The organism is Ignavibacteriales bacterium, from assembly GCA_026390795.1.
In the GTDB taxonomy this organism is placed as follows: Bacteria; Bacteroidota; Ignavibacteria; order Ignavibacteriales; family Melioribacteraceae; genus Fen-1258.
This window is the reverse complement of record JAPLFG010000003.1, coordinates 1-57,671: the sequence shown is the minus strand read 5'-3', so window position 1 is coordinate 57,671 and position 57,671 is coordinate 1. Positions and strand designations below refer to the sequence as shown.

The window sequence follows — 57,671 nt, the reverse complement described above, 5'->3', positions numbered from 1 at the left end:
AATCCATTCGTTTCATTGAACGAAGATAATTCTGAGCGATATAGCGGCGGTCTCGGGTTGGCAATTTGTAAAGAGTTTATTCAAATACTGGAAGGAAAAATCGAAATTACTAGCGTTGTCGGACAAGGGTCAGAATTTGTAGTCACAATTCCATATCAATACGATTTTTCAAAAATAAATGCAAAAAGTTTTTGATCTGCTATTAACCGGAAACCGGCTACTATCAGAAATCATAATTATTATCTAAGAACCAATAACATTTTGGACTGACAATGTTATCTTCCAAGTCCAACTCGACAGTTAGTTGATATATCAATATTTCCAAAAAAATTCGAAGTAATGAAAAGCTTTTCTATACCTAAATATTTGAACTTATTCTAAAAATCGTTTTTAGAAATACTCGATAAAGATGTAGTTCCTTTTTCATCCTTTCGCTCGATTGTATACCACAACTAGCAAGCATATCTTTTATTCAGAGACATTGGTCAAATACAAGAATGACTTGTGAATTTAATTTTCAGGAGGATTACGGTGAAAAAGCTAAACGCAATGTTATTAATGAGAATTTTTACACTCTTAGTCACTTTAAATTTTGTATCCGCAATATTTCCGGGACAAATCTCAGCACAGCAAAACGATGTTAATTTTCAGGAGTTTTATGATCAATTAAGTCCGTACGGTCAATGGATTGATGACGATAATTATGGATATATCTGGATTCCAACAGCCGGTCCTGACTTTACTCCATATTTATCCAATGGTTATTGGGTATTTACCGATGACGGTTGGATGTGGACATCAGAATATGACTGGGGATGGGCAGCTTTCCATTATGGTAGATGGGATTACAACGGTTCTTATGGTTGGTTTTGGGTTCCGGATAATGTGTGGGGTCCATCATGGGTCACTTGGAGATGGTCGGAGGGTTATTATGGTTGGGCTCCGATGCGACCCGGAGTATCAATTAGCATAAGTTTTAGCGGCTACAATGATGTGCCTAACGATCGTTGGATATTTGTGAGAGACAGAGATATTGAAAGGCACGACATTGATCGAAATTATATTGACCGAAAAAACAATTCTAGAATTATGACCAATTCAAAGGTGCTTAATAAATCTTACTATGATAATAGAAGAAAAACAATATATGTCACCGGACCTATCAGAGAAGATGTTCAAAAAATTATCGGAAGAACAATTAAACCGATTTCTGTTAATGAAAAAGATGGACCAGGCCAAAGATTAACAAATGATCAGATTCAGATATACAGACCAGTAGTGAAGAAGAATAATAACAGTTATAAACCGGTGCCTTCAAAAGTCACAAGATTAAAAGATGTAAAACAAATATCCTTTAGAGAAACAGAAAACCGAACTCAAAATATACAACAACAAAAAGGCAACAAGAGAAACGACCAACAAGATGCAGTAAATCTTCCAAATAAATTCAATGGGAAAGAGAATTCACCTCAACAGCGAAATGCAGCCCCGGCGAAAAACAATGTAACAAGAAATACACGGCCTACTGTGAATAAAGTAAATAAAATTGACGTTAAAAAGAATTCGTATCAACCGCAGAAGCTAGATCCTCCAAGAAAAGAAAATAAAAAAGATCAATTGCCGCAGGTACAAAATACAATTCCGCTTAAAGATAACGGCAGTAAAAATCATCCATACCAACAGCGATCTTTAGATCCGCCAAAAAAAGATAATAAAATAGTTCCACCATTACAGCCGCCGAAAACTGTGGTACCAAAGAATAATAATAGAGAACAACCACCGAAGGTTAGATCAACAAACCCTTACAAGGAAAATGGTAATGATCGAAAAACTAAATCTAATTCGACTGATGACAAAAAAGAATATAAGAAACTGCAATAATTATTTAATAACGGAATTTCTTCTTTATAATATGAATAAAAATATTTACTGTATTTGATGATGAAGATTGAAAAAAAATATTACTAACTAACAAAAAGGTGAAAATCATGTTATATACAATCGCGGTAGTTTTAATAGTTCTATGGTTACTAGGATTTCTCGCATTCCCTGTTGCCGGAGGTCTTATTCACGTTCTTCTTGTAATTGCAATAATAATGATTCTGCTAAGAGTGATAAGCGGCAGACGTGTACTCTGAGCAATTATTACATGCAATTTATTTTTTAATAATGAAAATCGATATTGAAAACAACGTTAACAATAGCGATGAATCATAAGGAAATATAACAATGTTATTTAAACAACTCCGTACTCTTCGGTTGCCGGATATTCTTACCTTGCTCGGTCTGTTAAGTGTTTCCTTGTCCGTTTATTTTTCTTTCAAAGGACTTTTGATTCTTGCTTACGCTCTTATCCTTCTGCAATTCCTCTTAGATTATTTTGATGGAAAGTTGGCTCGGGCAATTGGCGGGGGAGCGTTGGGTGTTTATCTGGATAGTTTTACAGATTTTATGGCGGTGGCTTCTTCTGTTGTATTTGGTTGGTTTATAGGTATAACCGGTCCCGCAATGCTCGTTGCCGGATTTTTAAACGTTGGTGCAGCGGCAATAAGACTTGCATATTTCACAGCATATAAACAAAAGGGATTCACCGGCATTCCGACTGTTCTTGCTGCTTCGGCTGTTTCAACAATTGCACTTCTCGGTTATTTGTTTGCACCGGCATATCTCAAATGGTTGGTCATTTTTTATTTTATCTCGGCTGTGGCAATGATCTCAGATTTAAAACTAAAAAAAATATAATCAGATAAAAATATGACTGAGAGAACTAATCCTTTAAGCGGAATGCATATTCTAATAAGCGCAGCCGCATTAGTAATAATTATTGCCGGGATCAATCTTGCACAATCTGTTGTTGTCCTATTCCTTATTTCTGTTTTCTTTGCGCTGCTAGGAACTCCGGCGGTGCTTTGGTTAAAAGAAAAACATATCCCATCAGGATTTGCCGTATTGATCGTAATGGCAGTCATGATAATTATTATAATTCTGATTGGCGCACAAATTGGTTCATCCGTCAGTAACTTTTCCGATGAACTGCCTTTATTGCAAACACGCATTAGAGAACAAGTCAAAGCACTCACAGTACTATTGACAAGCAAGGGCATTGTAGTTTCCCCAAAATTTTTTCTAGAATACGTTAATCCCGAAGCGATAATGAAACTCACTGCCGGCTTACTATCGGGATTAAGTTCTCTACTATCCGATCTTGTTTTAATCCTTCTAACAGTAACTTTTATCTTGCTTGAAGTATCAAGCTTTCCGGTAAAACTTCGAACCATCATCGGTGATCCCAAGCAGGCATTTCCGCAATTCACAAAATTTATAGTTGATATGAAACGATACATGGTAATCAAGACAATAATCAACTTAGTTGCCGGAATTTTAATTGCTGTATGGATGCAGATACTCGGCGTACAATTCCCCGTATTATGGGGGTTCCTCGCATTTATTCTTCATTATATACCAAATATCGGTTCTGTTATAGCAGCTGTTCCTGCTGCTCTTCTTGCTCTTGTCCAACTGGGGTTGGGTAGCGCTCTACTTGTTGTTGCCGGTAATGTTTTTATCGGATTCATAATTGGTAATGTGATTGAACCCCGACTTATGGGAAGGAAATTCGGACTTTCTACTTTGGTCGTTTTTCTATCGCTGATCTTCTGGGGCAGTTTACTTGGTTTGGTAGGTGCGATTCTTTGTATTCCGCTAACAATGACATTTAAGTTTGCTTTCGAAAGTAGTGAAAGTACAAGATGGATAGCTGTATTGCTGGGATCAGAAAAATTAGATGAAATTTCTAAACCAATGGCGAAGAAGAAAAAACAATGATACAAATACCACAGTTTAAAAAAGAATTATTCAAGCGGGGAGAACTATCGACTCGGAAAATTTTAAAGTATACAGGAATTGTTATTGGGAGTATTATACTAATCTTTGCATTGGTATTACTTTTCTTTCCGGATCCTTTTATTAATGCATTCTTAAAAGACCGCATTAATAAAAATTTTGCAGAAGCCTATCCGGCATACTCAATAAAGCTTGGCGATTTGCATTACAATGTCTGGAAGAATCGTTTAGGATGTGATTCATTAACAGTGAAAGCTAAAGATTCTACATTCACATGCAAAGTTGCTTCATTTTCCGTGGGCGGAATGGGTTGGATGAAAATACTTCTGCAAAAAGATTCTACTCTTGATGTTGCAAAGAACGCAGCAATTAATGCGGAAAAAATTGTTCTTACTTTTCATAAGTCTCAGAATGAAATTCGTTTAAAAACATTGCATGTATCGGTGCCTGATTCCGAAATGACTGCAGATTCAATAAAATATTATTCTTTAATTAACGATGAGCAATTTTTTGCAAAAAGTAAATTCAGACAAACAAGATTTCGTTTTGATATTCCTCAAATAAAAATAATTGGTTTGGATTATTTCGCGATGCTAGAGGAAAATATCTATAGAGCCAAAAATATTAATATACATGATGTGTTTGCTGATATCCTGGTGAACATGGACAAGCCATATGACAAAAACTCATCTAATCCACAGATGCCGAACGAGGCTCTCTCTTCAATGAAGGAGAAAGTAAAAATTGATAGTCTGAATATTACTAATGGGCGGTTGAAATATTCTGAGAGGTTTGCAGTAAGAGCAAAACCTGGAGTAATTACATTTAATAAAGTCAAAGTTTCAGTAAGTGGAATTGCGAATCATACCTCTACACTTGATACTGCGATTGTTAATGGCGAGGGTGTTTTTATGAACTCCGGTACAATGAAACTATCTATGGCAATTCCTCTCGCTCCAAAGAATTTTTCTTTACATTATTCCGGTTCGCTCAGCAGGTTGGATGTGACTAAACTAAATGAATTTATAGAACCAGGTGAACATCATCGTATAAAATCCGGAACTCTTCAGTCCGCATCGTTTAATATCAATGTTAATAGGGGACATGCAACCGGTACCTTGCGAGCCATTTATAAAGATGTAACCATTGCAATCCTGAATAAAGATACCGGAAGTGAAAAAGGAATTTTCGATCGGATCTTTTCATTCTTTGGAAAAGTATTTGTCATCCGCGGAACTAATACGCCGGATGAAAAAGGTTTAATGAAGATCGGGGAAATAAATTACACAAGGAATCCGCAAGATTATTTTCTCCAATTTGTTTGGTTTGCTCTTAGAGGCGGTGTTGCCGATTTAGTCGGATTCCCTAAAGAATAATTTAATAAAATAATGTTGAGGTAAAAATATGAATGAAATAGCTTTAGCCGGTATGCTTCTGTTATTAGGAGTAATATCAATATTGTTTTATATAATATTTAATGCGTTATATAAAAATCAAAAATTTTATAAAATAAATGAAAAGGAAATAGAATTGATTCGTGCGGAAAAAGAATTAGATCGTGCTGAAGCTTTGCAAAGAGGGTTGCGCATAATTAGGACAGAAAAAAGACAAGCGGTAAAATAGAGCTAGACTGTAAACCCAAACTTAATATTACAGTTGGTAATCCAATTAACTATTAGTAATTAGTTATTCAACAAAATAATCATGCATGTTTTAAGAATCGAGCTCACTCGAAAGATGTAGTTCCTTTTTCATCCTTATGGACGATTGCTCTGCACTAAATTTCTTCCTATGATTACTTAGCAATGATAAGACCAATAAAGTGATTAGAAAAACAAATTATAATTTAATTTGTGAACTTGATTGGTTGAACATTGCGCTCATACAACCCCTTAACCCAGCTGCAAATTAAAGTGGTATTTACAGCTGGGTTTATTTAAAAAATGTTACAGATGAGTAAAAGAACTAAGTCATAATAAATAACAATTTTAATCCCCCTTTTTCCCCTTCTATCTGGAAGAAGAAAGATTTTATTCTTACAAGACGATGTAATTAGGAAACTCCAACTGACATGAAAAGCAATTCTATATTTATCATTCCACTTTTACTTTTTTTTGTTTCTTTGATTGATGCTTCATCAGTTAAAAGGAAAACCCCAATAAACACAAGCACATACTTCCCGGTTAATAATGGTATTACGCTGGTTTATGAGTCATCGTTTGGTGAAAGTACTACCAAATACTCTCAAAATGGTGAATTTACTATCAGTTCGAGTGAAGCGGATAAATTCAAGTATAGACAAACTTTTATAATAAAAGAAAACGGCATTTACGTAAAAGAAACATATCAATATTTAAAGATTTTTCTATTTATAAAAAAGGAAGCAACGTTCACTTATGGAAAACCGTTGTTACGATTTCCTCTTCCTTTATATCCTGGTGTTGAGTGGAAATGGGAAGGTGATGAATATTCAGATGGTGATACAAATAAAGTAAAGGTTACAGGGAAGGCTTTTGATAAGGAATTCATTACAACAAAAGCGGGAAGATTTGAAGCAATTAAATTGGAATCAATTATTGAAGGTTCTGGGAATGCTAAAAATAGAGTAACCGAATGGTTTGCTGAAGGTATTGGATTAATAAAAGCTAAAATAATAATTGAAGGCGGCGGTGTGATGGGATTTCTAAGGGATCTTCTAGGATATGGAACCATCGAATTTGAATTAAAAGAAATTAGAAAGCAATAAGCGAATAATCATAATTGATGCAAAATCAATAATAAGTAATTGCAAAATTTAGAATTGCCGCAACAGGAAAAAATATCTTCTATAAGTAATATGGGGCTGAATTAACTGCGTATTATTTACCTATAAACTTCGAATGAATTCCGTATAAAACTTGTATGAACTCAAATAAAAGATGTAGTTCCTTTTTCATCCCTTCGCTCGATTGGCTTTTGAGGTTATCATCGATAGATTAATCCGAAATCAAAAAGAGATTTTCTGTTCTTGAGTAACATGAATCGAAAATCGCATTACATAACAATTTCTATGGAGGATCTCATGAAACATATGAACTTGACCAAACTAGCGGGGTGTGTTCTGGCCGTTATATTTATAGCGGGTTGCGGAAGTTCCCCGGTAGTGGTCAATCAGGAAGCATCCAAATCTGCTATTCGTGCTGCTGAAGAGGTCGGTGCTACTGACATTGCCAACGCATCTCTCTATTTACAACTCGCAAAAGAGGAGTTAGCCAATTCGAAGATACTTGCGGCGAATGGCGAGAAGGAACAAGCTGAATCAATGCTCTCACGTTCCCAAGCCGATGGCGAACTGGCTATAGCGCTCTCTCACAGCGATGCCGATAAGAAAGAAGCCGCACTGGCTGTGGAGCGAGTACAAAAGCTTCGACAGGACAATAAATTACCTAAAGAAAGGAAGTGACATATGAAACCAATTACATATCTCATCATCATAGCATATGCCGGACTGCTTGCTGGCTGCGGTGCGACCATTCCTCCAACAGAGCTAATCAATGCGCGTCAGGCTTATCAACATGCAAGTTCTGGGCAGGCCGCACAATTAGTTCCTGCCGAGTTACACAAAGCAAAAGCGGCACTTGATGTTGCTGAAAAATCTTTCCAAGACGAGCCTGAATCATACCAAACGCGAGATCTCGCTTATGTTGCGGATCGCAAAGCCAAGATGGCTGAAGCTCTTGCTACCACTGTTGCTGAAAATGCAAAAACCGCTAAGGCAGAGAAGGATTACCAGGCATCACAGACCGAAATTTTGAAGAACACTAAAGAGGACCTAGCTACATCGGAGCGTAACGCTGCGCTTAAAACAGAGCAGCTTGCTGCAGAGAAAAAGGTATCTGATATGCAAGGAGCACAGCTTGCCGCAGAGCAAAAAGCACGACTCGAAGCAGAAGCTAGAGAAACTAAAGCGCAAGCAGATCTTGCAAAACTTGCGGCTGTTAAAGAAGAGGCGCGTGGTCTCGTAATTACTCTTTCAGGAAGTGTACTTTTTGCTTCGAACAAATCGGAGCTCTTGCCAATGGCACAGAATAGGTTAAACCAAGTTGCCGATGCGCTCTTAGAGACTAAAGAAAGGAAACTAACCGTTGAAGGTCATACCGACTCTCAGGGTTCTGACACTCATAATCAGTTGTTATCGCAGCAGCGTGCTGATGCAGTGCGTTCATACCTTATTTCACGCGGTTACCCAAGCGATTTGATTCAAGCACAGGGAATCGGTGAAAATAGACCGGTGGCTGATAATAATAGCGTCGAAGGTAGAGCGAACAATCGCCGGGTTGAAATTATTGTCGATCATGCTAAATAGAAACTAAGTATAAACCGAGGGTTTTAGAGAAAAGAGAGAATGTCAATAGACCGTTTATGCCATACCGGATTTCCACATCGCTCGACTTAAGCCGTGCATGTAATCCGGTATGTGTAATTTTGCGAAATTTTAATATAACATGCGAAAAATTAATTTTATATGTGTTCTAACTTTCTGCTTTTTATTTACTTGTGGTGCGCAAGCACAGCAGAGATATCCCACACTCATCCGATCATCACTCGAGGATGAAATTGTAATTCTTTCTGTTGATAAACCAGTATACTTTCCCGGTGATACGGTTCATCTAACTCTACAACGAAATGACAGCACGGAGACAGTTGCAGTAACGCCAATCTTAATCATTGAGAAAACAATATTAAAATCCATTGGCCATAACATATACACCGCTACTATCCCTCAAGCTTGTGCACCGGGTCAATATCGAGTTCGCCTCGGAGTACTTGATTCTCAAGGCCGACGTTTTGTTTATGAAACTGATTGCATCGTAGATGTAGAAGAGAATCAGGTTATTGAACAGGTAAGCCGTTATGTACATATTGAGCCCGAAGCAGGTGGGCAGGATGTAAAATCAGCTCTGACCCTTGACCGTAGTCAGATACGAAACCTTAGAGTGATCTTCCGGCGAGATAGTATTCGTTTAGGAATGGGACCGCAGTTTGTAACAATAAGAACTACGGTGCAATTGAGAGATGGAACTACTACACAAACTTTTGAACGTCGTGTCTTAACATTTAGAAGTGACAACGATCCGAACCGTGACCGAGCAATGTTAATTCAATACCGTGCAGCATATGGTGCATTTGCTGCTATCCGTTCTGAGGAATTCACACAAGTGCGGATTCATGTGGACTCACTGCCTGATTGGTCCATTATCAAAATTAACATCGAACCGGATTACACAATAAAAATTGGAGGATATGATCGGGCAAATTCTTATACCCGTTATTTCCGTGTAAGAGGTTCAACGATAGAAGTCGGTTTTTCAATCGGCATACCGAAAATTTTATACGACAACCAACCAAAAGATAGCTTAAACTACGGTAACTCAAGCGCTATGATACGCTTTTATTATGTTAATGGAGTATCAGGGAATCGATTCCCGGTTAATCTTGGAATAGGAACATTCGGTGTTAATTCCCCTGTTGATGTCAATATTGATCGCGGGGGATTTGCTTTATCGGTATTTCTTGATGTGGCAGAGATGACTAGAATACTTGGAATCGACTTCATCAAGAAAATCACTGCAGGTCTGGAATTTGTTCCGTTCTTCCCAGTAGAGAAGAGAGCACGGTTTTTAATTGTTGCACAGGTTGGTCTTGCACTATAAATTTTTTGCTCAAACATTAATAAGCGATTACAAAATTTAGAATGACTGTATTAAATTTTTTGTAATCCTGAATAGTTTCGAATCAAAAATAATAAAGTAAACTAACCTGAAAGATGTAGATCCTTTTTCATCCTTTTGCTCGATTGAATTACACCATACCTTCTTCATATCTTAATCTAGTTTTAAGAGACAAATGTCTTAAGGAGATTCTTATGAATATTCATATAATTAATTCGAAAAATTTATTGAACCAATGTATTCGTTTTACTGGTGCGATTCTAATATTTGTTTTGATAATGCCTGCCGTTGCTTTTTCGCAACTATCAAATTATCCCAACCCATCTGTTGTACCACTTTTAACAGCGGGAACTTATGGAGCTTTAGCTTCAACGGGGATTACCGGTTCTGCAAATGTTTCTGGTGATGTTGGTACTATTACAGGAGGAATTGGTGTGGGAATAACATATACCGGAACGAACTGGAATATCGATGACGTTAATCATAATACACAAGCGCAAGCCGACTTGGCGGACGCGTTAACAAATATCAACGATCACTCAGCGCGACCTTCGAATTTTACAATCCCATCTGATCTTTTGAATGGATTAACTCTATATAAGGGTGTCTATGACGGAGTCGCACTTGCTCTTACCGGAACTCTTATACTAAGCGGGGGCGCAACAGATGTTTTCATTATACGTGCGTCGACTTCACTTACGATGAACTCTAACAGTAATGTATTATTAACAGGTGGAGCGGTGTGGTCAAATGTCTTTTGGTACGTCGGCACTTCGGCAACTGCTCTTAGTGGGACAACTTTTTATGGAATCATACTTGCTAATACCTCAATCACACTGAATGCAGGTGCAACATCGGTGACAGCACAATTGTTGGCGAATACCGGTGCAGTAACAATAAACTCTGATGTATTGCCAGTGGAACTGACATCTTTCACAGCAGTGTTAAACAACAGAGTTGTAGAATTGAATTGGAACACAGCTACAGAAGTAAATAACTATGGGTTCAATGTAGAATTGAGAATTCAGAATGGAGAATGGAATAAGATAGGCTTCATTCAAGGGCATGGTAATAGCAACTCGCCAAAAGATTATTCGTTTGTTGACAAGAATCCACAAGTTGGAAAATTGCAATACAGATTGAAGCAAATTGATTTTGACGGCGCGTTCGAATACTCGGATGTTGCAGAAGTTGAAGTAGAATCACCGAAGCAGTTTACAGTTTATCAGAATTATCCAAATCCATTCAATCCGACAACAAACATCACGTATGAAATTCCGGTGAATTCAAAAGTTATGATAAAAGTTTATGATGTACTTGGAAGCGAAGTTGCAATCCTTTTAAACGAAGAAAAACTTCCGGGCAGATATCAAGTCGAATTTAATGCGTCTCATTTGCCATCGGGAATTTATTTTTACTCGATCAACACGGGTAATAATAATCCGATTATGAAGAAGATGATTCTTTTGAAATAATACTTAACGAGCCGTGTTTCTATCATTATGCTGTTGTAACAAATTGTCGGTTTTATAGATCCAAATTAAAGTAGTGCTTAGGAATTCATTTCTCTAGGAAGTGTATGAAGTATAACACTACGATTTTGTAATTTCGAAAAATATAATTATCAAACAATGAATGGTAAAAAATATTTCGAAACAAAATATAGAATCGACTTTATCTTAAGCATATTTATCTTAATAGTTGCGTTTCCCTTTATGCTGTTGATTTCAATTCTATTGACGCTAATCTTAAAATCATATCCGCTAGTAATTCAAAAGCGGGGTATTACAGAAGAAAACCAAGTCTTCAACATTTACAAATTTAGAACAATCAAGACTACTCACACTAGACAATTAAAAAGAGAAAACATTCTTTTCAAACCGGACTTATCTCAATACGTGCCTGCTTTTTGCAGATGGTTAAGAAAAACTGGATTTGACGAATTACCTCAGATTTTCAACGTGTTGAAAGGTGATATGAGTTTAGTTGGTCCCCGCCCTTTAACTATTAGCGATCTTAAAGTACTGAAGAATTATTATCCGCAGTATTACCATATCCGAAACTCAATAACAATAAAGCCCGGTATTACCGGAATGTGGCAAGTATTTGGGAATAGAAACAAAGGGATAGAAAATTTAATTGATCTTGATCTTCATTATTCTGAAAAGACTTCGCTTTTACTAGACCTACTTATTTTATTAAGTACAGTTATATTAATCGCTAAAGGAAAGCACACTGACGCTATCTTTCCGAGTCTGTCTTATTATAAAGAATGGGGTACTAAAAAAATACAAATCCCACATTAAAACATTTCCGCCAGTTTGATAAACATAAAAGTAGGCCTTTGATAACCAAAGAATCATTGTCTTTCAGTAGAGGCGGATTACAAAAAAAACTTGATTGACAATTTATCCCTCATCTGAAAGATGTAGTTTCTTTTTCATCCATTTGCCCGATTTAACAATCTTTAATTCCTTAATGCCATAAAGAAACTGGAATGAAACAGTAGGTAAGTTCAAACAACAATTCGCAAACCTAACTGATGATGATTTACTTTTACTAAAAGAGTAAGGGGTCAACTACTAAAAAAAATGAGGAATAATTTCAGAAAAACTAAAAAGGATTAAGTAAAATAATTTTGAAATTGTCACTGTTAGATTAGGCGAAATTAATTTTTTTCAACTTTTGGTTGACTTATCATGAATTCTGTATTCTTAATATGTAAGTCTCTTTGGGGGAAAGGTATTTCGATGTTGTTTTCTTTGAATTTTTTGAATATTTCAAAATATAGTTTGCTTTTCAGAATTCCCGGTGTGGTTATGTAAGTGCTTGTCCAAATTTTCAAACCAAAATTTAGTGAACTCTCACCAAACTCTTCAAAAACCACATCGGGTTGCGGATCTTTTAAAACGCCATCTTCCATATCCGCAACTTCCAGTAAAATTTTCTTTACAATTTCAGGATCTTCTTTATAAGCAACACCTACCGGAATACTGAACCTCACATTTCTGTCGTTGTAACTCCAGTTTGTAACAATTGATGAAATAAACTCAGAGTTGGGAACTATCACAGAAATATTATCATTTGTCACAACCATTGTTGATCTCATAGAAATACTTACAACATCACCAAACACTTCTCCCACTTGTATCCGATCTCCCACCTTTATCGGTCTTTCAAAAAGAATAATTATACCGCTTACCAAATTATTTGTGACATTCTGCAGACCGAAACCGATACCTACGCCAAGAGCGCCGGCAAGAATAGTTATTGCACTTAGATCTATACCAACAGTTTGCACTGCTATCACAAGTCCGAGTATAAGAAAACCGTAACGGATAATAGTTCCAACCGCGAGACGAACACCAAGTTCTATCTTGCTTTTGGCAAGAACTTTGTAGACCATCCATTTTTTTAGCTTGGAGGTAATGAAGAAAAGAAGCCATGCAAGAAATAAAAAATAAATAAAAGTCCAAAGTGTTATTGAAGTATGCCCGATATCGAACAAGCGAATATTAAGGAAGTCTTTTACTTCATTTAAATATTTTAGTATTTGATTTGTGAATTCTTTCATTGTATAGAGATAGACATGCTTTATTCTAATTTTAATTTACCGAATTAATCTATTAATAAAAGAATTATAAGTGAAACTATACCCACCATAGGATGTAGTTCCTTTTTCATCCTTTCGCCCGATTGAACAATCATGAATTCATTCCTATCATAACCCCGCAAATAGGAACTAGTACTCGAAACTTAGATCACTAAAAATTTTAAAGGAGCCATGAAATGAACGCACTGATAATTAAAGGAAACTGGAATGAACTCTCAGGTAAACTCAAACAACAATTCGCAAATCTGACTGATGATGATTTGTTGTTCAAGGAAGGTAAAGAAGAGGAACTATTGGGAAGATTGCAGAGTAAACTCGGAAAAACTAAGGAAGAATTACGAAATATAATTTCAAAATTATAAAAGTTAATCTGAACATAATTTTATACAAATCAGTGCCTAAGTCTTTGGCGCTTTAGCATATATATATTTCTAAACAACCAGCAAGGAGAATTATGAAAATCAAATATTTCATCTTAACAGCCATAGTATTATTAACAGGAGTTAACTTCGCCCAGGCAACTAAAGTAGAAACTGCAAAAGAAAAGGTTAAAGTAGCAAAACAGGAATTGAAAGATGCTCAGGCGGAAAGTGATAAGGAATACCGTCTATTTAAGACCGATGCCGATTTAAAAATTGCTGCCAACGAAAAAAGTATTGAAGAATTCAAAGAGAAGATTAAAACAGCAGATGAGAAATTCAAGATTAAGTATGAGAAAAAAGTAACAGTGTTAGAAGAAAAAAATATTAAGCTTAAGAAAAAAATAAGTGAATTTAAGTATGAAGGAAGAGATCAATGGGTAATATTCAAGCGCGGGTTTAATCGTGATTTAAAGGCAGTTGGTAAAGGAATTAAAGATTTATTTTCCAAAAAAGATTAACGGTAATTGATTTTTAAATGGAAATGGAAAAACTGCAGAGTAAGTGCGGGTGTTAAGCTTCCGTGCTAGAATAAGCAAATAATTATTTCTGAAGAATTAGCGAGGGATATTATGAAAAACAAGTATTTCATCTTAATGGTTATAGGGGCGATAGCCGGAACTTTATTAATCGGTTGTAACGTCAATCGAGAAAAGAAAGTTGAAGACGCTAAAGAAAACGTTCAGCAGGCAAAACAAGATCTGAAAGATGCGCAAGCGCAATATGAAAAAGATTGGCAGCAATTCAAGACTGATGCAGAAGCAAAGATTACCGCTAATGAAAAAAGCATTGATGAATTCAAAGCCGAGATAAAAAGAGCAAGTAAAAAATTCAAAGTTAAATATGAAAAGGAAGTGGTAGTGTTAGAGCAGAAAAATATAGAGCTAAAGAAAAAGATAAGTGAATATAAGTATGAAGGAAAAGATAAATGGGATGAATTCAAACGAGGATTTAATAATGATATGGAGGTTGTTGGAAAAGCAATCAAAGATTTATTCGCAAAAAAAGATTAACCGGTAATTGATTATTACATTGTAAGGAAGAATAAAATGAAAATTATTTACGCTTTAGTCCTTTTGGTTTTGTTCTCATCATTACTTCAAGCGCAGTTTAAACCTGTATATGAGAATAAAATATTTCTAGATCAGAACGCGTGGTTGAACCGTCAGATATCAAATAATGAGATTAATCGTTATTCCGCTTTGGTCAGCCATACTAATAATACATCATTCCCGGATACAATTAATACTTCATTAACCGACACAATGAAGTATAATATGTATGGAGATTTACTGAATGACAATCCGTTGTATAATCCGAAATCTTCTTTAGGTATGGTTGTTCTTAGGGTCTCCCTTGCCAATGTTTCTACCTTTGTTATTGATCGGTACATTTTTAACTATGAATTTTCACGAGTTGGGATCAATACATGGAAGTACAACTTTCAGAAAGGATGGGAATGGGATCTAGACAGATTCGGTATGAATTATTTCTTCCATCCATTTTCCGGCGGAATGTATTTCAATGGAGCGCGTGCAAACGGTTATTCTTTCTTCGAATCCGTGCCTTTTGCATTCTTAGGCAGTTTGGAATGGGAATATTTCGGAGAAAATACTCGTCCCTCTTATAACGATTTCATCAATACTCCGATTAACGGTACCTTCCTTGGAGAAATATTTTACAGAATAGGCTCAAATTTTCTAGATGATCGAACAACCGGAGTGGAGAGATTTTTCCGGGAAGCGTTTGTTGCTCTTATCACACCTACACGATTTTTTAGCAGGCTTTTGCATGGAGCAGTTACAAGGTTAACATCGGAAGAAGTTTATCAAAAAGAACCTTTTAATTTAACATTCCAGGCCGGCTATCATAAGGTAAATACAGGAACTAAAATCGAAAATACTGGAACCAGTAGCCTTAATCTTAATCTTATTGTCGATTACGGAAATCCATTTGAAAAAAGATCTCGAAAACCTTTTGATTATTTCAGAGTTCGGGGAGATTTGGATTTTGGGGTAGGAAGAAAAATTATTGATCTTGCGACTGGGTATGGTCTATTAACCGGCAAAAATATTCAAACCGGTAATCTGGAAATGTTAGTCGGATTGTTTCAACACATGGACTTTTTTGACAATAATACTTTCGAGTTAGGTTCCATAGCTTTTGGGCCAAGTGTAATTTCCAAGCTGCTCGTTGGTAAGAACTCAAGTCTTTATGCTAATCTTCATCTTGGTGTAGTACCTTTCGGCGCTCTTAGTAAACGGTTTGGAATTACCGATACTTCACAAGTTAGAGATTATAATTATGCCGGTGGTGCAGAAGGAAAGATTGAAGCTGCTTATAATATAAGTGGTTGGGTTAGTCTTGCAGTTGTGGGCTATTATTGGTGGTTCAGAACATATGTTGGAGTTGCGGGAGATAGTTACATAGGAATTATCAAGCCCAGTATATCAGTTAAAGTCTACAAGGGGTTAAGCGTTGGATTCGAGCATTTGATTTATTACAGCGATAGATACCCGCGTGATTTTGCAAGTGTACATACTGTAAGAACCGAGCAGAAAATTTTCGTTCAATTACATATAGAAGAATTCGAGTTTAAAAAGTGAATCGATTATTCTATTTTTTTATAAAGAAAGAGACATGACCATAAAGAGATTATATTTAACTCTCCTCCTAATAGTTATGTGCGGGTCTACTCTGTTTGCACAAAGTCCAGTTTTAGGAAATTCTCTTCAGAGGAATAAATATAATTTCTCTCAATTTGGAAATGAGACTTGGGATTTCATCAAACAACCGACTAAATGGAATGGGAGTGATTGGCTTAAACTTGGACTGGTAAGCGCCGGAACTTTTTTAATTATGAAAACTGCCGATCAACCTATTCGCGATGCAGTTCTAAGAAACCAACAATACTTCAACAGCGCTCCAATCAAAATCGGAAATATTTGGGGAGACTGGTATCCAACAGTTATTACCAGCGTTGCATTTGCATTACACGGATGGGCGGATAATAATTCTCTTTCGAAAAAAATTGCTTTTGAAGTTGCACAATCTGCAATCTACACTGAGATCATGACGCAGATAGTGAAACATGCTTTCGGCAGGGCAAGACCGTATAAAGAATTAGGACCGACTGAATTAAAACCGTTTTCTTTCCTTGGTTGGGATTTTACTTCGCTACCCGCAGGACATACGACCTGGGCATTTTCACTTTCGACTGTACTTTCAAGAAATGCTAAACCCGGTTGGTTAAAAGTATTAGCATACATACCGGCGGCACTTACTTTTATTGCTCGGGTTTATCAAGATCATCACTGGACTTCAGATAATTTTTTAGGTGCAGCTCTCGGTTATTTTGTAGCAAGTTGGGTTGTAGATAAACATGAGAAAAAAGATTTATTAGTGGATGCATCTTCAGGTTTTCCACTGTCCATTACAATTCCACTAAACTAATTTTTTTAGACGAAACATAAGATGTGTAAAAATGCATAAATATAGGAACTGGATCACAATGCGAAAAAGCTATTTACTATTAGATCTTTTGTTAGCGAAAGCTGAAAATCATAAATTTAATTCAAGTCGAGCAACAAGAAAAGTTGTTAGTTGGATCGGGATGTTATCAATTCTTTTTACAATCCTTTGTGGGTCTACTCTTTCCGCACAAAATTCTGTTTTACAGGATTCACTACAAAGGAATAAATATAATTTTTCTCAGTTCGCGAATGAGACTTGGGGCTTCATAAAACAACCGACTAAATGGGATGGAGGAGATTGGCTTAGAATAGGATTATTAGGCGCCGGAACATTTTTAGTTATGCAGACTGACCAGCCAATCCGTGATTTTATCAATCTTGATAAAAAATACGCCAAGAGTTATCCAATTGAATTCGGGAATATGTGGGGTGAACTATATTTTACAGAAATACTTTTTGGCGGTTTTAGTATTTACGCATTATATGCCGGCGATAGAACATCTCATAAAATTGCTTTTGAAATAGCACAAGCCACATTCTATACTTTCCTAGTGAACGGTTCTTTAAAATATCTAATTGGAAGAGCAAGACCATATATGGAACAAGGGAATCAATCTTATACTCCATTCTCTCGTTATGATAGCCCCGATCATCAATCATTTCCCGGCGGACATACTGGTATTACTATGGCTCTTACAACAGTTCTTTCAAGAAACGCCAAACCGCTTTGGTTAAAAATATTGGCTTATGTTCCCGCCGCACTAAGTGTTGTAGGCAGGGTTTATCTGGATAGACACTGGACCTCTGATGTTTTTTTCGGAGGTGCAATCGGTTACTTTGCCGCAACATGGGTAGTAGATCAGCACGAGAATCGGGTTGAAGACGAAAGTGAAAAATCTCAACTAGGAATACGCGGACTTACAATTCAACCGTTTGTTTCTGTTGATTCATATGGACTTGGATTATCTCTTCATTTATAAATAAAAAAGGTTTACGAAATGAAACGTAAAATTTATTTCTCGTTATTCTTAATTATAATATCTGGATCTTCTCTCTTTGGACAACTTAAATATACTTTTCCTCAGTTCTTTAGAGAAACTGGCGACTTCATCAAACAACCAGCTAAATGGGATGGAGGAGACTGGCTAAAAATAGGTGTAGTAAGCGTGGCATCATTTTTAATGATGGAAACTGTCGATCAACCTATTCGAGATGCGGTTTTAAAAGATCAAAGATATTCCAAGAGTTTTCCAATTGAATTCGGAAGAATGTGGGGAGAAATATATTCACCTATAGTTTTGTTTAGCGGGTTTGCCGCATATTCGCTAATAGCTAATGATATTGGAACAAGAAAAATTGCTTATGAAGTAGGTCAGGCATCACTCTATGCCGCGGGGATTTCATTTGTATTAAAACTTGCAATTGGTAGATCAAGACCATATTTAAATGAAGGAGCACATTCATTCAGTCCCTTTGCATCAATTTTTAATCAGGACAACAAATCAATACCAAGCGGTCACTCTACTGTCGCATTCATACTTTCAACTGTTCTTTCAAGAAATATTAAATCACCCGTTTGGAAAGCGTTGGTTTACTTACCGGCAGTGCTCACTCTAATTTCTCGTGTTTATCAAGATCAGCACTGGGCGTCAGATGCTTTTGCCGGAGCTGCACTTGGTTACTTTGTTGCAACATGGGTTGTTGATCATCATGAGAATAACAGTAATTCAATATTAGGAATGTCTCCAACTTACCCGATATCGATCAGGATTGCATTGAATTGATAAAACAAGAATTATTTATGAGTGACATGAATTATTACAAAGGAGATTGATCTGATGATACGAATAAACAACAAATATTTAATAGCGGGCTTTATAGTCATTGTGATCCTTTCTTTATACTTCGGCAGCGGGGCACTGCTGGGTGGCGGAATGAATGGAAAGATAAATGAAAGCGGTTGGACAGGCGGCAATGGTCTGAGGTGGTTCCCTGCAATAGTCGCTATTTTTTTTGGTGTTTTAATTATTTGGCTCTTCTTTCGAAAAAAAAAGATTTAACCAATCCAAAATTTTCTAAAAATAATTTTTAAGGAGAACAAAGATGAAAGGCAATGAAAAATTACTAACGGTGCTTAACCAGCGTTTAGCTGATGAACTCACCGCAATAAACCAGTACATGGTACATTCTGAAATGTGTGAAAACTGGGGTTTCACTAAACTTCACAATGCTATCAGAAAGCAGGCGATGGATGAAATGCACCATGCCGAGTGGCTTATTGAGCGAATCATTTTTTTAGATGGCACACCTACAGTATCCAAGTTGAACCCGATTAAGATTGGTAAGACAGCTTTGGAGATGGTTAGTAACGATCAAGATGCAGAAATTGAAGGATTAAAAGCTTACAACGAAGCTATTAAACTTGCCCATGAAGTATCCGACGAAGGAAGCGTTGAACTACTAACAAAGATACTTAAGATGGAAGAGGGTCACGTCGATTGGGGAGAAAAACAACGTACTCAGATTGATCAAATGGGAATTGAAAATTATTTGACTAACCAAGCTGAAGGTACAGTAAGTTGATTTTTGGGAAACTTTAGAAAAAAATCATGATGAAAAAACAACATTTTGTAAATATAAAATCAATTCAGCATATCACTCATGATGTTCTGCAAATTGTTGTTGAGAAACCGCAGCATTATAACTTCGCTCCCGGCCAAGCTACCGAAATTGCAATTAATAAAAAAGGTTGGGATAAGGAAAAAAGACCATTCACTTTTACATGCTTGCCTAAAAACGATTACCTGGAATTTACAATCAAGACTTACCCGGCTCATAAAAGCGTGACAAACGAACTTTTGCAACTGAAAAAAAATGACGAGTTGATTCTGCATGATGTTTTTGGTGCAATCGCTTACAAAGGCGAAGGTGTATTCATCGCAGGAGGTGCCGGCGTTACCCCATTTATTTCCATCTTCAGGTATCTTAATTCAAAAAAGGAAATAGGGAATAACAAACTCATCTTTGCAAATAAAACAAAAGCCGATATTATACTCGAACAGGAGTTCAAAAAATTATTAGGCACTAATTTCATCAACATTTTATCCGATGAAACAGTGAATGATTATGCTCACGGACAAATCACGGAAGATTTTCTTAAATCAAAAATCGGAGATGTTAGTCAATACTTTTATATATGCGGACCTCCACCAATGATGAAAGCTATTGAGAAGCAGTTGATGAAATTAAAGGTGGATGAAAAATATATAGTCAAAGAAGAATTTTAGATGGTCATAAAAATGAGCTAAAGGTTATTTAGTGACAAACAGATTTAAAGAACAATAAAAATTTATTTTTTAAAAGGATAGGGATAATGGAAAATGTACTTAATAAAACATTGTCTGGAATTACCAGAGCAGAGTATATAGAGGTAGAACCTAATGTACATCTTCACGTAACTGATGCCGGTGAAGGCAATCCGATAGTGTTAATTCCGGGTTGGCCTTTGAGTGATGAAATGTATGAATACCAATACAACGATTTGATAAATAAAAACTTCCACGTAATTGGTATTACGTTGAGAGGATTTGGTAAATCCAGTAAACCTTACGGAGATTATAATTACGATATACATGCGTCGGACATAAAAAAGGTTTTAGATAAACTGAATATAAAGGATGCTATTTTGGGGGGCTTTTCGATGGGCGGCGCGATCGCCATCCGGTATATATCAACATATGATAGTGCCCATATATCCAAACTCGCATTGTTTGGCGCAGCCGCTCCAAGCTGGACACAACGCAAAGATTTTCCTTACAATCTTCCAAAAAGTGCGGTTGATGATTTAATTGAATTGAACAATCACGATCGACCAAAACTTTTATCCAATTTTGCAAAGATATTTTCCGCTACCGAAACTTCCTTAAACGATGGTATAGGTAGTTGGTTGAATGGGATTTGTTTAAGCGCTTCTTCTTATGCAACAGCTCAATGTTTAATTGCTTTGCGCGATACAGACTTGAGAAGTGATATGCCGAAAATAAAAATCTCCACAGTGATAATGCATGGCCGTAAAGATAAAATCTGTTCTTTTGATCTGGCTGAACAAATGAAAGTTGGAATCTCCAACTCACATATCGTTGCTTTTGAGAATAGCGGCCACAGCATGTTTCTTGAGGAAACTAAAAAATTTAATTCTGAATTGATAAAATTTGCGGAAGAATGAAGTGAATAGCTGACAACATATTTTAAATTATCGCTTCACCCGGTTTAGAAGCAAAATGAAATGAAGGATTAGACAAAACAAAAATGAATGAAGATAAAAGAGATATAACATGAAAAAAAATAATAAAAACTCTAACCTGCCTGATGAAAATAAAAATGATTTTCCGGGTTACCCGGTATATCCTGCCAACGAAGATATATATAGTAAATCCAAGAAAGAGACGAATATAAATCCTGCAGATAAATCTAAAATCAAAGTGCCAAATGAAAAAGCCGGAAGAAGAAACGAAAAAGATTTTGACGAAGATAAATCAGGAAACGACTTAGATGTTCCCGGTTCAGAATTGGATGATGAAGATGAAAAGGTTGGTAATGAAGACGAGGAAAACAACTATTACAGTTTAGGGGGAGATGATCATGATGATCTTGATGAGGATAAAGGTGAATGAATATTTTCAATACTATAATAGAAAGATGAAGTGTGTTACATTATGATAAGTTCAGAGATCACTATTGCCGAATACTTGTTAACCCGGTTGAAAGAAATCGGGGTGGATCATCTCTTTGGTGTACCGGGAGATTTTGTACTTGGATTTTTCAATGAGGTTCTGAAGAGCGACATTAAATATGTCGGTACTTGCAACGAACTCAATGCGGCTTATGCAGCCGATGGTTACGCACGCATTAGAGGTATCGGCGCATTTTCGTCAACCTATGGTGTTGGAGAATTGAGTGCCATCAATGGTGTGGCTGGCGCATTTGCAGAAAGAGTTCCTGTAGTAGTGATAACCGGTTCTCCTGCTACGCTTAATTTTCGTACTCGGCCTCTGTTGCATCACACTTTAGGTGATTATCAAATTCCCATGAAGATGTACGAGAAAATTACAGTCGCTTCAACGCAACTCATTTCCTCTGAAACTGCCCCGGCTGAAATTGACCGAGTGTTGTCGGAGTGCATTTCACATCAACAACCGGTTTACATAAGTTTTCCCGCAGATGTTGTATTAATGAAATGTAACAAACCAAATGCTTTCAATTTTCCGGCTCGCCCACAGTGTAATAAGGATGCTCTGGCTGAGGCGATAAAGGAAGCAATTAAAATGCTTGATAAGGCACAGAAACCAATTGTGATCGGCGATGTGGAATTGATACGCTTCAAACTGCAAAAAGAATTTGCAGAGTTTCTAGACAAAACAGGTCTCCCATATGTAACTATGATGTTGGGTAAGACGTTACTTTCAGAGCATCACCCGCAATTTATTGGACTCTTTGAAGGTGACCGTAGCCGTGACTATGTAAAAAATCGTGTCGAGTCTGCCGACTGTATTATCAAACTCGGGACACTAATGACAGATTTTAATACTGGCGGGTTCACAACGAACCTAGACGATTCAAAGATGATCAGCGGCAATATTGGTTACGTAAAGATCAAACACCATTATTACGAGAACGTGCATCTCCATGATTTTATTATTGGGTTGACGGAAAAACTTTCACGACGTGATACCGCAACTCTTGATATTCAATGTGCTTCAAATAGTTGTGTACATAGGCATACAGAAACATATCTGCCAGATGTAAAGAAACCACTTACTATCAAGCGTTTCTTCGACCGTATGAGTCATTTTATCGAAAATAATTCAATAGTAATTGCGGAAACAGGCGTATCCATTTTCAGTGCTTCGGAGATGCTTATGCCGGAAGGAGCGACCTTCATCGCACAAACTTTTTACGGATCGATCGGTTATACAGTCGGTGCAACGCTAGGCGCTTGCATAGCAGCGCAGGATCGAAAAGTTGTGCTTTTTATAGGTGATGGTTCTTTTCAAGTTACTTGTCAGGATCTATCAACAATGATTAGGAATAACCTGAAGCCGATCATTTTCCTTATCAATAATGATGGATATACTATTGAACGCGTAATTGTTGATCATTCATACAACGATATCCAACCTTGGCATTATCACAAACTTGTGGAAGTATTTGGAGAAGGGCTGGGTCTTGATGTTCGCAATGAAGGTGAACTTGAAGATGCGCTGGGTAAAGCAGTAAAAGCAGACGGACTTGTTTTCATCGAAATTCACACTGGACGGTTGGATTGTCCGGAGTCACTTCGAAGCGCAGGTAGATCGATGGCAAAAACAAATCAGCTTAATTAATGTGAGAATAGACTCAAATATAATATTAGTAATAATTCGGTTGAATCTTTTCGAAATTGATAAATGATTTTATATAAGGAAATGTAAAATGAAAAATGCTAAACTATTTAGTCCATATAAGCTCGGAAACATAGAACTCAAAAATAGAATTGTTATGGCACCTATGACTCGATCCCGCGCGATCGGAAATATTCCAAACAAATTAATGTCAGAATATTATGGTCAACGTGCCGGTGCGGGACTTATCATTACTGAAGGGACTTCTCCTTCGCCTAATGGTCTCGGTTATAGCCGCATTCCGGGAATCTATAGTGAAACACAAGTGGAAGGTTGGAAGAAAACCACAGATGCAGTGCATTCAAAAAGTGGAAAGATATTTCTACAGCTTATGCATACTGGACGAATCAGTCATCAAGCGAACATGTCGGAAGGCGCAGTAATTATTGCCCCTTCGGCGGTTAAGCCATCCGGTCAAATGTGGACTGATGTTAGTGGACTACAGGATTTTCCAATCCCAAAGGAAATGACTTCAGAAGAAATAAAATATACCAAACAAGAATACATTTTCGCCGCAGCTAATGCAATGAAAGCAAGGTTTGATGGTATTGAACTACATGGTGCTAATGGTTACCTGATAGAACAATTTTTATCTCCGGTTAGTAATAAAAGAAACGATAATTACGGCGGTAGTATTGAAAACCGCTGCCGTTTTCTTTTGGAAATTGTAGAAGATGTAATTAAAGCGATTGGAAAAGAGCGTGTTGGTTTGCGTTTATCTCCTTACGGTGTTGCCAGTGATATGCCTTCTTATCCCGAAATTGAAGACACTTATAAATATCTTGCCGAAAAGCTGAACAGTATAGGAATACTTTACATTCATCTAGTTGATCATAGTGCTATGGGTGCGCCGAAAGTACCTATCGAAATTAAAAAATCTATTCGAGAAAGATTTGAACACACACTTATTTTCAGCGGCGGATATACAATGGAACTCGCAGAAAATGAATTAGAAAACGGAATTGCTAATCTCATCGCATTCGGTAGACCATTTATTAATAACCCCGATCTCGTTGAACGATTTGCTGACGGCTGGCAGTTATCAAAAGATCTTGATATGAACACATTTTATTCTCCAGGTGAAAAAGGATATACAGATTATCCTATGCATGCTTAATAATGTGAGCAAACATTTTTATTTATACGGAAGTATGGAGGCATAATGCAACGACAAATCAACAGAAAAATATTATTGGTTGAGAGACCAATCGGAATACCGGATGAGGGTTGTTTTAAACTAGTTACATCTGAATTACCTCAACCGATGAGCGGACATGTTTTACTGAAGACAAAATTCATTTCAGTTGATCCATATATGAGAGGCAGAATAAATGTTCGAAAATCATATGTCGCGCCTTTTCAACTGAACGAAGTTTTGAATGGAGGAATTGTAGCAGAGGTGATTGAGTCAAAATCAAATAACCTTGTTAAGGGAGATTTTGTAGTTGGAAATCTTAACTGGCAGGATTACAATATAGCTGGCGAGAAAGATGTCAGGAAAATAAATCCTGATATTGCCCCGATTAGTACATCGCTGGGAGTGTTGGGAATGACAGGACTTACGGCGTATTTCGGATTGTTGGATATTGGTCAACCAAAGAAAGGTGAAACAGTCGTTGTTTCCGCGGCGGCTGGTGCCGTAGGAACGATTGTAGGACAGATTGCAATGTTACACGGTTGTCGTGTTGTTGGAATAACCGGATCTGACAAAAAAACAAAATACTTGATTGATGAACTTGGATTTGAAAACGCTATCAATTATAAAACTTCTAATCTGGAGAAAGCATTGAACGAAGCTTGTCCGGATGGCGTTGACATTTACTTTGATAATGTAGGCGGTGATATTTCAGACGCAGTCCTTTCTTTAATCAACAATAACGCGCGCATTCCATTATGCGGTCAAATTTCATTATACAACGAGATACAAATTCCGACGGGAAGACGAATACAGCCTCAATTACTTACACATAGTGCTCTCATGAAGGGTTTCATCGTCCACAATTACGCAGATCGTTTCGAGGAGGGGATAAGTCAATTGGCTCACTGGCTGAGGGAAAAAAGATTGAAGTATGAGGAAAATATAATCGTTGGATTGGAAAATACTCCGAAGGCATTCATCGGATTGTTTTCTGGAGAAAATCTTGGCAAACAAATTGTGAGAGTTGTGTGAACAGTTAATTAACAATATTTCGCAAACTGATTTAAGATGAATAATAAATTTTAACTAAAGAATGCTAAAATCAACAATTAAAATATTTACATAAAAATCATGATAAAAATATATAGACATACCGAAAATGGTTTTGAAAAACTTACGTCCTTTGTAATAAATATACTTGGCAACTCTATCACATTTATTTTTGCATTAGGAGCCGTAATATTCTGGCTCACTAACAAGCGATTTTACACTCAGGATATTCATTCCAGCATCGGCGATTTAATTCTCGGGATTACTTTTCTGAACTTATTTATTATACAAAAATCATTCAACCGTTTCTCCGGCTCGCTTCATTTGAAAGTGAATGAACTTGTCGCATCACACGAATCTGCCAGCAATAAAGTTATGAATGCGGAAGTAAAAACTGAAAATGAGATAATTGAACTATCAAAAGAATATGTTGAACTGGCTGAGAAGACAAAAGAAGAAGGAGAAAAAATCCTGGAACGATTTCATAAATCAGAAGTAGACAAAGAGTAAAAAAGTTTTAATAAGGAAATAAAAATGCAAAAGAATGAACAGAACCTGTTGCCTCCAGTTGATTTGGAGGCGGAAATAGAAAGATTGCAAGAAGAACTTATAGATGAGCGTGACCGGAATCTTCGTTCTCTTGCAGACTTTAAGAATTATCGCCGCCGCATTGAACGAGACGGCAATAAAATTGTTGAGGAGGAAAAAAGGAAAATGATACTTCCTTTGTTAGACATAATAGATGATTTGGAAAAAGCATTACAATCTGCACACGACACGAAAAAACCTTTTGTCAAAGGAGTGCAAATCATCCATCAAAAACTTGTCAACTTGTTAGATATATATGGAGTTCTCCCGTTCGAAAGTGTTGGCATGCAGTTCAACCCTAATCTACACGAAGCTGTGGCAATGGCAAAACATAAAGGTAGTGAACCGGGAATTATTATTGATGAACTTCGCCGCGGTTATCACATGAATGATGAATTACTACGCACAGCTCAAGTACGAGTTGCAGGTGAGTAAATATTCTGGGGGATTGTGCTATGAATACAATATGGTCAAGCTATGAACTATAAAGATTACTACAAGGATTTGGGTGTTGGAAAAACTGCAACTCCAGCAGAGATAAAAAAAGCGTATCGAAGACTTGCCAATAAATATCATCCCGACAAAACTAAGGGAGACAAAGTAGCAGAAGAAAAGTTCAAAGAAATTAACGAGGCTAACGAAGTTCTTAGCGATCCGGTAAAACGAAAAAAGTACGATCAATTTGGTGCGGATTGGAAACACTACGAAGAAGCCGGAGCTCAGCCGGGAGGATTTGATTGGTCGAAATATGCAAGTGATCGTGGCGGACAAACGCACCGGACAAGTACAAATGAATTTGATTCGATGTTTTCTGGTGAAGGAGCCGGTGATCTCTTTGAAATGCTTTTTGGACAACGCAGTGGTGGTCAGCGACAAGGGAGAAGGAATGTTGTTAAAAAAGGAGAGGATCTTGCAACAGAAACAATACTTTCTCTCGAAGAAGTATATCATGGAGCCGCTCGGCTCATACAACTAAATAATCAGACTATTAAAGTGACGATTAAACCGGGTGTTGCCGATAAACAGAAACTCAGAATTTCCGGTAAAGGTGGTAGCGGATTAAATGGTGGTCCAAATGGCGATCTCTTTCTCACAGTCAAGATTGCACCGCATCCGGAATTTCATCGGAAGGAAAACGATCTATATTATAATCTGCCGGTTGAACTGTATACTGCTGTTCTTGGTGGTAAAGTTGAAATCAAAACACTGAAAGGTAAAGTTACTGTTGATATTCCAAAGGGAACACCAAATGGTAAAGAACTCAGACTTCGAGGGCTTGGGATGCCAGTATACGCAAAGAAGAATGAATTTGGAAATCTGTTTGTAAAAATTAACATCATGCTGCCGGAGAATCTCAGCGAGGAGGAGCTCGATTTGTTCAAAAAATTAGGAGCACTAAGGAATTAAAATATTGCTCAACTATTGCATAAGAAATTGATACTTGAAGGTACAAGATGTTCTACAATAATTTTACTAAAAAATAATTTTAAAGGATTCTTATGAAAACAAAATATTTACTTCTCTCAACGATAATAGTAATTGTATTTACAGCAACAATGTTTGGGCAAACCAAACAAAAAATTAGTACAAAGCCCATCACATCACCAAAAGATGTTTCGAGCGTAATGGGCAAACCGGTTTTTGAATCTAATGTAGATAGTCTTAATACCAAAGTTTGGATCTTAACCCAAAAGGATTATAAAGTAATGATGATGACAACTATGGGAAAGAAAATGGGAAAGATGGAAAATAACATGGCAATGGACAAAGAAACTAAAGCTGCTGTATTAACCGGTACACATTACTTTATTTTTGATGTAACAAATATTACAACCGGAAAACAATTTGCCGATTCCAGCGCCAAAGTAGAAATTGTTTCCCCGTCAAAGAAAATTGCCTCAGTCAATTTACAACCGATGATGAATCACTTCGGTGGCGGCGTTACACTTGACGAGAAGGGTGAATATTTATTTACAATTAATCTGAATATTGGTATGGGCTACAAAACATCTCAGTTCAAATATCGCGTAAGATGATCAAAGTATTTAAATATTCAAGACAGATTAACTCAAAAAATTTTAGCTGGTATTGCGCAAGTTAATGAAAGAGAGCGCTTTTTTGGAATCAAATATTAAGAATACATCTGAATTTAAAAAGATCTCCTTAGAAGAGATGTATAAACTTCTTGAGACGACTGCAGATGGACTTTCAGATTCCGAAGTGAAGATTCGTCTTGAGAAATTCGGCAATAACGAAATAGTAGAAAAGAAACAGAGTTCCTTTCTCGAATTTATTCTGCGTTATTGGGGGCCTATGCCGTGGCTGCTGGAACTTGCTATGGGACTTGCCTTCGCTTTAAATCATTACGTTGAAGGAATAATAATTTTTACATTGTTAACGTCAAACGCCATAATAGGACAAATACATTCAAGCGGTTCACATAAAGTGATGGAACTGTTAAAGAAAAAACTTGCCATTAAATCAAAAGTACTGCGGAATAAAAAATGGTCGGCGCAAGATGCAAAAGGAATTGTGGTAGGGGATATTGTCTCTGTAAAACTTGGAGACATTGTACCCGCAGATGCCAAAATTATATCGGGCGAACTTTCTGTTGATCAATCAGCACTTACCGGAGAATCTCTTCCAATCGAAATATATCCATCAGATATTATTTATTCTGGCTCAGTGGTAAAACGTGGAGAAGCCATTAATATAGTAGTTAACACCGGCGCAAACACTTTTTTTGGCAAGACAGCTGAACTGATAAAAATAGCGAAGCCGAAATCACATCAAGAAGAAATGATGATGTCTGTGGTAAAGTATATGATTTATCTCGGTATTGCCGCATCCATTGTGGTTTCAGTATCTGCCTTACTTATGCATTTAAGCATTCTTATAATGTTGACCTTCGTAATTGTTGTCCTTTTGGGAGCTATTCCTGCGGCTCTTCCGGCAGTCCTTACAATTGTGCAATCTGTTGGCGCAACTGAGCTTGCAAAAAAAGGAGCATTAGTGACAAAGCTAGATTCAGTAGAAGACGCTGCCTCGATCGATATTATTTGCTTTGACAAAACCGGCACGATCACTCAAAACAAGTTATCGGTTGTTGATAGTATTTCGTTTTCCGGCAACAAGAAAGAAGATGTTCTGAGAATAGCTTCTCTTACCTCACAATCGGAAGGAATGGACTTAATTGATCTTGCCATAATTGAATATGCCAAAAAATCGGATATTAATTTTAATGAGTACAAACAGGTTTCCTACACCCCATTCGATCCATCTACGAAAAGAACAGAGGCAATAATTGAATCAGAAGGAAAACGATTCAGATCTGTTAAAGGTGCTGCACAGATGATATTATCTCTGTGTCCTAATGTAGATAAAGGAACATTAGATGAAGTAAACAAAACTATAGATGGTTTTTCCAAGAAAGGTTATAGAACGATAGCTGTTGCCAGATCAGGTGTAGATGATTTAAATAATCTCAAGATAATAGGATTGCTGCCCCTGGCAGATCCGCCAAGACCGGATTCAAAAAGTATGATAGACCAAGCAAGAAAGTTGGGTATTAAGCCGTTAATGCTTACAGGAGATAGTATTGAAATAGCAAAGGAAATTTCAAATCAGATTGGTATTGGTAATAACATTATTCGCATGTCGGACATTAAAGATTTGAGCGCTGAAAAACAGTTGGAGATCGTTAGTAAATGTGATGGATTTGCAGAAATATATCCCGAAGACAAATATAAGATTGTTAAACTTTTACAATCCGGAGGACATATTGTAGGAATGACCGGGGATGGAGTTAACGATGCGCCCGCTTTGAAACAAGCGGAGATGGGAATAGCTGTAAGCAATTCGACAGATGTAGCAAAAGCAGCAGCAAGTGTAGTCTTAACTGAATCCGGTGTGGGTGTAATAATAGATGCGGTAACAATAAGCAGGCAGACATACCAACGAATGCTAACATGGGTTCTCAATAAAGTTATTAAGGTTATAGAATTTGTTGTTTTTCTTTCGATAGGATTTTTTTGGCTTCATAATATTTTGCTTTCTCTTATTGGAATGACCTTACTAGTATTTGCAAATGATTTTGTGATAATGACTCTTGCAACCGACAATGTAAAGAGTACAACTAACCCGAATAAGTGGAACGTAGGGAATTTAATCTTAGCTTCTCTTGTTCCGGCACTCTTCTATGTCTTGGGAGACATCATTATAATTTTAATTGGTATTAATTATTTGCATTTGCAATGGAAAGAACTAACTACTCTCGTAATGCTGAGTTTTATTTTTAACAGTCAATTTAGAGTTCTGATCGTTAGAGAAAGAAAACATTTCTGGTCATCGCTTCCGGGTAAAGGTTTGCTCATATCAACCACCTCGGCAATTATCGGAATTGCGTTTATAAGTTTATTCGGAATCCTTGTTCCATCGCTAAACTTACTTATAGTTCTTAGCGTTTTGGGATTGTCGGCGCTCTTTACATTCGGCATTGATTTCCCAAAATTTTATCTGTTCAAAAAATTCGGATTATAAGAATTGATTTAAAAACTTATTTTAAATGAAAGCAATGTTGAACACATGACTAATAATATGAATAATCCAATTGAAGGATTTTAATATGGAATTAATAATTCTTCTAAAGGGAATTTTGATTGGTTTTGCGATGGCAGTTCCTGTTGGACCCATTGGAATTATGTGTATACGCAAAACACTTACCGAAGGACGATTACGAGGTTTAATTATTGGTCTTGGTGCCGCAACTGCAGATATGCTTTACGGATGTGTTGCTGCATTTGGACTTACAATCATTTCAAATACGCTTGTCAGTCAAAAAATTTGGATACGGCTGGTTGGAGGTGCTCTTCTACTATTCCTTGGTGTAAGAACATTTGGTGCTCTCCCTGCAGATCCCAAAATCGCTATCAAAAGCAGCAGTGGAATTTTAAGATCATATCTAACTACTGTTTTCCTAACACTCACTAATCCTATGACTATCTTTGCTTTTATAGCAATATTTGCCGCACTAGGATTAGGGGCCGGTCTTAGTTATTTATCTGCCGCGGCTCTTGTAGTAGGAGTTTTTATTGGTTCAGGTTTATGGTTCTTTCTGCTTAGCTCCGGTGTTACACTTTTTAGAAAGAAGCTGGATTTAGTTGGGCTGCAATGGGTAAACAAAATTGCGGGTATTCTTATAATCATCTCCGGTGTTTATGCAATCGCAAGTCTGTTATGAAAATTCACATACCGGTAAAATTGTGCTATCGACACATTGTCTTTTATTGGTGATATTTATTTTTATATTGCGTTTTATAAATCATAATAAAGTATTGTTAAACAACTACTTATTACATTTATAAACTAAAGGAGAGTTTTATGGAAGGCAAGAGTCGGTATTATAATTTAGGCTTGCTAGTACTTGCAATCGTTTTTTATTCTAGACTTGCAGGGAATGAAAATATTAGAACATTGCAATTTATTTACATCTGGTTAATAGGAGCTTTATCAGGTCCAATAATATTTGATATTATCCATAGGATCAAATCAAAACTAAAAAGTCCGAACTGACAAATCTAACATTAACGAAAGTTTTGACAGAAATTATAAAATAAATTTGCCATGAATAAATTTATTATCATCAAATTCTATTACGGTTAATAATTGCGTGAATAAAATTAAAATAGTTTCTGCAAGACTTAAAAAATATTGGCATATACTTGGTCCAGGCTTAATTACAGGCGCAAGCGATGATGACCCTTCCGGGATCGCAACGTATTCACAAGCAGGCGCAGGTTTTGGTTTTGCAACTCTTTGGACTGCAATTATTACTTTTCCTCTTATGGCTGCCGTACAGGAAATGTGCGCACGAATCGGTATGGTTACTCAAGAAGGATTAACAGGAACACTCAAAAAAAAATATCATAAAAGCTTTCTATATATAATGGCGTTGTTTAGTTTTCCGGCAATAACACTGAACATCGGCGCAGATATACAGGGCATGGGAGCTGTTGCCAATTTACTTATACCTCAAATTCCTTCATTTTTTTTCAGCATACTTTTTACGGCTCTACTTATTTTCGTGATAGTCAAATACCCATATACTAAACTTGCGGCTACATTAAAATGGCTTTGTATATCATTATTATTATATGTGATAGTTCCTTTCATGGTGCATGCGAATTGGAGGGAAGTTTTAAATAGTACTTTTATCCCAACTATTCATTTCAACAAAGCTTTTTTTGGAATACTTGTTGCAATTCTTGGAACTACAATTTCTCCGTACCTGTTTTTCTGGCAAGCTACTATGGAAGCTGAAGACATGGCTCACAGCACCAAAAAAATTATAATTAATAAAAGAATTTTAGACAACATGAAGATGGATATCGATTTCGGAATGTTGTTTTCGAATCTTGTTATGTTTTTTATAATACTTACAACCGGAGCTGTTTTATACAAGGCAGGCATAAGACAAATTGATACAGTAGGCCAAGCAGCTAAAGCATTAGAACCTTTAACAGGTAAACTTACTTATTTACTTTTTGCCGTCGGTGTAATAGGAACAGGTTTTTTGGCAATCCCGGTTTTGGCAGGATCACTTTCCTATATTTTAGCTGAGACTTTTAATTGGAAGGAAGGGTTGGACAAAAAATTTCACGAAGCCAAAGGATTTTACGTTACGCTTATTATCTCGCTTCTGGTAGGATTGTCGTTGGAATTTCTAGGTATAAGCCCGATACAGGCACTTATTTATACGGCTGTATTGTATGGCTTAACGGCGCCGGTAATGATTGCCATTATTATGCACATTTGTAACAACAAAAAAGTTATGGGGGAATTTACAAATAAAAAATGGTCAAATATTCTTGGAACAATAACTCTTATACTAATGAGTGTAGCCGCCGCTGCATTAATCTATTTCCAGTTCAAATAGAATTGTTCTACTTAATTTCCTAGGTGCTTTGTGCTCTATACATCATTAGATTCTGCAGCCTGGTTTCGGATAAAGTTTCGATAGCTTTTAGCAAATTTTAATATTAGTTTAATATATAACGAAGTGACTAGCGATATCATAGGACCCGGGTCAAATGTTCGAGCTTCTTCTAGATTGAATGATTCTTATTAATATAGATTTCCAGAAGTACTGCGATTTTATAAGAGAAAGACAATGAAGAAGAAAATTGTTTCAAAAAGGTCTCCCGTCAAAAAAAATAAAATAGCCTCTGAAGTATCATCCTCAAATAATTCATTTTATGTAGTCGGAATAGGTGCATCTGCAGGCGGTTTAGAAGCTCTCGAAAGATTTTTCGGAAATATGACCGAGAGTTCTGGAATGGCTTTTGTTGTAGTGACACATTTAGATCCAAATCATGTAAGTATTATGCCGGAACTAATTCAAAAATCTACCAAGATGAAATTATTTCAAGCTGCAGACGGAATGGTTGTTGAACCAAATCATGTGTATGTCGCACCGGCAAATAGGGATATAGCAATTCTTCACGGGATAATACAATTAATAGAACCCCCCGAGGCACATGGGTTCCGACTTCCAATCGATTTTTTCTTCAAATCTCTTTCTGCGGATTTAGCTGAAAAAGCTATTTGTATAATCCTTTCAGGTATGGCTTCCGACGGTACTACAGGGTTAAAAGCTGTGAAGAATGAATTAGGAATGGTAATGGTGCAGGATCCCAAATCAGCAAAATTTGATGGTATGCCAAGCAGCGCCATAAAAACCGGATTAGCCGACTACATTCTCCCGCCGGAAGAAATGCCCGAACAATTGATTAAATATACTTCTCAAAAAATTAATGGTGTTTATTTCGATAGGGCAATTACTGATGGTAAAATCCCCGATTCATTTCAGAAAATTTTTATATTGCTCAGAACTCATACCGGCCACGACTTTTCACATTACAAACATAATACAATCTACCGGCGTGTAGAAAGAAGAATGAATATAGCTCAATTGGATACTCTCCCGAACTATATCAGGTTGCTTCAGGAAAATCCGGCAGAAATTAAATCCTTGTTTAAAGAACTTTTGATTGGCGTAACAAATTTTTTCAGAGATCCTGAATCGTTTGAGAAATTGAAAAAGGTATTATTAGAGTTAGTAAAAACTAAGCCGGATAATAGTCAAATAAGAATATGGGTACCCGGTTGTTATACCGGTGAAGAGGCATACTCTGTCGCCATTATATTGAAAGAGTGCTTAAATGAAGTGAAGAAAAATTTCAACGTGCAAATATTTGCCACAGATATAGATAATAATGCAATTGAAAAAGCGCGTATAGGTTCATTCTCTGGAATTGAATCCGATATTAGTAAAGAACGTTTGAATCGTTTTTTTACTTCCGAAGGAAATCTTTATCAAATCAGAAAAGAAATTAGAGAAATGTTGGTCTTCGCGCCGCAGAGCATTATTAAAGATCCCCCATTTACGAAACTTGATCTAATTTCCTGCCGCAATCTTTTAATTTATTTAAATACCGAATTACAGAAAAAAATAATTCCTTTATTTCATTATAGTCTTTTACCTAAGGGAATACTTTTTCTGGGTTCTTCGGAAACAATTAGTGGATTTGTTGATCTGTTCTCAATAATAGATAATAAATGGAAAATTTATAAAAGAAGAGAATCAATTTACTCAGCACAACCTTTTATGGAATTCCCGGTGTCGAGACCATTAGGAAAAACTAATGAGATTATTATGGAAAAGAACGAAATAAAAAATATTACTCAATTAGCGGAAAAAGTCATTCTGCAAAGTTACTCTCCTAATTGTGTGATAATAACTGCGAATGGAGATATAGTTTATATTCATGGGAAAACCGGTAAATACCTAGAGCTTACTAACGGCGAAGCGAAGATGAACATTTTTGAAATGGCACGTGAAGGATTACAACAAGAACTTCCGGCATTAATTAGAAAAGTTATAGCAGGCAAGAAATCACTAACAGCTGAAGGAATAAAAGTAAAAACTAACGGCAGCAAGCAGTTTATAAATCTTACGATCAAACCGATCAAAGAACCTAAAGAAATGCTGGGTTATTTATTGATCATTTTTGAAGAAGTAACACCACAAAAAAAGGTACCGACTTCTAAAAAAATACATTATGAAAAGAAATCGGAAAAAATTATCAGAGAACTTGAACACGATTTAAAAGCGACTAAAGAAAATTTACGGTCAACCATTGAAGAATTGGAAACTTCCAACGAGGAATTGAAATCGACCAACGAGGAGATGCAATCAACTAACGAGGAGATGCAAAGTTCTAATGAAGAAATGGAAACTTCCAAAGAAGAATTACAGTCGCTTAATGAGGAATTGATAACGGTAAATACCGAGCTGCAGAATAAGAATGATGAATTATCGGTTCTTAATAATGATATGAAAAACCTGATGGATAGCAATGATATTCCTACCATTTTTCTTGATAATAATTTACTTATTAAAAGATTTACGTATCATGCAACAAAAGTTGTAAACCTGATTGCATCCGATATTGGAAGACCAATAAGCCATATAGCCACGAATCTCAAATATGAAAAGTTTATTGAGGACTCAAAAGAAGTTTTAAGAACCCTTGTTTTTAAAGAAGTTGAATTACAAACCAAGGATGGAACCTGGTATCAAATGCGGATATTACCTTACCGGACATCGAGCAATATGATTGATGGACTTGTGATTACCTTTACACATATTCACAAAATAAAAACTGCCTATGAAGAGATCAGTAAGCTAAACCAGGATATTCAGCTTGCGCGTGAATATTCAGATAATATTGTTGATACGGTTAGAGATTCGCTTCTTATTCTTGATAAGGAATTGAAAGTTCTTTCGGCCAACCGTTCTTTTTATAAATTATTTAACACCGTCAGCGAAAAAACTGTCGGTAAGTTTATTTATGATCTTGACGATAAAAATTGGGATATCCCTAAGCTGCGAGAACTGCTTGAACAAATACTACCTAAACACAATCATTTTGAGGATTACGAAGTTGAATATAATTCTGCATTAGTGGGCAGAAAAAAATTACTATTGAATGCCCGTGAAATTTTTCAAGGAGATAAAGAATCTAAACTCATTCTTCTTGCAATCCAGTTCCAAAGTCTAAAATAAAGAGAGAAAAAAAATGAAACGTGCAAAAAAGGAATCTGACAAGACCGTTATTAAAAAAACTAAGAAAAAGATTGAGCCAAAAACTAAAAAGCCGGCTGTTGAAAAACTTGAAGATGTTAAAAGACTGGTACAGTTGCTACAAATCCATCAAATTGAACTGGAACATCAAAACGAAGAACTTAGAATTGCACAGGAAGAATTGGAAGTATCGAGAAATAAGTATGTAAACCTTTTTGATTTTGCACCAATCCCTTACTTTACTTTGAATAAACACGGCATAATCAAGGAAGTAAATTTAAGCGCAAGTAAAATGTTTGAATTAGATCGGAACAAATTAATTGATAAGAGTTTTAGTACTTTTATTCAACTAGATGAGAAGTCAATTTTTAATTCGTTTATTGCTAATGTTTTTGATTCCCACATAAAACAAACTTGCGAATTAAATGTGACGAACAAAGATAAACATGTATTCCATGTTCTACTGGAAGGTTTAGAATTAGATGACTTGCTGGGAATAGATCAAAAATGCCAGGTTGCGTTAATCGATTTGACGAAATACAAGAAAGCTGAGGATTCTTTAAAAGATTCCACTGAAGAACTTAAATTACTCAACTCTACCAAAGATAAATTCTTCTCGATCATTGCGCACGATTTAAGAAGCCCTTTCCAGTCTTTGCTAAGTGTTTCTGGATTACTTGCTACGGAAACTGAAAGTTTATCGCAAGAAGAGATAATTATGTTTAGCAAAGGATTGAATGACAACTTGAAAAATCTATATGCCCTTTTGAAAAATTTGCTCAATTGGTCGCTGATGCAAAGAAACATGCTTGAGTATACACCGGTAGATCTTAATCTCTTTGATTTAGTGAATAAAAAAATTGAAATTTCAAGTCAGAGTGCGATAAAGAAAAATATCACTGTCACAAACAAAGTAGACACCAGAACTATAGTTTTTGCTGATGATAATATGCTTCGCTCGGTTGTTCATAACCTTATAACAAACGCAATTAAATTCACCAAATCTGATGGACGTGTAATTATTTCATCTATTGAGAAAGATGGTTTTGTTGAAGTGTGTATCCAGGACACAGGAATAGGTATCGAATCAGAAAAAATTTCTACTCTGTTCGACTTTAACATGTTAGCTACAAGTATAGGGACCGATGGAGAAAAGGGAACAGGACTTGGATTACCTCTCTGTAAAGAATTCGTAGAAAAAAACGGCGGTAAAATTTGGGCAGAGAGTGAATTAGGAGAGGGATCAAAATTTAAATTCACTTTAAACAAATCAATCTCATAAATTTATCACCATTTGATAATGCAATGAATTTATTATTGAATTACATCATACCCATTGTGAAGACAAAATAATTTTAGTAGAATTTAGACCTCATCCAAACAGTTTATTTTAGATAAATTGAAAGTGAAATGGAAAAAATACAGATATTGCTAATAGAAGATAACCGGCTTCTGCGTGACGGAATTGTGTCGATTCTAAAAAAGCAACCGGATATGAGTGTCGTGGCTATGGTTGGTAATGGCGAAAACATTTTAATCACAATGAAGAAGCACAAACCAAATGTAGTCCTTTTAGATCTTGGTTTACGTGATCAAAATAGTTTACAGATTGTCAAATTAAGTAAACAGAATTTTCCCGAAACTAAAATAATAGTAATGGATCTTATACCTCTTCAGGCAGATGTATTTGAGTTTATACAAGCTGGGGTATCAGGATTCATACTAAAGGATGCAAGCATTGCTGAATTTTACAAAACTATCAGATCGGTTTATAATGGTCTTCAAGTTTTGCCGCCTAATTTAACCGGCTCACTTTTTTCTCAAATAGTCGAGCATGCAATTAACAGATTCAAACCATCAGTAATTGTTGAAGCAGTTCGTATGACTAAACGTGAACGGCAAGTTATTGAATTGATTGCAGAGGGTTTTACAAATAAAGAGATTGCACAAAATCTCCATCTTTCAACCTACACAGTGAAAAGCCACGTTCATAACATTCTTGAAAAATTAACGCTGCATACACGTGTCCAGATTGCGAAACATGCTCATCTTTCAGACAATTATAAAACCGCAGTAGACACTACTTCATTAATTGGTGAGTAACTACCGATCGTAAACCAGCTAGAGATGTAGTTCCTTTTTCATCCTTTTGCTCGATAGCATTTTACTACTCGTAATTATAGCTTTTCACACAAGCATTAGACAACTATATGAATGACTTGTAAAATTAATTTAATTGGAGAATCACAATGAAAAAGCTAAACGCAATATTCTTAATTTTAATTTTTGCAGTATCACTTTTGGTTTGCAGCTGCAGTGCAAGCGGTCAAGTCTCAACAAATAAACAACAAAACAGTAAAACTATCGAATTAACAAAATAATTAGATCATCAAAATATTACTAAAATAATGATTCGTTAGTTTTAGATAATTCGACTTATGGTGAATTGGATTCATTAGCAATAAAATTCTTATTGGCAAAAAAGGGTTAGTTCCTTTCTCATCTGTTTGAATGAATGATTATTCCATTCACCTGGTAATAAAGGAACATGAATAAAATAATCTCTTATGGACTAATGAATGAATTTTTAAAATGTCATAACCAATGGAGGTTTAAGATGACGAACGAAGCAAAGGGAATTGGAAAAGGGTTACTAATTGGAACTCTTACCGGTGCCGCTGTCGGATCAATTATAGCACTTCTATATGCTCCGAAATCCGGGAAAAATTTACGCGAAGAGATCAAAACGAAATCGCACGACTTTCTTGACGATGTTGATGAGTACATTGTGAAAGCAAAGGATAAGGTTTCGCACTTAATGAATGAAGGCAAAAATAAGTCCGAAAAATTGGTTGCCGAAACTAAGGAAAAAGTTGATATGCTTTTAAATGAAGCGGAGAAACTTCTTACCGAAGCGAAAGATAAAACTGGAAAAGTAGCTAATCAAGGAAAAGAAAAGTATGAAAAAGAAAGTGAGCGTTTGAAAACTGCAATCAAAGCAGGAATGGATGTGTAGAAGCTAAGGAAGGAAGTGAAATGATGATGACTGTTATTGATATTTTGTTAATCATATTAATTTTATCGGCTTCCGCTTTATGTGTTTTTGCGATTATATATTTGAAAAGAATTACTGAACAAGTTGAAGCTCTCCGAAAGGATGTCCACGAATTTTTCGAAAAGACAAACCCGATTTGTGATAATTTAGAAGAAATGTCTCGACGGATTAAACGGGTTGTCTCTGAAGTTGAAAATTATTGGGAGGAGATTGATAGCTCAATTAAAAATCTGCGTGAGCGGTTATCAATCTTTACGTCTCATAAAAATTTTCAAACCGTTGTGTACCCCGCCAAATACCTCCTCAAAAATGTTAAGGCATTGGCAAGCGGCACTTCAGTTTTCTTGGATACATATAAAAAAAAGTAAGTATAGAGAGTAATGCTTCTAATAAATGTCTACCTCAAAATATAATAAGCACATAAAACATTTTACGATTTTAGGAATGCAAACAAAAATTGAAGGGACAGATATCTTTCATAACAGTTTAGGTGAAAATTAAAATACAAAGGTGATTGATAATGAAAATAAATAAAATGAAAAAAGTACTAATTGCACTGGATTATGATCCCACTGCGCAAAAAGTTGCAGAGCTTGGTTTTTCAATGGCTAAGGGGATGAACGCGGAAGTTGTTTTGCTGCATGTAACATCAAATCCTGCGTATTATTCCTCTACTGAATATTCTCCTATAATGGGGTTTACCGGTTACATGAATATGGATCCTTCACAATTAGATATTGTTGAAGAATTGAAAAAAGGATCCCAACAATTTCTTGATAAATCAAAACACCATCTTGGCGATGAAACAATCCAAACTGTCGTAAAAGAGGGGGATTTTGCCGAAGCGATATTAAATACTGCAAAAGAATTGCATGCGGATGTTATTGTTATGGGCTCTCATAGTAAGAAATGGTTGGAAAATATAATCATGGGAAGTGTTACGGAAGAAGTTTTACATCACACTTCTATACCGCTTTTCATCGTACCGACTAAAAAGGAAAAATGAAAATTGTTTTTCTTGTCTCAACTTTGGATTGATAAACAAATTAATTGGTTCCGAATGCAATAAGATTCCGTTAGTAGGTGTTACGATTGTAAGACTAACCGAGTAAGAAGAGAAAGGGGATTAATGACCATTATCGATAGTAAATTAATCAAAATTATTTCATCAGGAGAAAAGTATGCAGATCCAAATTAATACAGATAATAACATCAAGGTTCACAAAGCGTTTGCGGTACAGATCAATGGTGTAGTGGAAAGCGCTCTGAGTCGATTGAGTGATAATATCACGCGTGTGGAAATCCATCTGAGCGATGAGAATGGAGAGAAGAGCGGTCAGGACGACAAACGCTGTGTAATGGAAGCCCGCCTCGAAAAACGCCAGCCCATCGCGGTCACTCATAATGCCGCGACAGTTGATCAAGCGGTTAACGGTGCTGCTGATAAATTGGTTAGATTGATCGAGAGTTTACTCGGAAGGCAGCAAGATCAAAAGAGTCAGTCACATGAATGATACTCGCTAACAAATTCCGAATACATAATAAAATGATTGAACATCAAAAAGGGATCATGTCATAGTGAATAAAATATTCCGGCAACAAAAACTGCGATTGATACAACTTTTCTAATTGGTGGGGAATTCCCATACATCAAATACTTTATAGATGTAGTCCCTTTTTCATCCCTTTGGGTGATTGTGAAATCTTGTTTATTATGAGTAACATCTTTTAGCAATTATTTTGATCATGTAAGAGAGGACTAGAATGGAATCTAAATCCAATAAAGCAGCGAGACAATTTTCACCTTCCACACCATCTATGATGGACAGATGGATTGAACAAAAAGCCAAACTAAAAAAGAAATTTCCAAATCTAACTAATAATGATTTACTATATCATGAAGGTAAAAAAAACGAGATGTTTGAAAATCTTCGGATTAAGCTTAATCTAAGCAAAGAAGAATGGAAAAAAATGATTGACAAGTTATAAAACCATTTTAGAAGAAATTTTTGGAACTAGATTTCTAACTGCAATAGAAGGAGAAAAAAATGAGTAAGGGTCAAGACGCAAAAAAGGGTTCAAAGAAAGAGCCTGCAAAAACTATGAAAGAAAAAAAAGCTGCTAAGAGAGAGAAGAAAAACGAAAAAAATAATCATGGAATTCTTAATCAATAACTCGTTTAATCTGGAAGTTTGAAATTGTATCATCTAAAACAATGCTGCTGCTTAATGCCGACTTTTATGAAGCTGCCTCTTCTTACTATAAACCCTACTTAACCTTAAGTGGAAATTATATAGTCCATTTTTCATCCTTTTGGACTATTGTTTTGTTCTACAGATTCTTCTTTTCTTTACGCGATAATAATTTCAAAATACTAAAATCGCTACTAAGAGGTTGCTCAACTTTTGAACTTTTATTAGCAAGTGGATAATAGTATCAAATTAAACCAATAATGAAAGCCATGTTGCATGTAAAAAAAGTATATGTGGAGATAAAATAAAATGAATAAAAAAGAAGTGAAATTTCAGCGGAAGACCCTTCCAAAAGCCCCAACAAGTATTCAAGGATTTGACGAAATTACAGGCGGCGGATTACCGAAAGGAAGACCAACTCTAATATGCGGAGGTCCGGGTTGCGGAAAGACGCTTTTTGCGATGGAGTTTCTCGTTCGAGGTGCAACTCGCTACAATGAACCCGGTGTATTCATTTCGTTTGAGGAAACTGAAAAAGAACTTACGGCAAATGTTGCTTCCTTGGGATTCGATTTAGATAGTCTTGTTGCCCATAAAAAGATTTTACTTGAACACATTAAAATTGAGCGCGGTGAAATAGAACAAACTGGTGAATATGATCTGAAAGGTTTGTTCGTCCGAATCCATAGTGCAATTGAAAGCATCGGTGCTAAACGTGTTGTGCTTGATACTATTGAATCTCTTTTCTCAGCGCTGCCCAATTCTACTATTGTACGAACAGAACTGCGGCGGTTATTCAGCTGGTTAAAAAAGAAAGGTGTTACAACTATAATTACCGGAGAACGAGGAGATGGTACATATACTCGTTTAACACGTCAAGGTTTGGAAGAGTACGTTTCCGATTGTGTCATTGTTCTGGATCATCGCGTCAGCGATCAATCATCCATACGCAGATTGCGAATTGTTAAATACCGCGGTTCAACTCACGGTACAAACGAATATCCTTTCTTAATTGATGAGGATGGATTTTCTGTTCTACCGGTCACTTCGCTTGGATTAAACCACATTTCAACTAACGAAAGAATATCCTCCGGTATTCCAAGACTGGATACAATGCTTTCGGGTAAAGGTTACTATCGCGGCAGTACTATACTTGTTTCTGGTACCGCAGGTACAGGTAAAACAAGCCTTGCGGCACAATTTGTTGAAGCTGCTTGCAGGCGCGGAGAGCGCGTTCTTTATTTTGCTTTCGAAGAATCCCCTAGTCAGTATATGCGTAATATGGCATCAATCGGAATTCATTTAGCACCGTGGGTTAAAAAAGGAATACTTAGCTTTCATGCAACACGTCCAACACTCTTTGGATTGGAACATCATTTAACTACTACTATTAAATTAATTAATAAAGTTCAACCGCAAATAGTTGTTCTAGACCCTATTGATGCTTTTGTTATTGGAAACAACCAAACTGAAGTAAAAATAATGTTACTACGACTTGTAGATTTTTTAAAGATGAGAAATATTACTGCATTCTTCGTAAATCTTTCTGACGCGGGTGATAGCCAGGAACTTACAGATATGTCAATATCATCGCTGATAGATACATGGCTGCTTTTGCGTGATATTGAAATTGGCGGTGAGCGCAATAGAGGATTGTATATTCTTAAATCTCGCGGGATGGAACATTCTAATCAGATTCGCGAGTTTAAACTGACAGACCATGGGATTGAATTGCTTGATGTTTATGTTGGTCCGGAAGGTGTATTAACCGGTTCCGCTCGTTTATCACAAGAAGCTAAAAACGATGCAGAACAATTATTACGCCGGCAAGAAATTGAGCGTAGACAATTTGGATTAGCACTAAAACGTGCAGCGACCGAAGCTCAGATTGTTGTACTGCGATCTGAATTTAAAGAGGAAGAATCAGAAACACAAAAAATCATCGATATGGAAAAAGCAAAAGCGGAAATGTTTGTACATAATGAGAAAAAAATGGCAAAGAGTAGAAAAGCAGATAAATTCATAAAATTTAGTCGTACCGGAAAAAAGGCTAGTTGATTTTTGTAGATGCTTGAGAGACGAAATTGAAATCCAATTGCTGGTTGATAAAGCTAGTGTTTTCTATAAATGAGCAGTGGTTGATTGAGTTGGACCTTGTTGAAAATAGTTGTTTAAAGAGTAAGTGAAAATCTGCAGCGATAAGTAGGGATCAAAATCAAAAGGGAAAACAACAATCGGGAAAAATCATCAGCAAAGGTCGGGACAGTAAAAAGAATTTAAAGAAAGAACCGGCAAAACCATGAAAGAAAAAAAACGCAAAAAGGGAAAAGAAAAACGAAAAGAATAATCATGGAATTCTGAATCAATAACTCACCTTACAAAGAAGCCTAAAATTATATATAGATTGAAATGAAGTTTCGACAACTTTATTATTAAATAATTCCTTTTTGCCATACCGCCTAAAAGATGTAGTTCCTTTTTCATCCCTTTGACCGATTGAATTTAGATCTTGATTAGTTGCATCTTAATTTCGGTAGTAAATGAAAAATACCATAATGGAATAAAGATGGAGATTCTATTTGAAAAAGATCCGGTTAATAATGACAATAGTTTTTTTGACTATTATCATCAATGAGTCTCCCGCTCAACAGCGTTCATTTGGGCTTGGTGTAATTATTGGCGAACCGACCGGTTTAAGTGCAAAATTGTGGACTTCTCAAACTACTGCATTTTATTTCGGTATCGGCTTGTCTTTATGCGGTGACCGCATCAGTTGTTACGATGGCTACAATGATGGAAGCATCCGTGTTCATTTACATTTTGATTATCTGTTGCATCAATATAATGCAATTGGTTCAACTGAGGAATTCCCAATTTGTTATGAAGTAGGAGGGTGATTCAGCGGCGGTGGCGGGTATTACAATTCTTTAGCCGTTCGCTTTGTGGTGGATCTTGCGTAGGTTCCGCAATAAACACCAATTGATATCTTAATAGAATTTGTTCCTTCTCTCCAGTTGACTTCAAAACCGGGATTAGCGATGGATTCTGCCCCCGGAGGAAGATATTATTTTTGATGAAATAGAAGGACTAGAAGTAAAGCTAAGAGAATTGAAAATGAAAGGTGTTTTCCAAAGGGGTTTGATTTGTTTGCTGTTCGATGCCAGCAGTTTGTTCAAACCCCTAGCTTTTAGTAAAAATTAATTATGAGTCTTTACAAAGTATCATTTGTATTTCAATTTAATTTCGAGAAAATAATATGAAAAAAATAAGATTATTACTTATTGAAGATAACCGTCTTCTTCGCAATGGAATTCTTACGATTCTTAAACCTCACAATGATATAATTATAATCTCCGCAAGCGGAGACGGTAAGACCACTTTAGCAAAAATAAAGCAGTTAAAACCAAATGTTGTTCTTTTGGATTTGGGATTAAGAAGTCAAAACAGTTTACACGTAGTGGAAATAGTTAAAAAAGATTTTCCGCAGGCAAAAATAATTATTATGGATCTTGCCCCAGTTCAAGCCGATATTTTACAATACGTAAGAGCAGGCGCTAATGGATTCATCCTTAAAGATGCATCGCTTAATGATTTATTAATCACTATACGAACTGTAGCAGATGGGTCAACAGTGCTTCCGCCTTTATTAGTTGATTCACTTTTTTCACAGATTGTTGACAACGCGGTAAGGGAAGGAAAAACTAAACTGAAGGGAGCTGTCCAGATGACTAAACGGGAACAAGAGGTTATTGCGCTTCTTGGTGAAGGAATGAGTAACAGAGAGATCGGTCATAAAATTCATGTATCAACATATACCGTTAAAAGTCATATTCATAATATCATGGAAAAGCTGGCACTACATACACGATTGGAAATTGCAAACTATTCTTACACAGATGAAACTCTTGCAACAATTTCCAAGAGTATTTCAATGATTAACAATTTGTAAAACATTCGCTCTTCATTCCAACAGTTGTTGGGCGAAACAGCGGAATAAAAAAAGGAGCAACGTTATGCGTTATGTATATGTACTAATCGTAGTATTATTCTTGTCCACTACTTTCAGCACTTCAAGTAGAGTAGATGCACAAATACGTTTTGGTATCAGCTTTAATCTAAATAGCCAGCCGGCTTGGGGACCTACCGGGTATGATGAAGTTGAATATTATTACATACCGGGAATTGAAGCCTACTACAATGTTTCACTACATCGCTTTTATTTTAATGAAAGAGGGCGTTGGGTTGGAAGAACTTCTTTACCTTACCGTTATAGAAACTTTAACCTGTATAATTCTTATAAAGTAGTTATTAATGAACGAGAACCTTGGAGAAATCATAATAACTACAGAGAAAAATATTCTTCATTTAGAGATCGCCATGATCAGCAGCCGATTCGTGATAGCCGCGAGTCAAAATATTTTGCGAACAAATATCATCCGGAACATAATAATTGGATTAAACAACAAAGGCAGGATAAGAATAAACGCGATGGTTGGAGCAAAAGAAATGATAACAATGATAGAAAAGAGAATAACAATCAAAACAACGATCGCAATAAGAAAAACGGCAGGAATAAAAAGTAACCGGGATTTATAATTACAAAAATTCTAAACCGGTTTTGATTTAATTGCATTATTGCATCTCAAAACCGGTATCGTAAATTGATTGAGAACAAATTACTCATACTCGAAATTAATTGATTTAACCCGTTGTGTGAATTAGAATGTAAACCTTTAAAACGGTTCTAACATTGCATTTTGTTTCTAACCCCGCGATTAATCACGGGGTTAATCTATGAAAGAATGTTTTATTTAACTGTATCAACAGTTTATTGAACTATATTTTTTAATTCGCACATCAAGTTGATTTAGTTTGTTTCTAAGTGTCTCTCTTTTTGATGAGACAATTATTATCTATAACCTAAAATTCAGACAAGGTCTTGTACACAAAAAAATATTAATGAAATTTTCTATTAACTGAATCGGATCTGATCTAAATTGAACATTAGTAACTGCATTATAAGTATCAAATTAATAGAAAACCCTAACCTCACCTCCCGAAGGATGTAGTCCCTTTTTCATCCCTTTGACCGATTGAATACTTCCTCGTAACTGTTGATACTGAAATCGGAATAAAACCAATTAATCTTTTAAGAAAGAAAAATGATACTTGTAAGCATTTTTTCTACCGAAGAAAAATTTGTAATACGCTTAAATCACAAAATTAATTTTGTGACCGAAAGGAAATTTGATAATACAAAATCGTTTGACAAGAGGTCGTTCTATCTTTATCTGTTTGCACAATTATTCTTCTCCATAACAAAATTGATTTTTCGAGAAATATTTGTGAGGTCTAGAAAATGAATATTTTAATGGTCTATCCGATGTATCCCGATACATTTTGGAGTTTTAAGCATGCTCTCAAATTTGTATCGAAGAAAGCAAGCTTTCCTCCTTTAGGATTATTAACCGTTGCCGCAATGCTTCCAAAAGAATGGAACAAAAAATTAATTGATATGAACGCGAGCAATCTCATTGATAAAGATATTCTTTGGGCAGATTACGTTTTCATAAGCGCCATGTCAATTCAAAGTGAATCGGCAAATCAAGTCATCGAAAGATGCAAAAAGCTAAAAGCAAAAATTGTTGCCGGCGGACCTTTATTTACAAGCAGCCCGGAATATTACCAAGAGATAGATCATTTGATTCTTAATGAAGCCGAAATTACACTTCCGCAATTTCTAAATGATCTGAACGAAGGAAAGCCGAAACGAAAATACACTTCGGAAGAGTGGGCAAATATTACAGCCACACCTTTGCCTCTTTGGGAATTAGTATCTCTTAAAAATTATACTTCCATGAATGTTCAGTATTCACGCGGATGCCCTTTCGATTGTGACTTCTGCGATATCACGGTTCTTTATGGAAGGAAGCCTCGTACAAAAACTAAAGCACAGGTTTTGGCGGAATTGGACGCATTATATTTTACCGGCTGGCGTGGACCGGTATTTTTTGTAGATGATAATTTCATTGGTAACAAGGTAAAATTGAAAGAGGAAGTTCTTCCTGCAATCATTGAGTGGATGGAGAAAAGAAAAAATCCATTTTACTTCAACACAGAAGTATCAATCAATCTTGCCGATGATGATAAACTGATGCAACTTATGGTTAAGGCGGGATTTGAAGCAGTGTTTATAGGAATCGAATCACCAAATGAAGAAAGTCTAATCGAATGCAACAAGCCTCAAAATCGTAATCGGGATTTAATTCAAAGTGTCAAAAAAATTCAATCGGAGGGCATGGAGGTTCAAGGCGGTTTTATTGTAGGATTTGATAATGATCCTCCGGTTATCTTTGAAGAACTTACAAACTTCATACAAGAGAGCGGAATTGTCACAGCAATGGTTGGTTTATTAAATGCACCAAGAGGAACGAAACTTCAGAAAAGATTACTTAACGAAGGAAGATTGTTAAGCGATTTTACCGGAAATAATACCGACTTTTCAATGAATTTTATCCCGCAGATGAATCCCGAAATTCTTTTAAACGGTTACAAGAAAATATTAAACACAATCTATTCACCCAAATACTTTTATGAACGTGTAATGCGTTTTATGAAAGACTTTGAGCCAAAGAAGAAGAAAGTTTTTCACCTCAATCCGAATTATATACTCGCGCTGTTTAAATCAATGTTGAAATTAGGAGTGGTCGGTGAGGAAAGAATTTATTATTGGAAATTATTTTTTTGGTCGCTGTTCCGCAAACCGCAACTTTTTTCTCTGGCAATATTATTTACGATTTACGGATTTCATTTCAAAAAAATATCCAACAGTTTTTATTGAGAGAATTTCATGCAATCAAATGAGTCGAAAGCAATTGATGATAAAGTTTAATCGTTCATGTTAACGAACTAATAATAGAAGAGAGTGAGTAATGGAATTTTCCACATTAGCAATGATTGTTTTCGGTTTCTTGGCAATTGTTATTGTCATTTGTACAATAATACTTTACCCGGAATTGAGAGAAGTAGTTAAAGAGTTCAAGAGAGATTAATATGAAAAATTTATTTGGTCAGATAATATCACTTATTAAAATTCAACTATGAAAAATTCTGAAGGAGATCTTTATCTTGAAAAAAAAGGCAGCACTTTCCACACTCAACCGTATCGCCTTCATCGGAAATTATTCACCGCGTCAGTGCGGCATAGCAACATTTACTACAGATTTATGCGAGGCAATCGCTGCACAATATGTTGAAACAACTTGTATTGCACTTCCTGTTAATGATATAGAAGCTGGTTATGCATATCCAACACGGGTACGATTTGAACTCATAGAAAAAGATGTTGATTCCTACCGCCGTGCAGCAGATTTTCTAAATATCAACGACGTTGATCTGGTTTGTGTGCAATTTGAGTATGGAATCTTCGGCGGAAAAGTAGGAAGTCATATTCTTTCACTTTTGCGTGAGCTGAGAATGCCGATAGTTACAACCTTGCATACAATACTAAAAAACCCCGATCATGATCAACGTAGAGTATTGGAAGAGGTTGCAGCGTTATCCGATCGTCTCGTAGTTATGAGTGAACGCGGTTCTGATTTTTTACAAACCATCTATAATGTGTCATCGGAAAAAATTGATTTGATTCCGCACGGTATTCCAGATGTACCGTTTGTTGATCCAAGTTTCAATAAAGATTTATTTGGAGTAGAAGGGAAAACTGTCTTGCTAAGTTTTGGTTTACTCTCAGCAAGTAAAGGAATAGAAACCGTAATTTCGGCTATGCCTAAAATAGTTGCACGCTACCCGGATTGTGTCTATATGGTAGTTGGCGCTACACATCCTCACGTCTTGCAATCCGAGGGTGAAACTTATCGGCTCTCGCTTCAGTGGTTAGCACATCAAAAAGGTGTAGAAAGTAATGTTATCTTTTATAACCGCTTTGTCAGTCTGGAAGAACTTGTTGAATTCATTGGCGCAGCCGATATCTATATTACTCCTTATTTAAATGAAGCACAGATTACATCCGGAACTTTGGCTTATACTGTAGGAGCTGGAAAAGCCGTTATCTCTACACCATATTGGTATGCACAAGAAATGCTTGCTGATGGGCGTGGCATGCTGGTTCCGTTCCGCGATTCTGATGCCTTAGCTGAGCAAGTAATCAATCTATTGGAGAATGAATCCGAAAGGCATGCCATGCGCAAGCGTGCTTATAAATTTGGACGAGGTATGATTTGGTCTGAAGTGGCGAAACGTTATATGGAAAGTTTTGAACTTGCACGGGTAGAGCGTCGACATTATACACCACCTGGATTTATTGCGAAAGCTCTTGATAAAAGATCTGGCGAATTGCCTCCTTTAAAACTCGATCACCTAAACCGTCTAACAGATTATACCGGTATACTTCAACACGCACTTTTTACCGTACCTAATTATTCACATGGTTATACAACCGATGACAATGCGCGGGCTCTTTTAGTTAGTATTCTCTTAGATGAACTAGGCAGCAGCGAGAATTTGGGTTTAACTTACCGCTATCTTGCCTTTCTTGGATTTGCATTCAACGATGAAACAAAACGTTTTCGAAATTTTATGGACTATCAACGCAATTGGTTGGAAGATAATGGTTCAGATGACAGTCATGGTCGTGCACTTTTAGCTTTGGGAACATTATTAAGCCATTCTAATACACCTGCTTTCAATAGTATAGCTGGTTGGTTGTTTGAACAAACTTTACCCGCAATTCTCTCAACTACAAGCCCTCGTGCTTGGGCATTTGCACTTATAGGTATTTATGAATATTTACAAAAATTTGCAGGCGACAGCAGGGCTAACCATGTACGAGATGAATTAGCGGGACGGCTTCTAACATTATATCAAAACAATCGTTCTGAAAAATGGCGATGGTTTGAAAAAGAACTTTCATATTGCAATGCTGTTCTACCACATGCATTGCTCTCATGCGGCAAATCAATACCTAACACAGCTATGACTGATGGCGGTTTGGAGTCGTTAAAATGGCTTGCAGATTTACATCGTGCGGATACAGACCATTTTGTCCCGATCGGATCAAATGGTTTTTATAAAGAAGGTGAAGAACGTGCCCGTTTTGATCAGCAGCCAGTTGAAGCGCAAACGATGGTATCGGCTAGTCTCGAGGCATTCAGAATTACAGGTGATAAATTTTGGAAACAGGAAGCTCGTCAAGCATTTGAATGGTTTCTCGGACGTAATGATTTAAATCTTTCCGTTTACGATCCAACGACAGGCGGCTGCCGCGATGGTTTGCATTCCGACCGTCTGAACGAAAATCAAGGATCAGAATCAACTTTAGCTTTTCTCCAATCATTGTTGGAGTTACGCTTGGCTGAACAGACTCATCTATCTATGGAGGCATTATTAAAATGAACAATCAGCATGAAGAACTTTTTCACCGTAATAAATTAAATCCAATTCTTACAGCAAATAATTGGCCTTATCCTATAAACAGTGTATTCAATGCAGGTGCTACATTACTGCCTGATGGTACAACTTTACTTTTGTGCCGTGTAGAAGACCGGCGAGGATTATCTCACTTTTGTGTTGCCCGTTCCGTAAATGGAATTGATGGCTGGCAAATTGATCCGGAGCCAACTCTATTACCAGATCCTAAGAATCATCCGGAAGAATTATGGGGCATTGAAGATCCGCGAATTACTTTCGTTAAAGAATTGAATAAATATGTTGTTGTCTATACTGCTTTTTCGCGAGACGGTCCCGGTGTTGCTTTGGCACTCACAGAAGATTTCCGCACCTTTGAACGGCATGGTATTATAATGTCGCCTGAAGATAAAGATGCGGCATTACTTCCATATCGAATTGGCGGTAATTGGGCTTTGATCCATCGTCCGGTCAGTGCGCCAAGAGCCCATATGTGGATTTCTTATTCACCGGACTTGATTCATTGGGGAAGTCACAAGTTAATGATGGATGCAAGAAAGGGCGCATGGTGGGATGCAAATAAAATTGGTCTTTCACCCCCGCCGATTGAAACATCACAGGGCTGGTTAGTTATTTATCATGGAGTAAGACAATCATGTGGTGGATGCATTTATAGGTTAGGACTCGCACTGTTTGATTTGAACAAACCAGAAATATGCATTAAGCGTGGCAACGAATGGGTCTTCGCTCCGGAAGAACCTTACGAGCAACGGGGCGATGTTGGTAATGTTGTTTTTCCATGCGGGTACACAATCGGGCCGGATGGCGATACACTTAATATTTATTATGGCGCGGCAGATACAAGCATTGCCTTAGCTACAGGCAGTATAAAAGAAATGCTTGGTTGGCTTGAACAACACAGTTCATAAAAGAGAGGATTATATGAAATCAATAACAAATACACCTCTTGTACTTGCGTTTATAATTGTTGTAATAATTTTCTTACTCTTTTGCGGCGGAGCTATTACACTAACATTGTTAAACGGCGGAATGAATCACAGTATGAATGAAGAAGGATGGCGGGGCAACATAACCTGGTTGTGGGTACCAACCGCTATTACTTTCATCCTAAGTGTGTTATTAGGTATAGTCATATTTAGGAAAAAGGAGTGAAACAATAATCAGATTTCATTTTCATTAAGGTAAAGGAAAAGTAATGAAGGCCTTAGTATATAATGGTCCGGGCAAGCGAGGATGGGAAGAAAAACCGAAACCCGTAATTAAAAATTCGTCGGATGCAATTATAAAAATAACAAAAACTACCATTTGCGGAACTGATCTTCACATCATGAAAGGAGATGTTCCTGAAGTGATTGAAGGTCTTATACTTGGGCATGAAGGAGTTGGTATTATTGAAGAAGTTGGAACGGGTGTTTCGAATTTTAAAGTTGGCGACAAGGTGCTGATTTCATGTATCACATCTTGTGGAATTTGTGACGCGTGTAAGAAAGGAATGTATTCTCATTGCGAAACCGGCGGTTGGATTCTCGGTCATATGATCGATGGAACACAAGCTGAATATGTAAGAATACCTCATGCCGATACAAGTCTGTATCATCTTCCGGATGGTGTGGATGAAGAAGCGCTTGTTATGTTGAGCGATATTTTACCAACCGGGTTTGAATGCGGAGTTCTAAAGGGACAAATCGAACCAGGAGATACAGTTGCTATAGTTGGTGCAGGACCAATTGGACTTGCAGCTTTACTAACTGCACAATTCTATTCCCCAGCCGAGATTATAATGGTTGATCAAGATGAAAACCGGTTAAAAATTGCAAAAACATTTGGAGCAACAAAGCTTGTTAGTAACAATACTATTGAAGATATAATGAAACTTACAAATGGAAAGGGGGTTGACGTAGCTATCGAAGCAGTAGGTATACCTGCGACATTTGATATTTGTCAATCAATCATTGCTGCTGGAGGAAACATAGCAAACATTGGTGTTCACGGCAAAAGTGTTGAATTACATCTAGAAAAGTTGTGGTCTAGAAACATAACAATTACAACCCGTCTTGTTGATACAGTAACCATACCATTGTTGTTGAAAACAGTATTGTCAGGAAAACTGCAACCGGCAAAACTAATAACTCATCGGTTTGCACTAAACGAAATAATGAAAGCATACGATACATTTGGAAATGCAGCAAAAGAAAAAGCTCTCAAAGTTATTCTTACAAATCAATGAGAGAGCAAATAATTATGCGAGTCACATTTAGTAGAAGAGATATAAAATGAAACTGTATGAAAAATTTATCATGACTGTAGTGTTCGGCTGTCTACTGATTCTAGTAGAAAGTTGTTCAACATCATCACTCGTTGATGTATGGAATGATCCATCATATCATGAATCTCCGTTGAAGAAAATATTTGTAATCGCCATAAGAAAAGATCCCGTTCAGCGGCGAATCTGGGAGGATGCATTTGTCAGCGAACTTTCCAAACATGGTGTCCAAGCAACTTCGTCATACAATCTATTTCCGGATCTATTGCCGGATACAAATCAAGTAATTCAAACTGTTCAAGAAAAAGGATTCGATGGAATTCTTATTACTCGTCTTCTTTACGATGAAACGAAATCACATTATGTAGATAGTTACGTTACAACCAAAATAGAATCACGCTATAATATTTTTCGAAAAAGGTATGACACATATTTCCGTAACGTTCAACATCCGGGATATGTTGAGTCTCAAATTATTAACCGTCGCGCAATTGATGTGTGGGTGATTAGGAATGATGAGCGAATGATTTGGAGTGCAACAAGTAATTCTCCAGAACGTAATTCAATTAAAGCTGTCCAAGAAGATATTGCCGAACTTGTTATACCTGCATTAAGACGGAAGGCAATTATTAAATAGGAGCTGAAGAGATGGTGCAAAATACAATTGAAAAAATCGAAGAGAAGATTAGGACAAACAGTTCTCTCACGGCAAAAAATAAAACTGAGCTTCTTGATCTGCTGGCAACTCTGAAACCCGAAATTTCGAAATTTTCAGAAGCACAAAGAGAACATGCGGAGAGCATTGCCGGATTCATGGAACGCTCTGCTCACGAAGCAACACGGCATGAGAAGAATCCAACACTTTTAAAGATTGCCGTTGATGGTTTGTCCAGTTCGGTAAAAGGTTTTGAAGAATCGCACCCGCAATTGGTAGAAAATGTGAATTACATTGCAAATGCATTAGCGAACATGGGTATTTAAAATATCATGAATGAGCACAACATAGTGATTGGAATATTTGAGAATGAATTTTATGCAATAATTGCAAAAAGAGATCTCAGAGAAGCCGGAATTAGAGCAAACATTCTTAAAAAGGACCGAGGAGAAACTTTGCATTTGTTTAATCAATCAGAAGGTGTTCAGCTTTTAGTTCCCGAAGCCCAAGAAACAATAGCAAAAGAAATACTTCAAATAAAATTTATCTAACGAGGTTTGCTTTAATATCTATCATGCAATAATGAATGTTCGTAAAATTCAATTAATTATTGATCATCAAATAATTTTGTTACTTGGATTATTTGGAGGGGAATACAAATGGAATATGCTCATTAGAAAAATAAATAAAGGATTATAACAATGAATACAAGATCAGTAGGCCTCATTATTCTCGCAATAGGTTTTGCGATGACTCTCTATACCGGTTTTAATTATGTAACAAGAGAAAAAATTGTGGACTTAGGCAGCGTCGAAATAACAAAGGATAAAGAACATACAGCAAGTTGGTCTCCATTTATTGGTATGGGTGTAATAGTAATCGGCGGTATTGTGTTTCTATCCGGCAGAAAGAAATAGTCTAGACTGAAAGTGAAGAGAAGTGATTAATGCTAAAATGAATTTTAAAATTTTGAAAAAGTCGAGAGAAAAAAATTGAAAAAAAAAGTGGGTTTGTGGATTGACCATAGAAAAGCGGTCATAGTAAGTATAACAGAGGATCAGGAAGAGATAAAGTCAATCACATCAGACATGGAAAAACATGTTCGATTCTCCGGTGAGGCGCAAAAAAACTCTGAAGAGGATATTCGTGACAGACGCTTTATGAATCATCTCAACAAATACTATGGTGAGGTAATTTCGATTGTTAAAGATGCAGAATCGATTCTGATAGTTGGACCTGGTGAGGCGAAGGTTGAGTTCAAAAAACAACTCGAGAATGAAAAGCAAATTGGACGAGTGATTGAAACTGGGACTGCTGCCAAGATGACCGAGAATCAATTCGCCGCAAAAGTAAGAGCATACTTTTCCAAATAGAGTTTCTAATTCAAAGATGAGAATAAGCTAAATAGATTTCATTGAATTAACTTGGAAAGACACATTGATTAAAGATCTTATTCTAGAACAAAAATATTCTGACTTCAATTCAGAAGTAATTCCTCATTTAAGTTCACTCAAAAATTATGCCTTAAAAATGACGAATGATAATGACGATTCCGAAGACTTATTACAGGATACTTTGTTGAAAGCATTTAGATTCTTCGATAATTATAAAAAAGGTTCAAACGCAAGAGCGTGGCTGTTCAAAATTATGAAAAATTCATTCATAAATGATTACCGCAAAAAGAATAAACAACCTTTCAAACTTGATTACGATGATGTCCAAAATTTTTATGAAAATATTAAACCGGAAGATGTATCAACACAGCACTATATACAGGATGAATTCTACAATGTTTTTGATGATGAAATTGTAAATGCACTTTCTACTTTACCTGATGATTTCCGCACAGTTGTTTTCCTATCTGATATTGAGGGTTACTCATATAAAGAAATTTCTGAATTTGTTGATTGTCCCATAGGTACTGTGCGCTCACGATTAAACCGCACACGAAAAATTCTATATGCACTTCTCCACAATTATGTTCAGTCAAATAACCACCCTGCATTAAAAATTAAGGAAGAAAATTATGAGCAAAGATCAAAGCGGTAAAAAGAATCTAAAGAAAGAAACTGCTAAAACTATGAAAGAAAAAAAGGCAGCTAAAAGAGAAAAGAAAAATATTAAGACAAACCAAGTTCTCTTCAATCAACAAATGAGTTAGTCGCTTAAAGAATGATTGAAAATATGAAAATAAAGAACAGCATTTGAGACACTCCAAGATATTTAATGACACAATAAGAATGAATTAAATGATTCTGAAACAATCTCATGATCAACGCCATGAAACAAAAATTACTAACTGAACATTATAGTTTAAGATTTTCGCTCAAAAATACTTTCTTTAGATTTGAAAATATTGTGAATTCATTCATCTATAAGATGTAGTTCCTTTTTCATCCTTTTGCCCTATTGATATACCTTCTCACTATTAAGAAATTTTAGTATAGGATAATATGACTAATGCGAATAAGAAATAGAGTCTTCATTACAATGGATTGCTATTTAAGCAGTTAAAAGTGCAATTCTAATAGTTAAAAAGAAAAATTAAAAAGGATCAATTTCATAAATACAATTAAAAAGAATGTTCATTACGCGATCAAGAAATTTAATTCGCTTACACGCTTGGATATTTATTTCTAAAATAATTGGAAGAATAATCTTAAGACATCCACCACTGTTGTATCTGTGGTTACCAAATAATTTACCTAGGAGATCATATGAAAAAAATATTTATCGGTATTCTTAGCTTAGTACTTTTTGTTTTCATCAATGCCTGTTCAAGTAGTTCTGACCCTCAGTTCCGTATAAAGAATGAACAGTCAAATAAAGTCAATGTAAATGTACAGACGACGGGAAACGATAAATTGAGCATTAACGATATCGGTGCGGGACAAACAACTGAATATCAAAAATTCTCTGAAGGGAACATTACAGTAACAAGTGTTACCCAGAATGAGTCGGTATCTTTTCTTGCTGCAAAGAATACTCGCTACACAATTGTAATTAGCTCAGACCAAACGCCGTCAGTAACAGTAGAACAGTAATTGTATAAAAATTTAAAGATTGGATGATACCGAATACATGCATGGGGGTTAATTATTTTTCAAGTGAAGTGTTCTAAAAGGGATTGTTTATGGTATCTGATGATCGAGTGAAATACCATCTTATTGAAATCTCGAAATCATACTGATATCTCATCCAAAAGGTGTAGTCCTTTTTTCATCCTTTTGACCGATTACAACAATGTTAATATCTACTTACGTTATATATGTAAAAAGCAAACGAGAACTAATTTACCTTAGGAGGTAACTTTAAAATGAACAAGATAAAAAACTATTTCAAGATGTTGTTAATTCCACTGATGATTGTAATGATTATGGCTAGCTGCGATGATAGAGTTGGAGTTACAACTCCAACAGTCGTCACAATACCAACAGTGAGTTCAACAAGTCCTGCTAATGCTGCAACTGCTGTGGCTTTTGGCAGTAATATAACCGCAACTTTCAGTGAAGCGATGAACTCTTCATCAATTACCACCGCAACATTTACATTGATGCAAGGAACATCGTTTGTCTCAGGCACAGTATCTTATACAGGCACGACTGCAACTTTTAGACCCTCAAGCAATCTTACGGCAAATACT

Annotated in this window: 64 protein-coding genes (1 of these 64 running past the window's edge); 63 read left to right on the top strand and 1 reads right to left on the bottom strand. The window is 36.3% G+C overall.

The genetic code is table 11. The features are described from left to right. The 13 genes from NTX65_03870 to NTX65_03810 all read left to right on the top strand — a co-directional run. A protein-coding gene (locus NTX65_03870) for a HAMP domain-containing sensor histidine kinase (GenBank protein ID MCX6168453.1) crosses the window boundary here: on the top strand, positions 1 to 195 show its end. The gene continues 1,512 nt to the left of window position 1, outside the view; 195 of the gene's 1,707 nt are visible here — the last part of the coding sequence; the start codon falls outside the window, past its left edge; the stop codon is at positions 193 to 195. Positions 196 to 531: 336 nt separating this feature from the next. Further along, entirely contained in the window at positions 532 to 1,881 is a 1,350-nt protein-coding gene (locus NTX65_03865; GenBank protein MCX6168452.1) for a hypothetical protein, read from the top strand. Between the two features lie 107 nt (positions 1,882 to 1,988). Beyond that, positions 1,989 to 2,138 (top strand): lmo0937 family membrane protein, encoded by a 150-nt coding sequence (locus NTX65_03860; GenBank protein ID MCX6168451.1) that lies wholly within the window; start codon positions 1,989 to 1,991, stop codon positions 2,136 to 2,138. Between the two features lie 91 nt (positions 2,139 to 2,229). Continuing rightward, positions 2,230 to 2,742, top strand: coding sequence for a CDP-alcohol phosphatidyltransferase family protein (locus NTX65_03855; GenBank protein MCX6168450.1), 513 nt, complete (start codon positions 2,230 to 2,232; stop codon positions 2,740 to 2,742). A gap of 12 nt (positions 2,743 to 2,754) precedes the next feature. Continuing rightward, entirely contained in the window at positions 2,755 to 3,825 is a 1,071-nt protein-coding gene (locus NTX65_03850) for an AI-2E family transporter (protein ID MCX6168449.1), read from the top strand. Beyond that, positions 3,822 to 5,219: a DUF748 domain-containing protein gene (locus tag NTX65_03845; GenBank protein MCX6168448.1), complete on the top strand. Its 1,398-nt coding sequence runs from the start codon at positions 3,822 to 3,824 to the stop codon at positions 5,217 to 5,219. Before NTX65_03850 ends, NTX65_03845 begins: the two co-directional genes overlap by 4 nt. A 28-nt stretch (positions 5,220 to 5,247) precedes the next feature. Beyond that, positions 5,248 to 5,466: a hypothetical protein gene (locus NTX65_03840; GenBank protein MCX6168447.1), complete on the top strand. Its 219-nt coding sequence runs from the start codon at positions 5,248 to 5,250 to the stop codon at positions 5,464 to 5,466. 448 nt (positions 5,467 to 5,914) lie between these two features. Beyond that, positions 5,915 to 6,589: a hypothetical protein gene (locus tag NTX65_03835; GenBank protein MCX6168446.1), complete on the top strand. Its 675-nt coding sequence runs from the start codon at positions 5,915 to 5,917 to the stop codon at positions 6,587 to 6,589. A gap of 315 nt (positions 6,590 to 6,904) precedes the next feature. Next, entirely contained in the window at positions 6,905 to 7,285 is a 381-nt protein-coding gene (locus tag NTX65_03830) for a hypothetical protein (GenBank protein ID MCX6168445.1), read from the top strand. Positions 7,286 to 7,288: 3 nt separating this feature from the next. Continuing rightward, a complete protein-coding gene (locus NTX65_03825) occupies positions 7,289 to 8,188 on the top strand; it encodes an OmpA family protein (protein ID MCX6168444.1) in 900 nt (299 codons plus the stop codon). Between the two features lie 139 nt (positions 8,189 to 8,327). After that, positions 8,328 to 9,536: a hypothetical protein gene (locus NTX65_03820; protein ID MCX6168443.1), complete on the top strand. Its 1,209-nt coding sequence runs from the start codon at positions 8,328 to 8,330 to the stop codon at positions 9,534 to 9,536. 212 nt (positions 9,537 to 9,748) lie between these two features. Continuing rightward, entirely contained in the window at positions 9,749 to 11,029 is a 1,281-nt protein-coding gene (locus NTX65_03815) for an ice-binding family protein (protein ID MCX6168442.1), read from the top strand. Positions 11,030 to 11,185: 156 nt separating this feature from the next. Then, complete coding sequence (locus NTX65_03810; protein MCX6168441.1) at positions 11,186 to 11,860, top strand: sugar transferase; 675 nt, start codon at positions 11,186 to 11,188, stop codon at positions 11,858 to 11,860. 362 nt (positions 11,861 to 12,222) lie between these two features. Here the strand turns inward: NTX65_03810 and NTX65_03805 are convergent, their stop codons facing one another. Continuing rightward, the gene (locus NTX65_03805) at positions 12,223 to 13,128 is read right to left on the bottom strand and encodes a mechanosensitive ion channel (GenBank protein ID MCX6168440.1); all 906 of its coding nucleotides are present in this window, start codon (positions 13,126 to 13,128) and stop codon (positions 12,223 to 12,225) included. 215 nt (positions 13,129 to 13,343) lie between these two features. Here NTX65_03805 and NTX65_03800 point away from each other — a divergent pair, with 215 nt between their 5' ends. From NTX65_03800 to NTX65_03555, 50 genes are all read left to right on the top strand, one after another. Continuing rightward, positions 13,344 to 13,529: a CsbD family protein gene (locus NTX65_03800; protein ID MCX6168439.1), complete on the top strand. Its 186-nt coding sequence runs from the start codon at positions 13,344 to 13,346 to the stop codon at positions 13,527 to 13,529. A 92-nt stretch (positions 13,530 to 13,621) separates the two neighbouring features. Beyond that, positions 13,622 to 14,047, top strand: coding sequence for a hypothetical protein (locus NTX65_03795; GenBank protein MCX6168438.1), 426 nt, complete (start codon positions 13,622 to 13,624; stop codon positions 14,045 to 14,047). Between the two features lie 111 nt (positions 14,048 to 14,158). Next, positions 14,159 to 14,599, top strand: a complete 441-nt coding sequence (locus NTX65_03790; protein ID MCX6168437.1) for a hypothetical protein — start codon at positions 14,159 to 14,161, stop codon at positions 14,597 to 14,599. Between the two features lie 36 nt (positions 14,600 to 14,635). After that, positions 14,636 to 16,192 (top strand): DUF3943 domain-containing protein, encoded by a 1,557-nt coding sequence (locus NTX65_03785; GenBank protein ID MCX6168436.1) that lies wholly within the window; start codon positions 14,636 to 14,638, stop codon positions 16,190 to 16,192. Between the two features lie 34 nt (positions 16,193 to 16,226). Beyond that, positions 16,227 to 17,039, top strand: coding sequence for a phosphatase PAP2 family protein (locus NTX65_03780; GenBank protein MCX6168435.1), 813 nt, complete (start codon positions 16,227 to 16,229; stop codon positions 17,037 to 17,039). A gap of 58 nt (positions 17,040 to 17,097) precedes the next feature. Then, complete coding sequence (locus NTX65_03775) at positions 17,098 to 18,039, top strand: phosphatase PAP2 family protein (GenBank protein ID MCX6168434.1); 942 nt, start codon at positions 17,098 to 17,100, stop codon at positions 18,037 to 18,039. A gap of 18 nt (positions 18,040 to 18,057) precedes the next feature. After that, complete coding sequence (locus NTX65_03770; GenBank protein MCX6168433.1) at positions 18,058 to 18,843, top strand: phosphatase PAP2 family protein; 786 nt, start codon at positions 18,058 to 18,060, stop codon at positions 18,841 to 18,843. 54 nt (positions 18,844 to 18,897) lie between these two features. Next, positions 18,898 to 19,119: an LPXTG cell wall anchor domain-containing protein gene (locus NTX65_03765; protein ID MCX6168432.1), complete on the top strand. Its 222-nt coding sequence runs from the start codon at positions 18,898 to 18,900 to the stop codon at positions 19,117 to 19,119. 43 nt (positions 19,120 to 19,162) lie between these two features. Beyond that, positions 19,163 to 19,642 carry a bacterioferritin gene (gene bfr, locus NTX65_03760; protein ID MCX6168431.1) on the top strand — a complete coding sequence of 160 codons (480 nt, stop codon included), beginning with the start codon at positions 19,163 to 19,165 and terminating at the stop codon, positions 19,640 to 19,642. 26 nt (positions 19,643 to 19,668) lie between these two features. After that, positions 19,669 to 20,346, top strand: coding sequence for a hypothetical protein (locus NTX65_03755; protein ID MCX6168430.1), 678 nt, complete (start codon positions 19,669 to 19,671; stop codon positions 20,344 to 20,346). Positions 20,347 to 20,432: 86 nt separating this feature from the next. Next, positions 20,433 to 21,284, top strand: coding sequence for an alpha/beta hydrolase (locus tag NTX65_03750; GenBank protein MCX6168429.1), 852 nt, complete (start codon positions 20,433 to 20,435; stop codon positions 21,282 to 21,284). Positions 21,285 to 21,393: 109 nt separating this feature from the next. Then, positions 21,394 to 21,732 carry a hypothetical protein gene (locus tag NTX65_03745; GenBank protein ID MCX6168428.1) on the top strand — a complete coding sequence of 113 codons (339 nt, stop codon included), beginning with the start codon at positions 21,394 to 21,396 and terminating at the stop codon, positions 21,730 to 21,732. A 42-nt stretch (positions 21,733 to 21,774) separates the two neighbouring features. Next, positions 21,775 to 23,442, top strand: coding sequence for a thiamine pyrophosphate-binding protein (locus NTX65_03740; protein MCX6168427.1), 1,668 nt, complete (start codon positions 21,775 to 21,777; stop codon positions 23,440 to 23,442). A gap of 88 nt (positions 23,443 to 23,530) precedes the next feature. Continuing rightward, positions 23,531 to 24,616 (top strand): alkene reductase, encoded by a 1,086-nt coding sequence (locus NTX65_03735; GenBank protein ID MCX6168426.1) that lies wholly within the window; start codon positions 23,531 to 23,533, stop codon positions 24,614 to 24,616. Between the two features lie 45 nt (positions 24,617 to 24,661). Beyond that, positions 24,662 to 25,669, top strand: coding sequence for an NADP-dependent oxidoreductase (locus NTX65_03730; GenBank protein ID MCX6168425.1), 1,008 nt, complete (start codon positions 24,662 to 24,664; stop codon positions 25,667 to 25,669). Positions 25,670 to 25,768: 99 nt separating this feature from the next. After that, positions 25,769 to 26,197 (top strand): low affinity iron permease family protein, encoded by a 429-nt coding sequence (locus NTX65_03725; GenBank protein MCX6168424.1) that lies wholly within the window; start codon positions 25,769 to 25,771, stop codon positions 26,195 to 26,197. Positions 26,198 to 26,221: 24 nt separating this feature from the next. Beyond that, on the top strand, positions 26,222 to 26,710 hold the full coding sequence (locus NTX65_03720; GenBank protein ID MCX6168423.1) for a nucleotide exchange factor GrpE: 489 nt from the start codon (positions 26,222 to 26,224) through the stop codon (positions 26,708 to 26,710). A gap of 42 nt (positions 26,711 to 26,752) precedes the next feature. Next, the gene (locus tag NTX65_03715) at positions 26,753 to 27,682 is read left to right on the top strand and encodes a DnaJ domain-containing protein (GenBank protein ID MCX6168422.1); all 930 of its coding nucleotides are present in this window, start codon (positions 26,753 to 26,755) and stop codon (positions 27,680 to 27,682) included. Positions 27,683 to 27,774: 92 nt separating this feature from the next. Further along, positions 27,775 to 28,311 carry a hypothetical protein gene (locus tag NTX65_03710; GenBank protein MCX6168421.1) on the top strand — a complete coding sequence of 179 codons (537 nt, stop codon included), beginning with the start codon at positions 27,775 to 27,777 and terminating at the stop codon, positions 28,309 to 28,311. 82 nt (positions 28,312 to 28,393) lie between these two features. Further along, positions 28,394 to 30,814, top strand: coding sequence for a plasma-membrane proton-efflux P-type ATPase (locus NTX65_03705; protein MCX6168420.1), 2,421 nt, complete (start codon positions 28,394 to 28,396; stop codon positions 30,812 to 30,814). Positions 30,815 to 30,899: 85 nt separating this feature from the next. Beyond that, positions 30,900 to 31,514: a LysE family transporter gene (locus NTX65_03700; protein MCX6168419.1), complete on the top strand. Its 615-nt coding sequence runs from the start codon at positions 30,900 to 30,902 to the stop codon at positions 31,512 to 31,514. A 429-nt stretch (positions 31,515 to 31,943) separates the two neighbouring features. After that, a complete protein-coding gene (locus NTX65_03695; protein ID MCX6168418.1) occupies positions 31,944 to 33,209 on the top strand; it encodes a divalent metal cation transporter in 1,266 nt (421 codons plus the stop codon). Between the two features lie 234 nt (positions 33,210 to 33,443). Then, positions 33,444 to 36,401, top strand: a complete 2,958-nt coding sequence (locus tag NTX65_03690; GenBank protein MCX6168417.1) for a PAS domain-containing protein — start codon at positions 33,444 to 33,446, stop codon at positions 36,399 to 36,401. Between the two features lie 13 nt (positions 36,402 to 36,414). Continuing rightward, complete coding sequence (locus NTX65_03685) at positions 36,415 to 37,701, top strand: PAS domain-containing sensor histidine kinase (GenBank protein MCX6168416.1); 1,287 nt, start codon at positions 36,415 to 36,417, stop codon at positions 37,699 to 37,701. Between the two features lie 128 nt (positions 37,702 to 37,829). After that, on the top strand, positions 37,830 to 38,522 hold the full coding sequence (locus NTX65_03680) for a response regulator transcription factor (protein MCX6168415.1): 693 nt from the start codon (positions 37,830 to 37,832) through the stop codon (positions 38,520 to 38,522). A 146-nt stretch (positions 38,523 to 38,668) separates the two neighbouring features. Next, the gene (locus tag NTX65_03675; GenBank protein MCX6168414.1) at positions 38,669 to 38,800 is read left to right on the top strand and encodes a hypothetical protein; all 132 of its coding nucleotides are present in this window, start codon (positions 38,669 to 38,671) and stop codon (positions 38,798 to 38,800) included. Positions 38,801 to 39,036: 236 nt separating this feature from the next. Beyond that, entirely contained in the window at positions 39,037 to 39,435 is a 399-nt protein-coding gene (locus tag NTX65_03670) for a YtxH domain-containing protein (protein MCX6168413.1), read from the top strand. Positions 39,436 to 39,455: 20 nt separating this feature from the next. Next, positions 39,456 to 39,842 carry a hypothetical protein gene (locus NTX65_03665; protein ID MCX6168412.1) on the top strand — a complete coding sequence of 129 codons (387 nt, stop codon included), beginning with the start codon at positions 39,456 to 39,458 and terminating at the stop codon, positions 39,840 to 39,842. Between the two features lie 152 nt (positions 39,843 to 39,994). Next, complete coding sequence (locus tag NTX65_03660) at positions 39,995 to 40,480, top strand: universal stress protein (GenBank protein MCX6168411.1); 486 nt, start codon at positions 39,995 to 39,997, stop codon at positions 40,478 to 40,480. A gap of 175 nt (positions 40,481 to 40,655) precedes the next feature. After that, on the top strand, positions 40,656 to 40,988 hold the full coding sequence (locus NTX65_03655) for an HPF/RaiA family ribosome-associated protein (GenBank protein ID MCX6168410.1): 333 nt from the start codon (positions 40,656 to 40,658) through the stop codon (positions 40,986 to 40,988). Positions 40,989 to 41,238: 250 nt separating this feature from the next. Next, a complete protein-coding gene (locus NTX65_03650; protein MCX6168409.1) occupies positions 41,239 to 41,463 on the top strand; it encodes a hypothetical protein in 225 nt (74 codons plus the stop codon). 59 nt (positions 41,464 to 41,522) lie between these two features. Further along, a complete protein-coding gene (locus tag NTX65_03645) occupies positions 41,523 to 41,648 on the top strand; it encodes a hypothetical protein (protein ID MCX6168408.1) in 126 nt (41 codons plus the stop codon). A 327-nt stretch (positions 41,649 to 41,975) separates the two neighbouring features. Then, complete coding sequence (gene kaiC / locus NTX65_03640) at positions 41,976 to 43,724, top strand: circadian clock protein KaiC (GenBank protein ID MCX6168407.1); 1,749 nt, start codon at positions 41,976 to 41,978, stop codon at positions 43,722 to 43,724. 521 nt (positions 43,725 to 44,245) lie between these two features. After that, entirely contained in the window at positions 44,246 to 44,563 is a 318-nt protein-coding gene (locus tag NTX65_03635; GenBank protein ID MCX6168406.1) for a hypothetical protein, read from the top strand. Between the two features lie 359 nt (positions 44,564 to 44,922). Next, positions 44,923 to 45,615, top strand: coding sequence for a response regulator transcription factor (locus tag NTX65_03630; GenBank protein ID MCX6168405.1), 693 nt, complete (start codon positions 44,923 to 44,925; stop codon positions 45,613 to 45,615). Positions 45,616 to 45,679: 64 nt separating this feature from the next. Then, complete coding sequence (locus tag NTX65_03625; protein ID MCX6168404.1) at positions 45,680 to 46,249, top strand: hypothetical protein; 570 nt, start codon at positions 45,680 to 45,682, stop codon at positions 46,247 to 46,249. 776 nt (positions 46,250 to 47,025) lie between these two features. Further along, positions 47,026 to 48,507, top strand: coding sequence for a DUF4070 domain-containing protein (locus tag NTX65_03620; GenBank protein MCX6168403.1), 1,482 nt, complete (start codon positions 47,026 to 47,028; stop codon positions 48,505 to 48,507). Between the two features lie 287 nt (positions 48,508 to 48,794). Continuing rightward, positions 48,795 to 51,077 carry a glycosyltransferase family 4 protein gene (locus NTX65_03615; GenBank protein ID MCX6168402.1) on the top strand — a complete coding sequence of 761 codons (2,283 nt, stop codon included), beginning with the start codon at positions 48,795 to 48,797 and terminating at the stop codon, positions 51,075 to 51,077. Then, a complete protein-coding gene (locus NTX65_03610) occupies positions 51,074 to 52,018 on the top strand; it encodes a glycosidase (protein ID MCX6168401.1) in 945 nt (314 codons plus the stop codon). Before NTX65_03615 ends, NTX65_03610 begins: the two co-directional genes overlap by 4 nt. Before the next feature lie 13 nt (positions 52,019 to 52,031). Next, on the top strand, positions 52,032 to 52,262 hold the full coding sequence (locus NTX65_03605) for a hypothetical protein (GenBank protein ID MCX6168400.1): 231 nt from the start codon (positions 52,032 to 52,034) through the stop codon (positions 52,260 to 52,262). Between the two features lie 43 nt (positions 52,263 to 52,305). After that, the gene (locus tag NTX65_03600) at positions 52,306 to 53,337 is read left to right on the top strand and encodes a zinc-dependent alcohol dehydrogenase family protein (GenBank protein ID MCX6168399.1); all 1,032 of its coding nucleotides are present in this window, start codon (positions 52,306 to 52,308) and stop codon (positions 53,335 to 53,337) included. A gap of 46 nt (positions 53,338 to 53,383) precedes the next feature. Then, positions 53,384 to 54,010: a hypothetical protein gene (locus NTX65_03595; protein MCX6168398.1), complete on the top strand. Its 627-nt coding sequence runs from the start codon at positions 53,384 to 53,386 to the stop codon at positions 54,008 to 54,010. An 11-nt stretch (positions 54,011 to 54,021) separates the two neighbouring features. Continuing rightward, positions 54,022 to 54,354 carry a DUF4404 family protein gene (locus tag NTX65_03590; protein ID MCX6168397.1) on the top strand — a complete coding sequence of 111 codons (333 nt, stop codon included), beginning with the start codon at positions 54,022 to 54,024 and terminating at the stop codon, positions 54,352 to 54,354. 24 nt (positions 54,355 to 54,378) lie between these two features. Beyond that, positions 54,379 to 54,579, top strand: coding sequence for a hypothetical protein (locus NTX65_03585; protein MCX6168396.1), 201 nt, complete (start codon positions 54,379 to 54,381; stop codon positions 54,577 to 54,579). A gap of 150 nt (positions 54,580 to 54,729) precedes the next feature. Next, positions 54,730 to 54,945, top strand: a complete 216-nt coding sequence (locus tag NTX65_03580; protein ID MCX6168395.1) for a hypothetical protein — start codon at positions 54,730 to 54,732, stop codon at positions 54,943 to 54,945. 75 nt (positions 54,946 to 55,020) lie between these two features. Further along, positions 55,021 to 55,401 (top strand): hypothetical protein, encoded by a 381-nt coding sequence (locus NTX65_03575; protein ID MCX6168394.1) that lies wholly within the window; start codon positions 55,021 to 55,023, stop codon positions 55,399 to 55,401. Positions 55,402 to 55,465: 64 nt separating this feature from the next. Continuing rightward, positions 55,466 to 56,077, top strand: a complete 612-nt coding sequence (locus tag NTX65_03570; GenBank protein MCX6168393.1) for a sigma-70 family RNA polymerase sigma factor — start codon at positions 55,466 to 55,468, stop codon at positions 56,075 to 56,077. Next, on the top strand, positions 56,055 to 56,189 hold the full coding sequence (locus NTX65_03565) for a hypothetical protein (GenBank protein ID MCX6168392.1): 135 nt from the start codon (positions 56,055 to 56,057) through the stop codon (positions 56,187 to 56,189). The genes NTX65_03570 and NTX65_03565 overlap by 23 nt, the downstream gene beginning before the upstream one ends. Before the next feature lie 556 nt (positions 56,190 to 56,745). Beyond that, positions 56,746 to 57,072, top strand: coding sequence for an autotransporter outer membrane beta-barrel domain-containing protein (locus NTX65_03560; GenBank protein MCX6168391.1), 327 nt, complete (start codon positions 56,746 to 56,748; stop codon positions 57,070 to 57,072). A 272-nt stretch (positions 57,073 to 57,344) separates the two neighbouring features. Continuing rightward, the coding region (locus tag NTX65_03555) for an Ig-like domain-containing protein (GenBank protein MCX6168390.1) at positions 57,345 to 57,671 on the top strand (327 nt) is incomplete at its 3' end.

What these genes read in the sequence shown, in the direction of transcription:
- NTX65_03750 (MCX6168429.1), top strand. Translation starts at nt 20,433, where the DNA reads ATGGAAAATGTACTTAATAAAACATTGTCTGGAATTACCAGAGCAGAG.
- NTX65_03590 (MCX6168397.1), top strand. Translation starts at nt 54,022, where the DNA reads ATGGTGCAAAATACAATTGAAAAAATCGAAGAGAAGATTAGGACAAAC.
- NTX65_03755 (MCX6168430.1), top strand. Translation starts at nt 19,669, where the DNA reads ATGATGAAAAAACAACATTTTGTAAATATAAAATCAATTCAGCATATC.
- NTX65_03680 (MCX6168415.1), top strand. Translation starts at nt 37,830, where the DNA reads ATGGAAAAAATACAGATATTGCTAATAGAAGATAACCGGCTTCTGCGT.
- NTX65_03810 (MCX6168441.1), top strand. Translation starts at nt 11,186, where the DNA reads ATGAATGGTAAAAAATATTTCGAAACAAAATATAGAATCGACTTTATC.
- NTX65_03580 (MCX6168395.1), top strand. Translation starts at nt 54,730, where the DNA reads ATGAATACAAGATCAGTAGGCCTCATTATTCTCGCAATAGGTTTTGCG.
- NTX65_03800 (MCX6168439.1), top strand. Translation starts at nt 13,344, where the DNA reads ATGAACGCACTGATAATTAAAGGAAACTGGAATGAACTCTCAGGTAAA.
- NTX65_03835 (MCX6168446.1), top strand. Translation starts at nt 5,915, where the DNA reads ATGAAAAGCAATTCTATATTTATCATTCCACTTTTACTTTTTTTTGTT.
- NTX65_03675 (MCX6168414.1), top strand. Translation starts at nt 38,669, where the DNA reads ATGAAAAAGCTAAACGCAATATTCTTAATTTTAATTTTTGCAGTATCA.
- NTX65_03595 (MCX6168398.1), top strand. Translation starts at nt 53,384, where the DNA reads ATGAAACTGTATGAAAAATTTATCATGACTGTAGTGTTCGGCTGTCTA.
- kaiC (MCX6168407.1), top strand. Translation starts at nt 41,976, where the DNA reads ATGAATAAAAAAGAAGTGAAATTTCAGCGGAAGACCCTTCCAAAAGCC.
- NTX65_03725 (MCX6168424.1), top strand. Translation starts at nt 25,769, where the DNA reads ATGATAAAAATATATAGACATACCGAAAATGGTTTTGAAAAACTTACG.
- NTX65_03860 (MCX6168451.1), top strand. Translation starts at nt 1,989, where the DNA reads ATGTTATATACAATCGCGGTAGTTTTAATAGTTCTATGGTTACTAGGA.
- NTX65_03775 (MCX6168434.1), top strand. Translation starts at nt 17,098, where the DNA reads ATGCGAAAAAGCTATTTACTATTAGATCTTTTGTTAGCGAAAGCTGAA.
- NTX65_03735 (MCX6168426.1), top strand. Translation starts at nt 23,531, where the DNA reads ATGAAAAATGCTAAACTATTTAGTCCATATAAGCTCGGAAACATAGAA.
- NTX65_03770 (MCX6168433.1), top strand. Translation starts at nt 18,058, where the DNA reads ATGAAACGTAAAATTTATTTCTCGTTATTCTTAATTATAATATCTGGA.
- NTX65_03710 (MCX6168421.1), top strand. Translation starts at nt 27,775, where the DNA reads ATGAAAACAAAATATTTACTTCTCTCAACGATAATAGTAATTGTATTT.
- NTX65_03630 (MCX6168405.1), top strand. Translation starts at nt 44,923, where the DNA reads ATGAAAAAAATAAGATTATTACTTATTGAAGATAACCGTCTTCTTCGC.
- NTX65_03805 (MCX6168440.1), bottom strand. Translation starts at nt 13,128, where the DNA reads ATGAAAGAATTCACAAATCAAATACTAAAATATTTAAATGAAGTAAAA.
- NTX65_03690 (MCX6168417.1), top strand. Translation starts at nt 33,444, where the DNA reads ATGAAGAAGAAAATTGTTTCAAAAAGGTCTCCCGTCAAAAAAAATAAA.
- NTX65_03745 (MCX6168428.1), top strand. Translation starts at nt 21,394, where the DNA reads ATGAAAAAAAATAATAAAAACTCTAACCTGCCTGATGAAAATAAAAAT.
- NTX65_03730 (MCX6168425.1), top strand. Translation starts at nt 24,662, where the DNA reads ATGCAACGACAAATCAACAGAAAAATATTATTGGTTGAGAGACCAATC.
- NTX65_03720 (MCX6168423.1), top strand. Translation starts at nt 26,222, where the DNA reads ATGCAAAAGAATGAACAGAACCTGTTGCCTCCAGTTGATTTGGAGGCG.
- NTX65_03795 (MCX6168438.1), top strand. Translation starts at nt 13,622, where the DNA reads ATGAAAATCAAATATTTCATCTTAACAGCCATAGTATTATTAACAGGA.
- NTX65_03830 (MCX6168445.1), top strand. Translation starts at nt 6,905, where the DNA reads ATGAAACATATGAACTTGACCAAACTAGCGGGGTGTGTTCTGGCCGTT.
- NTX65_03600 (MCX6168399.1), top strand. Translation starts at nt 52,306, where the DNA reads ATGAAGGCCTTAGTATATAATGGTCCGGGCAAGCGAGGATGGGAAGAA.
- NTX65_03845 (MCX6168448.1), top strand. Translation starts at nt 3,822, where the DNA reads ATGATACAAATACCACAGTTTAAAAAAGAATTATTCAAGCGGGGAGAA.
- NTX65_03620 (MCX6168403.1), top strand. Translation starts at nt 47,026, where the DNA reads ATGAATATTTTAATGGTCTATCCGATGTATCCCGATACATTTTGGAGT.
- NTX65_03855 (MCX6168450.1), top strand. Translation starts at nt 2,230, where the DNA reads ATGTTATTTAAACAACTCCGTACTCTTCGGTTGCCGGATATTCTTACC.
- NTX65_03660 (MCX6168411.1), top strand. Translation starts at nt 39,995, where the DNA reads ATGAAAATAAATAAAATGAAAAAAGTACTAATTGCACTGGATTATGAT.
- NTX65_03715 (MCX6168422.1), top strand. Translation starts at nt 26,753, where the DNA reads ATGAACTATAAAGATTACTACAAGGATTTGGGTGTTGGAAAAACTGCA.
- NTX65_03820 (MCX6168443.1), top strand. Translation starts at nt 8,328, where the DNA reads ATGCGAAAAATTAATTTTATATGTGTTCTAACTTTCTGCTTTTTATTT.
- NTX65_03700 (MCX6168419.1), top strand. Translation starts at nt 30,900, where the DNA reads ATGGAATTAATAATTCTTCTAAAGGGAATTTTGATTGGTTTTGCGATG.
- NTX65_03825 (MCX6168444.1), top strand. Translation starts at nt 7,289, where the DNA reads ATGAAACCAATTACATATCTCATCATCATAGCATATGCCGGACTGCTT.
- NTX65_03610 (MCX6168401.1), top strand. Translation starts at nt 51,074, where the DNA reads ATGAACAATCAGCATGAAGAACTTTTTCACCGTAATAAATTAAATCCA.
- NTX65_03665 (MCX6168412.1), top strand. Translation starts at nt 39,456, where the DNA reads ATGATGATGACTGTTATTGATATTTTGTTAATCATATTAATTTTATCG.
- NTX65_03655 (MCX6168410.1), top strand. Translation starts at nt 40,656, where the DNA reads ATGCAGATCCAAATTAATACAGATAATAACATCAAGGTTCACAAAGCG.
- NTX65_03840 (MCX6168447.1), top strand. Translation starts at nt 5,248, where the DNA reads ATGAATGAAATAGCTTTAGCCGGTATGCTTCTGTTATTAGGAGTAATA.
- NTX65_03815 (MCX6168442.1), top strand. Translation starts at nt 9,749, where the DNA reads ATGAATATTCATATAATTAATTCGAAAAATTTATTGAACCAATGTATT.
- NTX65_03790 (MCX6168437.1), top strand. Translation starts at nt 14,159, where the DNA reads ATGAAAAACAAGTATTTCATCTTAATGGTTATAGGGGCGATAGCCGGA.
- NTX65_03850 (MCX6168449.1), top strand. Translation starts at nt 2,755, where the DNA reads ATGACTGAGAGAACTAATCCTTTAAGCGGAATGCATATTCTAATAAGC.
- NTX65_03650 (MCX6168409.1), top strand. Translation starts at nt 41,239, where the DNA reads ATGGAATCTAAATCCAATAAAGCAGCGAGACAATTTTCACCTTCCACA.
- NTX65_03625 (MCX6168404.1), top strand. Translation starts at nt 45,680, where the DNA reads ATGCGTTATGTATATGTACTAATCGTAGTATTATTCTTGTCCACTACT.
- NTX65_03765 (MCX6168432.1), top strand. Translation starts at nt 18,898, where the DNA reads ATGATACGAATAAACAACAAATATTTAATAGCGGGCTTTATAGTCATT.
- NTX65_03685 (MCX6168416.1), top strand. Translation starts at nt 36,415, where the DNA reads ATGAAACGTGCAAAAAAGGAATCTGACAAGACCGTTATTAAAAAAACT.
- NTX65_03785 (MCX6168436.1), top strand. Translation starts at nt 14,636, where the DNA reads ATGAAAATTATTTACGCTTTAGTCCTTTTGGTTTTGTTCTCATCATTA.
- NTX65_03565 (MCX6168392.1), top strand. Translation starts at nt 56,055, where the DNA reads ATGAGCAAAGATCAAAGCGGTAAAAAGAATCTAAAGAAAGAAACTGCT.
- NTX65_03645 (MCX6168408.1), top strand. Translation starts at nt 41,523, where the DNA reads ATGAGTAAGGGTCAAGACGCAAAAAAGGGTTCAAAGAAAGAGCCTGCA.
- NTX65_03670 (MCX6168413.1), top strand. Translation starts at nt 39,037, where the DNA reads ATGACGAACGAAGCAAAGGGAATTGGAAAAGGGTTACTAATTGGAACT.
- NTX65_03605 (MCX6168400.1), top strand. Translation starts at nt 52,032, where the DNA reads ATGAAATCAATAACAAATACACCTCTTGTACTTGCGTTTATAATTGTT.
- NTX65_03780 (MCX6168435.1), top strand. Translation starts at nt 16,227, where the DNA reads ATGACCATAAAGAGATTATATTTAACTCTCCTCCTAATAGTTATGTGC.
- NTX65_03560 (MCX6168391.1), top strand. Translation starts at nt 56,746, where the DNA reads ATGAAAAAAATATTTATCGGTATTCTTAGCTTAGTACTTTTTGTTTTC.
- NTX65_03740 (MCX6168427.1), top strand. Translation starts at nt 21,775, where the DNA reads ATGATAAGTTCAGAGATCACTATTGCCGAATACTTGTTAACCCGGTTG.
- bfr (MCX6168431.1), top strand. Translation starts at nt 19,163, where the DNA reads ATGAAAGGCAATGAAAAATTACTAACGGTGCTTAACCAGCGTTTAGCT.